A 57,671-nucleotide genomic window follows, 5' to 3' on the forward strand; every position below is an offset into this window, starting at 1 on the left:
AGGTCGGCATCCCAGCGTTCGCGGGAGTCTCGTATGGCCAGGAACAGGGCCCCACTCTCAGCCACCAGGTCCTGTGCCCGTTCCAGCAGCGCCAGCCCTGCCTCTGTAGACTGGGCGCAAATGCCACCGGGTGGAGTGGTGAAGTGATGGCCCTGCAGCAAGCTTCGCACCTCAAACAGCGGCATCACTCCAACGATGCCGCTACTATTGCGGGCGACGAGGTACCTGGGCCGCAACCCATAGCCGTTCCTGATCACCTCCCGCCATCCGAGCAGATGGTGTGGCACCGCCGCCGGGCTTCGACGCACGAACTCGTCCCATTGACCCTCGTCCTCATGGGTCATCTCTCTAACCGTGAGAGACATGCATCCTCCTCGGCTGGTCTATCCAAACGGTATGTGCTTACGCATCACCGGCCCCAAGAGCTCCGTCAGTCTGAGTGGCAATCTGCTCCAGATTCGCATCGCACGCCGCACTAGCGGCCGCGCGTCCGGCTCCACCGAGGCGGGCGGCCTGGCGCCGTCGCACAGGTAGTACTGGTGGTACAGGGGCACGGTGCTGCCTCGCCACTTGAGCTTGAACCGGTGCTGCCCCGAGCCCATCCGGCTGCGTCCCAGGTCCAGGCGGGTCAGCTTGCGCTCGCATACCGTCTCTATCGCTCGCCAGTAGAGGGCATCGTTGGGCCGCAAGTGGTGGTAGCGGCTGAGCGCCGCACCCCAGACCCCCGCCAGGGAGGTGCCCACCCTCAGGGCGAAGTAGCCGCCCACCATCTCCTCGCCCTGCCACGCTCCCAGGAGACATGCCTCTGGCCCCAGCACTTCTACGATGTTCCTCAGCCAAGTCCGGCCGAACACCGGGGTGCCCCTATCCCGGCAGAAACGCGCGAACATGTCATAGAAAGCGTCCAGTTGCTCTAGGCCCTCCCGCACCACTAGCCCGGCGCGCTCCGCCTGGCGCGTATTGGTGCGGACGCTCGAACGCAACTCTCGCCAGATGGGCTTGCACCCATCCCGCAGGTCCACCACCACCGAGCAGTTGCCTCCCACCGTCACCAGGTCCCCATTCCACACCCGCCGGGTGTCCCGGATCACCAGGTACTCCGCTCCCCTCGCCTGCACCAGCTCCATCGCCTTCTGCAGCAACGCCTGGCCCGCTTCTTCGGACTGAGCACACAGCCCTCCCGGCATGGTCGTGAGGTGATGACCCTCCAGAAGGCTCGGCACCTCGATCAGCGGCATCACGCCCTGGACTCCATCCGAATCCCTGGCCATGAGGTAGTGAGAGCGATATCCGTAGGTCCGGCTCATCACCTGCCGCCACCCGAGGAGTTGATGCGGCAACCCATCCGGGCTCCGGTTCACGAACTCGTCCCAGAGCGGCTCGTGCCCCTCCGGGACTTCCACGACCTCCAGCGACACAAACGCCTCCCACAGCTAAATGGCCTACATCTCGCCAACTTCGTTCCGCAGTGTGTCTGTCCGCCATCGGTAGGCTGCCACCACCGGGAGGTGATCCGATCCGGCGCTGTCTCGCAGAACTCGGACAGCGTAGGGAGCCAATCCTCCGCGATGGAACAGGTAGTCCAGCCTCAACACGGGCAGCCCCAGAGGAGCTGGCAGCCCCAGCCCGTGGGGGACGAGCCAGGTGTGCCCAAAGCCACGGCCGGCGGAGCGGAACCCGTCCTCGAACTCATCCACGATGCGGGCGTAGGCTTGGCTGTTCTCGGGGGCGTTGCAGTCACACGCCAGCACCGCCGGCCCCTGCCACTCGTCCAAAGCCCGGCAGATGACCTCGGCCTGCCTGGTCCGCTCGGCCGCCTGCGTCACCAGGTGGTCGGGCCGCAGGCCCACCACGCCGCGCCTCACGCCCACCGGAGTCAGGTGAGCGTTCACCAGTACCACACGGCTTGCCCCCACTTCCACCAGGAGCCTCTGGGCCGACCACGGCCGCAACGGGATTTCCTCCGCTCTCAGCAGCGGGTGGCGGCTGTAGACCGCCAGGCCGGCGTCGAGCAGATAGGACTGGTACGGGTAGATGGCCTTAAGCGTGCGACTCAGAACTACCTCCTGCTCCGGCGACACCTCCTGCAGGGCCAATACGTCGGCCTCCGCTGCCAAATAGACGGCAGCCAGCTCGGGCACGCGCGGATTGCCGTAGCGCACGTTATGGGTGAGCACCAAGAGCGACGGACCGTCGCCGCCTGGGGGTCGAGAGGCGAACTGAGGGCTATAGCGGAGGGCGAAGAGAGCCAATGGCACAGCCAACAGGGGCAAGGCCCGAGCGCCGCCGGACAACCCCAGCCAGGCTGCCAGCAGGGGCGTCAGAGCGAACGGCCAGACGCCGGCATAGTTGAGCACCATGACTGGCAGCACGGCCTCGCCGACAGTCCGACGCAGAACCTGCCAGAGAAGCAGGCCCAGCACGTACAGGACGGTCAGGATCACCGCCGGCGTGGCAGCTGCCCCCGGCGTAGGTCTGATGCCCGCTGTTCCCGCCTTCAGTCCGGCCGCCTCTCGAAGCATCCTCCTTCACTCCACTCGTCGCAGCCCGGGAATGGCCCAGAACAGGGCCAGCGCGAAGAGCCCACAGAGCACCGCCGTGCCCGCCACCGCCACCGGTCCACCCCAGATGTCGGCCGCTGCCCCCGCCAGGAGCGTGCCTACCTGCTGGGAGCCCACGAACAGCAGGCTGTAGAGGCTCATCACTCGCCCACGCATACGGCCGTCCACCAGCGTCTGCACTAGCGAGTTGTCCAGTGCCTGCACTGCCACGAAGGCAGCCCCTGCCGCCGCCAGCACCGGGACGGCCAGCGCCGCCACCGGGCTGAAGGCGAAGGCCACCAGCGCTACGCAGAACAACCCTGTGACCAGAGCCAGCCGCCGGCCCCGAGCCACCGAGGGCAAGGTGGCCACCCAAAGCGAACCCAGCACGGCGCCCACCCCTACCGACGCAGTCAGGAACCCCAGTCCCTTCTCGCCCACGTCCAGCACGTCCCGGGCGAACACCGGCATCAAGTTCAGGAAGGGCGTGCCCAGGAGGCCCACCGCCCCCGCCAACGCCAGCAGACCCATAAGGACGGGTTGGCCCAGCACGTAGCGGTATCCGTCCAGGGTACTGCGGCCCAGCCCACGCGAGTCGGGCGATGCTACCCGGTCCGGTCCCCGCATCAGTAGCAGGGCCACCACCGCCCCCAAGTAAGCCACGCCGTTGACCAGGAAGCACCCGGCCTCGCCCACCTGCGCCAGCAGAAGGCCTCCCAGGGCGGGGCCGAAGGCCCGCGTGCCGTTGAACAGGGAAGAGTTGAGAGCGATGGCATTGGTCAGGTCCTCCGGTCCCACCATCTCCACCACGAACGACTGCCGCGCCGGCTGGTCCAGCGCTCCCAGCACCGCCCACACCATCTCCAGGAGGACGAGGTGCCAGATGCGCACGGCGCCGCTCCAGGTAAGCCCCGCCAGGGCCAGGGCCTGCACCGCGAGGCCGACCTGGGTGAGCAGGATCAGACGTCGCTTGGGCATCCGGTCGATGAGCGCTCCGCCCACCAGCGCCACGGGCAGCGCCGGCAGTACGCCCAGGAAGGATACGTACCCCAGAGCGAAGGCCGAGTCGGTGAGCCGCAGCACCAGCCATCCGCGGGCCACCACCCGCATCCACATGCCGGTGAGGGAGAGAGCCTGCCCCAGCCAGAAGAGCCGGAAGTCCCGGTGCGCCAGCGAGCGAAAGGCACCTCCACGCTGTCCGCTCGCCGCGGCGGCGGCTGCCTGGGAGTGGCCCGCACCTGGGTACCTCATGGCGCCACCACCTTCACCCTGACCTCAGCGTAAGGCGGATAGTTGCCAGTGCTGTCCACCGCCGTCAGCCGCAAGATGTACTCGCCCGGAGCCAGCGTGCCCGTGCTCCAAACCGCCAGCACCCCACCCTCGACCTGCCGGTCCGACTGATGTATCACGGTCCACGCCCCAGGAGTGTCGGCTGGGGCGCACTCCAGCTTGTAGTAGGCGAAGTCGGCGATGGCCGCCGTGCCCAGCACCTCCACCTTTCCGCTCAGGCTCTGGCCCGCCACAGGGGCAACGATCTGCACCGCTCGCTGCTGGCGACTCATCTCGTCGAGCCGGGCCCGGACGTCTTCGGCGGCGGCTCCACTCCCTCCCAGGCTGAGGAACCTCCGATAGCTGGCCTCGGCAGCGGCGAAGTCCCACTGCTCCTGGTAGACGTGGCCCAGGCGGCGGTGGGCCTCGGCGTAGTCAGGAGCCAGCGCCGCCGCGGCCGCGTACTCGCGCAACGCCTCCGCTCGCTGACCGGACCACTGGTACACCAGCCCCAACGCCATGCGCACCCACAGCGATTGGGGCTGCGACTGAGCCATCCCCTGCAGCCTGGCTAACGCCGACGGCAACCCCACACTGCGCCGGTAGGCCCGCACCAGTTGGTCGTACAGGTCGCTCTGTCGGGGCTCCAGAGCGAGGGCCCGCTCGTAGCTCTCTACGGCCGCCGTGGGCTCGTCCAGGCGGGCGGACTGCAGGTTGCCCAGCGCCACGTACGCCGCCGCCAGCGTCGGCTCCGCGGCCACGGCCCGCCGGTAGGATTCCTCCGCCGCCGCCATCTCCCCCAGCCCCAGCAGCACGTCGCCCCGGAGCAGCAGAGCCATTCCAGACGAAGGATCCGCCGCCAAGGCCGCTTCAACGAGCGATCGGGCGCCGGCGAAGTCGCCGGCGCTGACCAGGACTCGAGCCAGGCCCAGGCTGATGCCCGGGTCACCGGGCCGAAGGGCCAGGGCCTGCCTGTAGGACTGCTCGGCCGCCCGTGGGTCCCCTAGTTGTACCTGCAGCTGGGCCAGAAGCACGTAAGGGGTGGGATCGGTGGGGTCGTAAGAAGCGGCGCGGCGGTAGGCGGCCGCTGCCGCCTCCCAGTTGGAGTTCAGCTGGTACGCCTGCCCTAGCTTCATCTGGGCCGCGGCGCTGGGGGGCGCCAGCTTCTCATAGCGCTGGTAGGCCACCAGCGCCTCCGCGTACCGGCCCAGAGCCCGCTGCACGTCTCCCAGCGTGAGATAGGCACTGGCGTTCTCTGGGTCGAGCGCCACCGCCCGCTGGACGCTTCTCAAGGCTGCCTCGTGCTGACCCAGAGCACTGTTCACCTGGGCGTGCACCAGCAGCGCCGATGCCGAGTCGGGCGCCTTGTCCAGCGCCTGCTCCACCCAGGCGAGTGCCTTCGTCAGCTCTCCCTGGGACAGAGCCAGTTGGGCGAAGGCCACTAGCACTGAGGGCGACTCGGGCTCCCGCCTTCTCGCCTCCTCCAGCGCCGATCGGGCCTTATCCCGCAGGCCCTGCCCCTGGTGGACCGCGGCGAGCGCCAGCCAGGGCTCGGCGCTGGTCGGGTTGGCCACCGCGGCCGCCTGGAGGGCGGCGACGGCTGACAGGGGATAGCCCAGAGCCTGCTCACAGCGCCCCTCGCCCATGAGGCCCCCATACGACTTGGGGTCAAGGCGGAGGGCCTGGCGGTACTGCGTGCGGGCGAGAGGGACGTCGCCCTTCCGGTAGAGCACGTCGCCGAGAACCACCCAGGCCTCGGGCGAGCCGGCATCCGTCTGCACCGCCCTCTCTGCCGCCCGGTGAGCGTCGTCCTCCAAGCCCGCTGACAAGTAGGCGCGCGCGACCTGCACCCGCACCTCGCTCCCGTCCCGGGCGGTGGCCTCGGCCTGGGCAAACGCCTCCCGCGCCCGATCGGGACGATCCAATGCCAACCACGCCTGACCCAGCCCCAGGTGTGCCGAAGCCAACTCGGGGTCCGCGGCCAGGGCGGCTTCATAGGCCTGGATCGCCTCGCCCGCCCGCCCCTGGAGGCGGTAGGCGTCACCCAGCGCCGCCCTCAGCCCGGCCCCGTCCGGGTAACGCGACAGGGCCTCGAGCAACAGCGCCTCCGCCTGCTCGGGCTGCTGCGCCGCCAGGTAGGCCCCCGCCCAGTGGAGGTACCCCGTGGTGCCGTCGTACACCAGCGTCAGGTAACTCCGATACTGCTCAGCGGCGGCCTCCAGGTCGCCCCGGTCCCGGTACAGGTCACCGAGGGCCAGTCGAGCCGCGGCCGACCCTGGCTCCACCGCCAGGGCCCGGAGCAGACTGCGCTCAGCCTCCGTCCACTGCCCCTGAGCTGCCAACGTCCCCGCCAGCCCGACGTGCCCGGCCGCGCTGCCCGGCTCGCGCCTTGTCGCCTCTCGGTAGGCTGCTTCTGCCTCACCCCAGCTGCCGTTGGCTGCCTCCAGCCGTCCCAGCGCCAGCCAGGGCCTGGGGTCAGCAGGAGCCAACCCGGCGGCCGCCTCAAACTGGGCCCGGGCCTCGCTCCCCTGCCCGAGGGTCAGGTACACTTCGCCTCGGGCCAGACGTACGTCAGCCGAGCGCGGTTGAAGGGCCTGGGCCCGATCCAGGTCGGCAAGAGCTCCCTCAGCATCGCCGCTCTGAAGCAGGATCAGCGCCCGGCCGGCGAGGGCCGTCGCCGACTTGGGATGCGCCTCGACGGCGGAGGAGGCGATCCGCACCGCTTCCTGTACGTCACCCTGGGCCAGGCGCAGGTTCGCCAGGGCTAGGAGTGCGGGCTCCTCCGAGGGCGCGTCCTCCAGAAGACGGGCCACCACCGCTTCCGCCTCGCCCGGGGCGCCGCTGTCGGCGAGGGCCCGCACCAGCGCCAGCCTTGCGATGGTCGAGGAGGGATCGGCGATCAGGGCACTCTGGTAGGCCGCCATGGCGCGGTCCAACTGCCCCAAGTGACGGTAGGCGTCCCCCAAAGCCACATGGGTCTCGACGGATTCGGGTCTGATGGCCAGGGCCTCCTGATAGGCACTGATGGCCTCCTCGGGCCGGCCCAACCGCAGCCGAAGCTGCCCAATCCTCAGCCATCCCGACGCGTCACTGGGCGCGGCGGACACGGCCCGCCAGTAAGCCCTTGCTGCCCCGTCGAAGTCGAGCCTCCGCAGCAAGAGATCGCCCAGAGCGACTTCCGGAGCCGCCAGGTGGCGATGCAGAGCCACCGCCCGGCGAAACGTATCCTCGGCTTGGTCCAAGAGCCCCAAGTCCGTCTGCGCCTTCCCCAGGGCCAGCAGCAACTCGGGGTCCCCCGGGCTGGCATGCAGACCCTGGCGATAGGCCGTTATCGCCCACGCCGGTCCCCGCTCCGTCAGCCACACGTTGCCCAGGGCCAGCCAGGCGGAGGCTACACCCGGGCGGGCGAGAGTCACAGCGCGGAAGGCCTCTTCCGCCGCCTCGACCTCCCCCGCCTCGAACAGAGCCTGGCCCAGTGCCAGTGCCACCTCGCTCGACCCGCTGTGGGCCGTCAGGGCCTGAGTCAGGGTCGCGACCGCCTCCGGAGCGTGCTCCGCGGCGCGCTGCACCGCCGCCAGGGCCACCTGCGCCTCCGCGCTGCCCGGGTACAGCTCCAGCAGCCTGCGAGCGGCTGCCTCCGCCTCCCCCAGCTGCCCACCGGCCAGCCAGGCGCGGGACAGGCTGAGGTGTGCCGGCAGATAGCCAGGCTCCAGCGCCAGAGCCGCTTCGTACTCGGCGACAGCCTGCTGCGGGTTGCCGGCCGCCAGCAGATGGTCGCCCACGGCCACTCGGACGGCGGCCGATCCAGGATTGGCGGTCACGGCGGTCCGGACCGTCTCATTGGCCTGGACCCGGTCTCCCAGCCTGGCCAGAGCCGCGGCCACGGCAGCGTGCGCCTCCGGCTGGGAGGGGTTCAGCTGGGCCGCCTGGCTGTACTGAAGCAGCGCCTCCAGGGGGCGGCCCTCGCGCTCCAAGAGTCCGCCCAGGCCTAGACGTGCCTTTAGGTCGGACGGGGCTACGCTCAGGGCCCGCTCGTAGGCGTTGCGCGCGGCCTGATAGTCGCCCCGCCGTTCCTGCGCCTCGGCCAGTGCCACCCATCCCTCGGCGAAACCGGGGAAGCGTTCGGTCGCGCCTTCGAGAACCGCCAGCTCTCGGTCCCACTGCCCCGCCTCTTTCAGCATCCGTGCCCGAGCCAGGAGCACGTCCAGTTGGGGACGGATGCCGTCAGCCAGATCGAGGATGGCGGCGGCCCTGTCGTCCCTGCCCTGGAGGCGAAGCAGCTCGTGCAGCGCCAGATAGGCGCTGGACTCTCCCGCGTTCCGAGACATGGCCTCGCGGAGCAGTCCCTCGGCCGATTCGGGGTCACCGATGAGCAGGTACATCTCGGCCTGGGGCACCAGCCCGGCAAGGCCGAACGGATCGGCCACGGCGGCAGCCCGGTAGGCGTCCAGCGCCTGGCCTGTCTGCCCCTGGCTCCGGAGCAGGTCGCCCAGCCTCAGCCACGCCTCGGGATTGCCGCGGTTAAGGTCAGTGGCCCGAGAGTAGGCCTCCAGCGCCTCACCCATGCGCCCCTGCAGTCTGAGGGCGTCGCCCAAGGCCACGGCGGCGTCCGCCCACCCGGGGGCCAGCGCCACCGCCCGACGGGCGGCCTCCTCTGCCTCTGCGGGCCGACCAAGATTAGCGTAGGTGCGGCTGAGAGCCAGGTTGAGGTCGAGGTTGCCGGGCGAGCGACTGAGAGCCTCCCGTAGCACGTTCAGGGCATCTTCGGGCCGGCCCAGGGACCGGTAACCCTCGGCGAGGGCCACCTGAGCCTGGGAATCTCCCAGGTTCCTGCGGGCCGCCTGCTGGAGCTGCTCCAACCCCTCCAAGGGTCGCCCCAGAGCCGAGAGGGCCCGCCCCAGGCCCACCCGGGCCGCCGTGGAGCTGGGGTCCAGCTCGATAGCCCGGGTGTAGGTGTCGGCGGCGGCCTCAAACTGAGCCCGACGGTAGTAGGCATCGGCCAGGAAGGCCAGGGCAGTGGACGACGTGGGATCGGCCTCGGCCACCAGCAGGTACTGGTCCAGGGCTTCGTCGTACAGGCCCCGGGCCTCGTATACCTGGGCCAGCGCCACTCGGCCGGCCTCGTACGCTCCGCTCGGAAGCAGAGACTGCAATCGCTGGCGGGCCAGCATTGCCGTATCCCTTTGCCCGTCGTCGGGCCCGTCTCCGGAGGCGGCCACTAGCGCCTCTCCGGATAGCGCCTGCAGCCTGCCCGCGATCGACGCCGGCCCTAGCGCCAATCCGCCCCCTTGCCCTCCCGCAGTCCCCAGGCTGAGCGCCAGCTGGTACTGAGCCAGGGCATCGGCCTGCCTGCCCATGGCGGCGTAGGCCTGGGCCAGGCTCCGGTAGCCTCCGATGAAGTCGGGACGGACCGTGACCGCCTGTTGGTAGTAGCCGATGGCCTGCTGCCGGTCGCCCAGCAACTCGTAGGCCCGCCCCAGGGCGATGTTGGTCTGGCTGGAACGCGGAGCGTAGCGCTGCGCCGCCTGGAAGGCGCTCAAGGAAGCCGTAGGGTGCCCCAGCTCGTAGTGCGCCTGAGCCAGGGCCAGGTAGGTGAAAGCGTTCTCGGGCTCCAACTCCAGCGCCTGCCGATAGGCGCCGATGGCCTCCACCCAGGAAGCCTGCCGCGACAAGAGGTTGCCCATGGCGTACCAGGCCGCAGCCGAACCGGGCTCGACTTCCAGCGCCAACCGATAGTACGACCCGGCCTCCTCCGTTTGACCCCGGTCCTCGTACAGGCCGGCGAGCATCAAGTAACCCTCAGCTCGGAACGGGGCCCGTTCCACGGCCCGTCGAGCGGCTGACAACGCCTCTTCGTAGCGCAAGTGGCGCCGGTGATACAGAGCCAGGAACAGATAGCCGGCGGTCTCCTCCGGATCGCGGGCGATGGCGGCCTCGATAGTGGCCTCGGCCTCCTCCGGGTGCCCCCCCTCCTCGTACAGCATGCTGAGCGCCAGGTACACCGGCTGCGCCGGCTCCGCCTTGAGGTCGGCCACTAGGATTGCCCGTTGGTAGGCGGACTCAGCCGCGTCCGGCCCCTGGTCCAGCCTGAGCGCCTCAGCCAGCTTCACCCACAGATCGGTACGCCACGGGGCCAGTCGAGCCGCCTGACGGAAGGCGGCGACGGCCTCGTCGTACCGGTGCCTAGCCATGAGGTTGCCGCCCAGGGTGCTCCAGTTGGCGGCGGTCGGAGCAGCTTCCACCGCCTTCTTGAACGCCTCTCCCGCGCGGTCGTGTATGCGCCGGCTTTGCCACAGCTTGCCCACAGTGAGGTAGTAAGCACTGCTTCCCGGCCGATGAACCAGCCCGACGGCCGCCTCGTAGGCTGCTGCCGCCTCCCCCAGCCTGCCAGCGAAGAGGTAGGCGTCCCCTAGCCGCAGGCGCAGGTACGATACCTGGGGCGCCTCGGCGACCGCCCGCTGCCAGGCGAGCAGGGCCTCCCCCGGCCTGGCGTCCGCCTCATACGCTAGGGCGGCGGCGGCGCACAGGCATTCGTCTGCCTTGCCCCTTATCACCGGCTCCAGAAGGGCCACCGCCTCAGTGGGTCGGTTCCGAATCTGCCACGTCTCCGCCAGCCCCATCAGCGCCAGCCGGTCCTCTGGGTCGGCCTCCAGCGCCCGGGTGTAGGCCAGCTCCGCGCCCTCCCAGTCTCGGCTCTCCAGTAGGGTGTTGGCAGCGATGGCGCCGTGCTCCTCCGGCGGAGATTCCACCCGGAACAGGCGATAGCGATCATCGCGCGCCACTTCGGTATAGGGCTCACCGGCGTGGCGGAATTGGCAGCTAAGAGGGTGATCGTCGGGCAGCAACACGTAACGCACCGGGTACCGGCGCAGTATGTCCACCACCTGGGCGTCTAGCTTCTCGGCCCGGTTGAATGTGTCCAGGTCGCGAATGCGCTGCAGGGCCTCGTCCTGTCGCTCGGCGGGGAACTCCTCGCTGGTGTTGGTAGCTCGATAGGCGACCAGATCCGGCTTGCCCACATAGGCGGGTACTATCAGGTTGGTGGCGTAATCGGCTATGAGCACGCTGTCCCGATCGGGGGCGCCGCGGAGGTAGTCGAAGATCAGAGTGGGCGCGTCTATCCTCACCTTGTCGGTGAGCAGCTCCTGGCTGTAGGCGCGCAGCAGCGGCAGGAGCACCAAACTAAGCCCGGCCAGGAAGAGTGATGGGCCCGCTTGTCTGGCTAAGGTCGCCCATCGGCCCGGCAGCCGGCCGAACAGGGCCGCCGCGCCGCGGTATACGACGTACCCCGGAATCAGAGTGACCGGGAGGGGCCATGCCATGCGGTTCACCTGCCAGGGCGTCACCGCTCGTCCCACCAGGGGAGTGATGAGGGGGCTGAACCCGAGCACCAGGTAGGCGAGGGTAATTGCCAAGAGGTACCGGGCCAGGTGATCCCGGCGGAAGAGAGGCAATAGGGGCACCATGGCCAGCGCCAGCACCGGCACCACGTCCAGCAACAGGCCAGGGTGAGCCATGTAGCGGTCGTCAGCCAGTATGAGGAGCTTGCGCGAATTGAGCTGGCTCCAGAGCCGGGTCAGCATGAATGGGTTCTCGTCGCCCATCGTGGAATCGAGCACCGACGGCCTCGCCCCCGGCATCTTGAGGGTCTCCGTCCACACGTAGGGCAGCACCGGGGCCGGCCCGGAGACCACCGGCAGGTCTACGAACGTCTCCGGGAAGAGGTAGCCCTCCCGCGTCTCCTGGGTGGTCTGCCGCTGGAACAAGGGCACCACCATCGTGGCCGCTACCACCACCGCTAGCGCCGCCGCCCTAGCCAGGTTCTTGAGCTTCTCCCTTTCCCAGAGCCAGTGGATCCCAGCGAAGGACATCGTTCCCACGGCGAAGAAGAGCACGTCCAGGGGGTGCACCACGGCCATGCCCAGGCCCACTAGGGCGGCGCAGGCTATCTGCCGGGGCCCGCCCCCCCTGAGCCAGCGGGCCGCGAAGGTCATGCCCACTGGCAAGGGAATCAGAAGCATGGCGAACTTGTCCGAGGCGATGCGCCGGAACAGCATGTACGACCAGATGTTGCGGTGGAAGGGGTTGGCCAGGAGGATAACGAAGTGGACTAGCACCAGGAACAGGGCCAACCGACGGTTGCCCGACAAGTGCCGGAGCAAAGTGTACAGGGCGAAGAGGGACACCACTCCCAGGAGGGGGGTGAAGTAGCCATGCACGAAGGCTACCGGGTCCAGGCCCCCTAGGCGGGCGGCGAAGCCGGTGAGCAGCAGCCAGGGGTTGAACGCCGTCCTGGGCGAAGCAGACAAGCCGGCCCCGAACAGAGGCTCCTCCACCCCGATCCGGTCGGCATCCATCACATCCCGGACCAGAGCCATCATGGCTAGGAGGTCCCCGTCCACTCGCCCCTGCACTCCACCATGCGAGGACAGGGGGAACAGGCTGAGGGCAGCCACCAGGACCAGGCCAGCCAGCACCGCGTTGCCCCAGCCATCGAAGCGCAGCGCCGCCGCTCCTGTGGTGATGCCGGCCACCCTTCGCGATAGATCCAGCAGCACCAGAGTGGCCACCAGGCCGGCGAAGACGGCAGTGTACGCCGCCACGCTCCCATGCAGGAACATGACTACGAAGGCGGGGATGCCGGCCAATGCCAGGCTGAAGGCGAAGGCGTAGCTCAGCCGCTCCATGTTGCCGGCCGCTTCCTCTCCAGGCAGTACGAGAGGGAGCAGGAGCAGCCCCGGGGCCAGGAACACGGCTGAGAAGCCCACCGCAGCCCGCAGGACGCCGGGCACCCCCAGCCACGAAGGCCACACCGAGGCCAGCAGAAGAGCCGACCCCAGGGCCACCAGAGCTGCCCACGGGCCCACCCAAGCTGGCCTCCGGCCCGGGGCCTCGGTGCCCCGCCGCACCAGCGGCAACCCTTCTGCACGCGGCTTGGACGTCATGCTCCCCCGGCTAGCGGCCCAGCAAGGCTACGAATTCGCGCACTCGGTCGGTCTCCGGAGGGGTGTAGGTGATCCACACCCCGTCTATCAGGTCGCTCACGGCCTGGACGCAGCGCAACATGGCCTCGATGTCCTGCTCCTGACCCTTGGGGCTAGGCGACACGTCCAGAAACAGAGTCACAGCGGGATTGGCGCGGCGGAGGGTGAGGAACAGATCCCGCATCGTGGCGGCATACTCCTCCGGAGAGAGTCGCGCTTGGTAGGCCTTCGCCTGGGGCATGTAGATGTCGACGAGCGGCGCCAACTGGGCCCCGTACTTCTCGTTGAACGGCCGCGAGGGCCCTATGGCCAGCTTCAGCCCCCGCGAATGAGCGATCTCTCGGGCCCGGGCCACCGCCGCTACCGGATCCTCCTGCTCGGCAGCGGAGGTTGCCTCCCAGGTCTCCAAGTCGTAGCCCAGATAGGCGACTTCCACCGGCAGCCGATCCAGCAGTTCCTCCAGGCCCTCCAACGTGGGGGTCATGAACATTCGGTTCTGCACCGGTATGTTGTGGAAGGCCGCCCGCACCCTGGCCGCGTTGGCCAGGTAGCCAAAGGCGAATATGTCTCCCTCCCGACCCAGGGAAGCAGGGAACTCACCCTCGAACACCTTCATCCCCAGCGCCAGCCGTTCCAGCTCGGGCGGGGGTGAGGCGTAGGCAGCCAATGCAGTAGCAGTCGGGATGGGGACCGTGGGAGTGGCGGTCTCAGGCATAGACGTGGTGGAAGCGGCCGTGGGCGAGGCAGTGGCAGTGGGAACGGCCCCCAGTGGCGCGGTGCTGGTGGCTGCAACTTGGCTTCGCAGCGGGCCAGCAGTGGCCGTCGGGACGGCCTTCGGCGGTGTGGCGGTGGCGGTCGCTGAAGGCGCGGCCAGCGGAGCGGGTCCGCGCCCTCCGCAGGCGGCCGCCAGCAGCAGGGCCAGGCACACTGCCCCCGCGCGTACATCAATCCCCGCCCGCCTCATGCTAATGCTCCTCTGTCCGGTTCACAGGTACCCCAGGTCACGCAGCCTCGACCCCACGATCTCCTCGTACTCTTCGTCCGTCTCTGGCGCGCCGCGACCTCTCAGGGGCGGCTGCCGATAGACGGGGCGCTCAGCCGGGGCGGACCCCGCCTCCAGGGCGCCCTGAAGCACTTGGCCGTCCATGTCCTCGGGCACGGCCACTCCGGCCAGGTGGAGGAGGGTGGGCGCCAAGTCCACGATGCGAGCCCCCTCCAGCCGGTGCCCGGCCCGAATGCCCTCCCCGGCCAGGATGAACAGGCCCTGGTAGCGGTTGTTCCCTTTCCAGCGCCAGCTGCGGGCGAAGACCTCCGCCTGCCCCAGGCCAGCCCGGTTGTGATAAGCGTCCTCGTCCAGCACCACCAGGTCAGGGGCCTGATCCAGGTGACTCCCCGAGTAGATCTCCTCCCGCCGGAAGACCCGCCGTACCACCGGTGTCCCGGTGTCGGGATCCAGCAACTTCCCCAATCTCTCGATCAACTCCTCCCGCAGCCGCTCGTACTCCTCTCCCTCGCCCACCAGACCTCGATTTATGTAGACGGGACCCTGGGGCAGGGCGAAAGCTCGGGTGCGGCTCCAATCCACTCGGTCCACGGCGGACTGGTTCCCGTACTCGCCGAACCCGCCGGTGCTCTGGGGCAACATGCTGCCGTAGCGGACCAGCGTCTCGTAGGAGAACAGGCGCGTTAGCCCCAGGCCCTGCACCAGCCGGCCCACTCGAGACCGGTTGATGCCCAGCCGGGGGAGAATGTCCAGCGGGTGGAAGCGGGTGTGTAGGTAGCCGTTCTGCCGCAACCACACGTTGAGGAAGTAGGCCTTGCGCACCGGCTCGGTGCCGTGGTCGGAGAGAATGAGAGTGTAGTCGAACCGCGGCACCAGGCGGCCCAGCCACCGGTCCACCGTCTGCCACGCCTCGAGGGTAGAGCGCCCGTCGTAGAAGAAGTGCTGCAATCGGTTGATGTCGAAGCTGGTTACGCACAGGAACGGCACCGGGTCCCGGTCGAGCAGGTACTCGCCGGCGGCGAAGGTGCGGTCCACCGTGTCCAGGATCTCCCGCACCAAGGGACTGTCCTCCCCGCCTTCCTGCAGGTCGCCCTTGATCACCGGCCGGTATCCCACGGCCCGGCGCAGCTCGGGCTCCAGATGGGCGGGGTAGGTGTAGCCCTCCTCGCCGGCGCTGGGGCCGCCGCACACCATGAACCCGTCCAGCGGCTGGGGGGGATAGGTGTCCGGCATGCCCACCACCCCGGCCCTGTAGCCAGCCGCGTTGAGGTAGTGCCAGAGATCGGCAGAGTCGACGTCGGCAGCACTGGGGGTGATCACCCGCCGGCTGCGGACGTCCAGCTGCTGATGCCAGAACACCCCTAGCTTGCCCGGCCCCTTGCCGGTGGAGAAGGCCCGCCAGGCGGGCATGGTGACTGGCGGGATAGAGCTGGCCAGCTCGCCACTGGTGCCGCCCTCGATGAGAGCTCGCAGGTGAGGCAGGCGTCCCTCATCCAGCCACCTACCGATGAGGTTGAAGGAAGCCCCATCCAGGCCCACGGCCAGGATGCAGGGTCTGTCGCGGTCGTTCGTCGCATCAGCCAAGTCATTCTCCTCTCTATCCCGGCACCAGCGGTCCTGCGCGGTGGGCCCTCGAATGGTCACACGGTGTCCAGCAGTTCCTCCAGTGGGCCCAGCCGGAAGTCGTCCAGCAGCCGCTCCAGCTTGGGCCGCAAGGTGCGCCGGCCGTGGCGGTGAGTGATCCGCTCTCTAGGCGTCACTGGATGGTCGGGTTGGGCCAGGTCCAGCTCCCAGGGGTGCAGGTACAGCACTATGGGTAGCCCCTCGTCCACGATCCGGCGTAGCGCCCAGCGGACCAGCGGGTAGGGCCACAGCCTGAGGTAGAACCCACCTCCTACCGGCAGCCGGGTCGGGCCTAGCCTCAGCGTCGAGATGGGAAACTCGACCAACCCGCCATTGCCACCCACTCGATGCGGTGCGCGGGGTGCTCCCGGATAGCCATACAACCGCGAACGGGCGGGGAACACGCTGCTGTCGTAGCTCAGGCCCCGGCTGCGGATGATCTCAAAGGCCCAGGAAGTGCTGCCGTTGAGGGAGAAGTAGGGCGCCCGGTGACCGAGTATCTCTCGCCCGGCCGCCTCGCGCACGGCCTCCAGGCCACGGTCCAACTCCTCCCCGAACTCCATCGGCGTCATCCGAGTAAGGAAGCGGTGCCGGTAGCCGTGAACGCCGACCTCGTGTCCGGCCTCCACCACCCTGCGGATCAGATCCGGGTGCCTTTCCGCCACCGCCCCCAGGACGAAGAACGTGGCCCGGACCTCCCGCTGCGCGAGCAGGCCGAGGAGCTGTTCCGTGGCCGGCACCACCCGGCTCCCCAGGTGCGGCCACAGGTCCACGCGGGGATTGGTGCTCGTCAGCCCCTGGAACCACTCCTCCAGGTCCACCGTGAGAGCCCCTTGGATGTCGCCAGAACCGGGCATGCCTACCCCACGTATCCAAGGTTGCGCAGGCGCTCGGCCAGGGCCTGTTCCTCCTCTTCAGTGAGAGTGCCCTCGGAGCCGGCTTGGCCCTCCTGGGCTTCAGGGCGCCACTCCACCCTCTCCGCAGGGACCGGCTGAGGCTGGAAGCCCTCCGTGATGGCATCCCGGAGCACTTGCCCGTCCATGTGCCCCGGCACCGGCTCGCCCATCAGGTGCATGATGGTGGGCGCCAGGTCAACGATGCGGGCCCCCTCGATCCGGGCCCCGGCTCTGATGCCGCGCCCAAACGCCAGGAACACCCCGTCCATCCGGTGCGTGCCCGATATTCCGTGTCGGACCGGGTCAATAGTCCGGTTGCTGCCGAACTCGTACTCGCCGAAACCGAAGTACTCCAGCCTCCGGGGGATGAACAAGATGTCCGGCGCCCGGTCGGCCCGGTGGCCGGCGTAGATCTCCTCCCGGCGGTACACCGCCTCCACCACCTCTTCGCCGGTGTCGGGATCGCGCAGTTGCCCCAGTCGGGCGATCACGTCGTCGCGGACGCGCTCGTACTCCTCTCCGGGCGCCACGCACCCCTGAGGCTCCCGCCCGGCCAAGTTGATGTTGACCTGGCCCACGTTGCCCACCGAGTAGGCCACGGTGCGGCTCCAGTCCACGTCCTCCAGAGAGAGAAACAGCGCCTTCATCAATCCCTGCCCCTGGCCCCGGACCACCTCTCGCTTTAGGCCACCCAGCCCCAGCCGCATCATCAGGTCGTAGGCGTTCATGGGAGTGAGCCCGTGACGGAACAGGGCCGCCTTAGCCCGCGCGTTCCAGGATGAGCGCACCTGCAGGAGACCCGACTCCATCAGCCAGTTGTTGACGTGGATGAACTTGTGGAAAGGACCTAGGCCGTGGTCCGACATGATGATCAGGGTGGTGTCCTCATCCAGCGTCTCCAGCAGGTGGCCTAAATAGCCATCTACCTGGCGGTAGTAGTCCCGAATGGCGTCCCCATATCGGGCTCTCTTGGCTGGGTCGTGCCTGGGATGGGCGGGGTCCATGTAGCGCCACATGGCATGCCCCACTGTGTCGGTCCCGTTGAAGACGACCATGGCGAAGTCCCAGTCTTCCCGTTCCCGGAGGTAGTCGAAGGTGCGACCTCTCAAGTGGGCGGCCCGGTGTAACCTCTCTAGGAAGGCATCCACCCCGGAATCGGAATACGCCTGGCCCGGGTCCGGGTAGAGGATATAGTCACCCACCTCCTGCACTATCTCGTCGTAGAGGCCCCTGGGGTAGGTGATGGGCACGGCGGTGCTGGGCGCCGGCATGCCCGAGACCAGCGCCCCATTGACGGGGGTGGGGGGATAGGTCATGGGCACGTTGAGCACACACACCCGCCTGCCGGCCTCACTGAGCAGGGAGTAGATGGTAGGTGCAGCGCAATCGAGCGCCGTCACCGGGGCGAACCGGTAGGAGCCTTCCCGCCGGGCGATCCAGTCGTAGAGCCCGTGCCTCCCCGGGTTGGTGCCGGTGGCAAAGGAAGTCCAGGCGGGGGCCGTCATGGGCGGGATGGTGCTGCGCAGCGGTCCGTGAGCCCCTCCCTCCAGGATGCGGGCCAACGCGGGAAGGGCGCCGTCAGCCGCCCAGGGCCGGATCAGGTCGAAGGTGGCTCCGTCCAGCCCCACCACCAACACCCGCCCCCGCCCGGAGGAATGACTCGAGAGCGCCGGCCGAGGGAGGACGATTCGCCGCCTCTGCTCCGCCTCCTCCGCGGACTCGACCGCCAAGCCCTCCTCGCCGGGCAGGTCCACGTCTTCGCCTAACACCCTGGCCTGTACCTGGCGCACCTGCCACTCCAGCAGCGTCACGGCCTGGGCCAGGTCCCGGACCCGGTCCGTCAGCCCGGTCATAACCACGCTGTGCGACATCAGGATGGCGAGGGCGAAGAGCAGGCCGAAGACCAGAACCAGGGTCGGCGGATAGGAAACGCCGAAGAGGGCGGCCAGGAACAGCGAGATGCCGCCGAAGACGGAGAGCAGGAGGATGGCCCCGCTGGCGGCCAGCCAAAGCAGGGCATACTCCTCGCGCAGCTTACGCCTGCGGACGAATTGAACGGTTACCATCACCAGCGCCAAGCTGATAACGATAGCGGTGAGGCGCTGCTCTACGTGCATGGGTTCCCCCTTGCTCCACCCTGGGTATGTGCTTGACGGCGGTTAACAACACAGCCACTGACACTTTCAGAGCGTAATAGACGGAACGCCAGCTCCCTATGGAGCTGACCCCGGCCAGGCGTTCCTGCATCCTCACCGGCACTTCCTCGGTGGTGAGGCCGGCGCCGTGCAGGATGACGCGGCTCTCCACTTCGGGGTAGTCCTGGGGCATGTAACGGGCCAGCACCTCGACGGCGCGCCGGTTCATTGCGGTCAGGCCGGAGGTGGTGTCGGTGGCCTTGCGGCGGGTCAGTAGTGACACCTCCGCCGAGAAGACCCTGATGCCCAGCCGGCGTAGGGCCGGGATCTTCATGTCCGCACCCCCGTCCAGGAAGCGCGACCCGACGGCCACGTCCGTCCGTCCCTCCACCACCGGGGCCAACACCGAGGCTAGGTAGCGCGGGTCGTGCTGGCCGTCTCCGTCCATCCGCAGCACGTAGTCGTAGTGCATGCGCCGGGCGAATTTCAGCCCGGTCTGCACCGTGCCCCCGATCCCCAGGTTGAACGGGTGGCGCACCACGAAGGCTCCCGCCGAACGGGCCACTACCGCCGTACCATCGGCGGAGCCGTCGTCCACCACCAGTACGTCTGCACCCGGGAGAGCCTTGCGGGCGTCCCGCACCACCCCAGCTATGCAGGCCTCTTCGTTGTAGGCCGGGATGATGATGAGTAGCGAGCCGGGAGGCCATCGCCGGCGAACTCCGCTGGCCCTCGGATACTCAGCCACTTCCATTCTAGGTCCTCCTCTAACTACATCAGTGACACAATCACAGGCCGGTACACAGGCCGCCCGCTCCACCTGGTGCCTGTAGTCGCCTCCGGCGCACTGGTCTCAGTCGGGATGGCCTCGACAGTCGGCGTCTGGCTGGGGACAGGCTCCGGCGTAGGCGTGTCGGTCGGCATTTCGGTCGCTGTCTCCGTGGCAGTCGGTTCACCCGTCGGAGTGCCGGTAGCCGTGGGCTCTGCCGTCGGCGTATCCGTGGCGGTGGGCTCCGGAGTGGGCGTCTCCGTCGGCGTCGGCTCGGGCGTCGCCGTGTCGGTCGCTGTAGGCTCAGCAGTAGGCGTGTCGGTGGGTTCCACCGTGGCCGTCGCAGTTGCGGTGGGCTCGACTGTCGGCGTCTGGGTAGGCGTGGGCTGCGGGGTGGGCGTAGGAGTCTCCGTCGGCGTCGGCTCCACAGTAGGCGTCTGGGTGTGAGTGGGCTCGGCAGTCGGGGTATCGGTGGGCGTGGGCTCCAGCGTCGGGGTAGGCGTGGCGCCCGGCGTGCCCCACTCCTCGAACATGACGTCGCTGCCACTCACCGCCCGCCAGCCTTGACCCCCGTCCCAGGAGTACAACGCCGTGCCCCCACCGTAGGGCGGATCGCTCCGATCCCACCGCACAAACAGCCGATTGCCGGCATCGCCCCCAGGTACCGCGATGGTGAGGACGTACTGAGTGCCCGCCTGAAGCCCCACCGGCGTCAGGCTCACCGAATACCACTCACCCAAGGTGCTGGTGGTGATGGCAGAGGTGTCCAAGGTGCCACTGGACAGTGACGATCCCGTGGGCATGCCATTCCCACCCGCCGCCCTGATGGCCACCGTGGCCGGCCCCGGACTGCCCTGACGGTACAGCTTCAGCCGCACCAGGCTCACCGTGTGAGCCTGAGCAGGGGTGAAGGACTGCCCCACCACCATGGCCCCATCCGCCCGGATGCTCCCATCGTCGCCCTGGTTCAAATGCTCATATAGCCCCAGCTCGGGCACCACCGTAGGCTCCGTGGTCGCGGTGGCCGTCGCCGTCGCCGTAGCGGTCGGCCCGCTGGTTGCCGTGGCAGTCCCGGTCGGCGTGGCCGTCGCGGTCGTGGTCGCGGTAGCCGTCGGAGTGGGCTCCACTGTAGGGGTCTCAGTTGGAGTGGGCTCGGCAGTGGGCGTGTCCGTGGGAGTCGGTGCCGTTGTGGAAGTATAAGTCGGGGTCGGCGTGCCGGTCGGAGTGGGCTCCGACGTATGCGTTTCGGTGGGAGTGGGCTGGACCGTGGCGGTCTCTGTCGGGCTCTCCGTGGCGGTGGCAGAGGGGGTAGGGGTAGGCCCAGCGGCTACATCCACCCAGATCGGACTCGACCAGGCCATCACGTCCCGGCCCGCTACCTGGTTGGCCTGCCGCAGCCGCACATAGTACATCGAGTCCCCACTGTACCCTTCGTCAACCAAGCTGAACTCTACGTCCCGAACCCCAGCCGTCTCCCGATGGATCACGCTGTAGCCGGTACCGTCGTACTTGAGCACCTCCACCCAGTCTACGACGTCGGTACCGTAGACCCGGACGTTGATCTCGGGGCTATGCGGCAACGAGACGCCGTACTCCTCCCCCATCCGATGCCCGTCCGCCGTGAAATGGAGGATGATGCGTTCCCCCGTGGTCCCGTAGCTGTGCCGCGAGGCGATGGCGTCGAAGACCCCCTCCCGCGTGAGCGAAGAGGCGTACACCGCCGCCAGCCCGTACCCCGTCCGACCGGGCCTCCCCCAGTGCTCATCCGAACTGGCAATCACCCCCAGCCGCTGCCCCGCCGCCCACGCATCCTGAGCATAGTAGGGACCGGGCATGCTCCGGTAGGTGTGCACGTTCTCAGCCGACAAGGGATGGCTCGGGTCGTAGTACTCCCACAGCCCCTTCACCTGATAGATCTCCAGAGAACGCTGGAAGGTGGTGTTGACGTACTCCCACGACGTCGCCGTGTTGGAGGCGGCGCTCTCCATCCCCATGTGGTGCGGCAGCGTCAGCGCCGGCGTGCCGTTGCCCGCCAGCGCCCCCCACAAGGCCTCTATGGTGGTGTAGCTCCTGGCTCCGAAGAAGGGCTGCTGTCCCTCCCGGTAGATCACCGTCCGGTGCCCCTGAAGCGTCTGGTCCACCGACCACTCGTAGGAACAGAACGTGACGAACTCACCCGGGGCGTACGCCCCCTCCACTACCGCCGTCTGCTCCCCCCACTCCGCCAAGGTCAAGGGCGCCTTGGTGTTCCCGGCGTGGTCCAGAAACCCCATGAAGTGCAACCCCGATACCTCCCGACCATACCGTATCTCGCTCTGAGCATCGCCGTAACCCTCCGGGCTGGCGTCCGTGTGCACATGGGTGTCCCCCCAGTACAGCCGCACCAGGGGCTCCCCATCCACCACCTCAATGGGGTTGCTCCAGGCCGAGCGCACCCCATCGCTCACCTGGAACCGATGCACCCCGGGAGTGTTCAGGATGGCAGAAAACACCCACACCCCCGCCTCGGCCTCGCTGAAGGTGTGCCCCCCCGGATACTCGGCGGCCACATCGTCGCAGCTCAGCGTCACCGTCCCCCGATAGAGGGACGAGTTGTTGTCCAGGGCATCCAGGGCCACCACCCGCACCAGTACCGCCTCCCCCGCTCGCACCAACGAGGGCGCAATGGCTCGCAGGTAGCTCGCCTGCCCACCCCTGGTCTCTAGAATGGGCAGCTCGGGCAGCATCTGGTACTCCCCCGTCCCCAGCACGTCCACCGCTACCCACACCCGCTCCCGCGCCACTGCCTGGCTGGCCAGTATGCCCATGCCCCCCGCAGAAGTGTCCCCGAAAACGAAGCTCACGGTGTCGCCGGGCTGTAGAGAAGCCCCCTCCACCGTGATGGTTGTGGTGAAGTCCTGGAAGTCTACGTCCTGGGGCACTATGTCCTCGCGCGTCACCACCAGGCTAAGGAGGGCATCAGGATTGGATGCAGTGGCGCTCACGTAGTAGGGCCCCGAGGGGTCCCACAGCTGGGGATAGAGGGCAGACTTGTGGTAGCTCTTGGGAAACTGCACCCGCAGCGACCCGCCCTGGGCCAGCCCCGCCTCCCCTACCGTATACACCAGGGTGATGCTGCCCCAGGTCTGGGCCAACATGTACTCGGGGGTGACGTAGGCCGAGCCCAGATCGGCGGCCTGTACCGGGCGGAGATCTGCAACAGGGAGCAGAATGACCGCAACGGCCAACAGCAGCACCCGAGCGCCCCTGAGCAGGGGACTTATGACGCTGAACATAACCTCTCCTCCACCAGCGCACGGCGGACCAGTCGCATCGGCACGACGCCACCGCGTTGCCGATTACACCAACGGCGTGCCGTCCAGGCCCGCCGGAGCGGGGACGTCCATCAGCTCTAGGACGGTAGGCGTCACGTCCACCAGATCGGCACTCTCGCGCCTCGCCCCGCCGGCGCTCAGGTAGACGAACGCGTCGTCGTAGCTGTGCATTCCCACCAGAGCCCCATCGCGTCCGGTCAGCGACTCGCGGTAGAAGGCTCCCTTGGGGTCGTAGCCCTCTCTGGGAGCCAGTATGATGTCGGCGGCCTGCTCTACGTAGGGGCCCGAGTAGATCTCCTCCCGCCGATAGGCCCGCACCACCGGACGCACCGGCCCATCGCCGTCGCCGATCTCCAGGGCCTCGGCGGCCTCGATCAGCTCCGTCCGGGCCCGCTCGTAGTCCTCGCCGGGCGACACCCTGCCGTCCCGCTCCCTCCCCTTGAGGTTGACGAAGATGCGGGCCGGGTCCATCCCGTAAGCCACCGACTGTGGGTCCAGGTCGGCAATGCTGCGCGCAGGGGTCTGGGCGTAGCGTAGGTAGCCGGAGCCGGCCAGCCAGTGGTTGTAGTAGACCTCCTGGCGGATGGCGCAGGCGCCGTGGTCGGAGAGGACCACCAGGACGTCATCGTCGCCCAGCCGCTCCAGCACCTGGCCCAGAAACCGATCCGCTCTACCGTAGATGCTCAGGAAAGCCGGCGACTGCACCGGCCCGTCTTCGCTCACCTCGTCGAAGAAGAAGTGATGCAGCCGATCCGTCTCCATCAGCACGCCCAGGAACAGGTCCCAGGGCTGGCTGTCCATCAGGTACAGGAAGGCCTGCGTCCGCTTCTCCAGCGCGTCCTCCAGGTCCTCGAGAGCCTGGCGGCGGCCCGCCCTAGCCGTCTTGGCGTCGCTATCTATGCGGTAGCCCATCTCCCCCAGCCGGGGCAGGAGGCCAGTAGGGTAGACCGCCCGCTCGTTGAGGGTGGGGGCCAGGAAGCCGGCCACCAGGACCCCGTTCACCGGACGTACGGGATAGGTCACTGGCACGTTCAGCACCACCACCTGCCTGCCCGCCTGCCCGACCACGTCCCAGAGCGAGGGCCATTTCACCTTGTCGGAGAGGGGAATGAAAGGCTTCAGGGTGTCCGGATGGCGATCCACAAACCCGAAGACGCCATGCTTGCCCGGGTTGACCCCCGTCTGCAAGGTAGTCCAGGCTACGGACGAGACCCAGGGGTGGACGCTGCGCATGCGCATTAGGTTGCCCTCTCGGGCCAACCGGGCGAAGTTGGGCATGGCGCCCTGGGCCAACAGCCGGAGCAGCAGCCCGTGGGGCGTCCCGTCCAGGCCGATACAGCAGACCCGGCGCCTGGCCCGGGGGCGTCGTAGGCGCTGCAGCAGGCTCATCACAGATACCCCAGGTCCGCCAGATGATCGGATATCTGGCGTTCCTCTTCCTCGGTGTACCCTGAGCCGTCGCGCCCCTCCGACTCAGATGGGCACGTTCCCGGGCCAGGGTCGCCCTCAGGTGCCTCGGCGGCACGAGGCTGGATGACGGGGGCGCCCACCATATCGGCAGGCACCTCCAGGCCCAACCACGTCAGCAGGGTGGGCGCCACGTGCTCGATGTGTAGGCCGGCCATCTCGCGGCCCCCGAGCGACGCTTCCGGGTCGCGCATGATGCAGAGGCCGAAGCGCGAGTGGTTGGCGTCGTCCGGCCCGGTGTCGTTTTCGACCGTGTACACGTCCCCGTGACCGATGCTGCCCACGGAGCGCCACGCCAGCCCGCCGAAGTAGACGATCAGGTCGGGGGCAATGCCGTTCACCTCCCGGTACACTTCCTCTGGCTTGAGGGCTACAGTGCCCAGAGGGCGCCCGTCCGGCCCCGCAGTGTGCTCCAGGGCAGCTTTGAGCCGGTCGCGCTCCTCTTCGTACCGATCGGCCGGGATGATCCCTTCGGGCTCTCTGCCGGCAACGTTCATGAACACGCGGGCGTAGTAGCCACCGCTCCCCCAGGCGCGGGTGCGAGGCCAGTCTATCCGGCACTGCTTGAGCTCGACGGCGCCCTCCGGCCGGTCGGCCAGCGCCAAGTAGCCCTCCCGTATCAACCACTCGTTGACAGCGAAGCCGCCCTCCATCCGCTGGGCTCCGTGATCCGAGACCACCATCACCCAGGCGTCATCGCCCACCAACTCCAGCAACTCGCCGATCCGGCGATCCACGTACACGTAGTAGTCCCGGATAGCGTGCTGGAACCGGTGGCCCGGCTGGAAGCGCGGGTCGCGGTGGTCCATGAAGCTCCAGAACCCGTGGTGGATGCGGTCAATGCCCATCTCCACCAGCATGAAGAAGTCCCAGGGCTTGCTGCTGGCCAGGTGCCGTATCACCCGCCACCGCTTGTCCGTCATCCGGTAGATGGACTCCAGCAGCCCATCCTTGTCTTCCGTGCGGAAGTCGCGCACGTCGAACTCGTAGGGCTCCCCCTGGAGCAGCTCACCCACTTCATCGGCAAGTTCGGCCGGCCGGGCCCAATCACTGGCCCCCGGCGGGGTCAGGAAGTCGCTGATGGCCCAGCCTGTCACCGAAGGAAGGGGATAGGTCTGAGGCACTCCCACGAGCACCGAGCGCAGGCCCGCCCGCTCCGCCAGGTCCCACACTCGGGGCGCCTTCACGGCGGTGGAGTTGGCGATACGCATGCCGTCGTAGGAGTAGTCGGCCCGGTTGCGGAACCCGTAGAAGCCCAGCTGCCCGGGATCCCGGCTGGACATCATCGAGCTCCAGGCGGGTACGGTTATGGGCGGGTGGCACGTCTCCAGGGGACCGTAAGCTCCCGACTCCATCAGGCGGCGAAGGTTGGGCAGATCCTCCCGCCAGGCACCGAAAACCAGGCCGGGATCGGCACAGTCGAGGCCGATCACCAGCACCCGTCGTTCGCGGCCGGCCATCTCACTCTCCTCCGGCCGATTCGGCCACGGCCTCGGATGCTCTGCCGAGGATGCTCTCCGGCGCCCGCACTAGGCCGGCGCGCTTCAGGTAGTCCAGGATCAGTAAGGCATTCTCCTCAGCTGTGTGGCTGACGGTATCCAGGCGAATCTCCGGGTTTTCGGGGGGCTCGTAGGGGTCGTCTATGCCGGTGAAGCCTTTGATCTCCCCTCGCCGGGCAGCGGCATACATCCCCTTGGAGTCTCTTGCCTCACACACCTCCAGGGGCGTGTCCACGAACACCTCGACGAACCGGTCGGCACCGACCATGTTGCGCACGTCGTTGCGGGTGGCCCGGTACGGGCTCACCGCGGCGCAGATGACCACGCCGCCGTGGCGCACGATCTCAGAGGCCACGAAGCCGATGCGACGGATGTTGGTGTCGCGGTCCTCCTTGCTGAAACCCAGCCCCTTGGACAAATGGGTGCGCACCACGTCCCCATCCAGGACGGTGGCCTGTCGTCCGTGCTCCAGCAGCAGGGTGGTGAGCACCTCAGCGGTGGTGGACTTGCCCGAGCCGCTCAGGCCGGTGAACCAGACGCACACCCCCTGACGGTGCCGGGGCGGGTAGGACTCGGAGAGGATCTCGGCCACCTCGGGCCGGGTGAACCAGTCAGGCAGAGCGCGGCCGTTGTTGAGGTACTCGTCCCGCACCTGCGTGCCCGAGATGGAGGCAGTTCTGGCTGTCACGGGCACCCGAGAGACCTCCTCGTAGCGCCCCTCCTCCACCAGGTACACCAGCTCCCGGAAGGGCACCATGCGCACTCCCAGCTCATCGCTGTACTGGCTGAGCAACTCCTGGGCGTCGTAGGGGCCGTAGAACGGGCGGCCCTGAGAGTCAACGCCCGGGCCGGCGTGGTCGCGGCCCACGATAAGGTGGTTGGCCCCATAGTTGCGGCGGATGAGGGCGTGCCACAGAGCCTCGCGCGGTCCAGCCAGCCTCATGGCCAGGGGAAGCAGCGCCAGGAGAATGCGATCGGGGTCGTAGTAGCGCTGCACCAAGGCCTTACAGGCGCGCACCCGGGTGAAGTGGTCCACGTCGCCGGGCTTGGTGAGCCCTACCACGGGGTGCAGCAGCAGGACTCCGTCTACCTCGGCCGCCGCCCGCTTGGTGAGCTCCTCGTGCACCCGATGCAAGGGATTGCGGGTCTGGAAGGCTACCACGTTGGGGCGGCCCATGGCTTCCAGCCGGGCTCGGGTCTGCTGGGGCGTCAACCGGAGGTCACAGAAGTCGTAGTGCCGGGGCAGGGCGATGATGCGCAACCGCCCGGAGACGTTGAGCGATCCCCAGCGGTGCATCTCCGCCACCAGGGGATGGCGAAGGTCGGTGGTGCCGAAGACCTTCTGCGCCTCCTCCTCCCGGTCCCAGGGATATATCTCCTCTACCGTCAGCACCCCGAGCAGCTCGTTCTTGGCGTTGCGCAGGGCCACGTCCTCGTCCAGCCGAAGGTTGTCGTCCGGCCCGACGGGGAGCGTGATCGGCACACCGAACACGTGTCCGCTGGTGAGCCGCATCTCATCAAGCACCCGCTGGTAGTCCTCCCGGCTCATGAACCGGTCCAGGGGCGAGAAGGCACCGACAGCCAGAAGCTCGAGATCGCAGGCGGCGCGGTCCGAGAGTTGCAGCGAGGGCAGGCGGCCAGCGTAGGCCTTCAGCTCCTCCCGTTCCTCCGGGGCCACGGTGAGATCCACTAGCTTGCCCCCATAGGGGGAGATGAGTACGGATTGTCTGTCTGTTGTCTCCACTTTGACCTTACCTCTGTCTCAAGTCCTGTTCGCCCGTCTCCGAGGTTGCCCTCGTTAGCTAGCGCCAGGCTAGGGTAGTCTAGGTTCCGGCAAGTAGGGCTGCCACCACGGGGGTGGTGCCGATGGTGCGCAGGCTCAGGACGAGAATCACCACGCCAACAGCGGCCATCAGCGCCCGGGCAGGGACGCGGCTGCAGGCGAGCGCCGCCAAGGGCGCCGCCACCACCCCACCCAGCAGCAGACCAAGCGTCACCTGCCATCCCGTCAAGCCGATGGCCAGAAGAAAGGTCACCGACTGAGCCAAGGTGACGAAGAACTCGCTCGAGTTCACCGAGCCGATGGTCTTTCGCGGCGAGCCACCCCGGGCCACTAGGGTCGAGGTGACGATGGGGCCCCAGCCCCCTCCACCGATGGCATCACAGAGGCCGCCCAGAAGACCCAGCGGCACCACTCCCGCGCCGAGATTCGGCCTGGGCTGGTAGCGCCGCAGTGCCTTCACCAGGATGAGCAACCCCATGGCCGCCAAGTAGACGGCCACCACAGGGCGGATGACATCGGTCGGCACCGAGACCAGTATGTACGCCCCTATCACACCTCCCAGCACCCCTGGCGCCAGCAGGCGCCAGAACAGCGCCCGATCCACGTTGCCGAGTCGCCAGTGGGAAACCCCGGAGACGGCCGTGGTGAAGACCTCAGCGGTATGAACGCTGGCGCTGGCCGCCGCCGGCGGCACTCCCATAGCCAGCAAGAAGGTGGTACAGGTGACTCCGTACGCCATGCCCAGCGCGCCGTCAACCATTTGGGCCAGAAAGCCAACAACTGCAGCAATAACCACGGTCTCCATTCATTCCTCTCCAAAACTCCAACTCTCCCGTGGGACAGGCGAAGGAGCATAACGTCCATACCGCGGGATGCGATGCGGCCACGACACTCAGACACACAGCCAGGAAGGCGCACCTGTCTGCTGGCGCCGTGCAGAGCGTGTTAGCGGTCAGGGGAGTGGCACCGACTGGGCTGCCAGGGGATACTGTGTACGTGGCAGCTCCGGGAACCGGGCAGGTTCAGCCTACTCCAGATGAAATCATCTTGGAGCCGATTGCCGCTCTCAAGAGGTAGGCGTTGTTCATCCGGCGTAGCCACTCACCATAATTGACATGCTGTCTGTATAGCGGCACCGGTACCGCATGTCAACACCTTCCTGTCTCAACTAGTATAAGAATTGTCTATGAGCCATGCAGGAGAATGCCTACACTTGCCGGCACGCCACTTGCTCGAACCCGTCACCGCCTGGCTACCGAAGGAGCATGCCGAATTGACCGTTCAGGCTCCCCAACCTAAGATTCCCGTCAACTGCATAGGCCTGCCGTAGAGGTGCCCCCGGCCCGGATGCCAGGGCATAATGGCGAAGCCGGTGCAAGTCCGGCGCTGTCGCGCAACTGTAAGGTCGAGCCTACCCTCGGCCAAGCCAGGTCGCCCGCCTCTATCGGGCTCCGCACGAACCCGCGAAAGGAGAGTGCGAGCGCGAGCGCAGGCGCGCTCGCCGCCTAGGGTCGGTACCTACACTCCCGACCCTCTCGCATCCCCTTGTCGCGGCGACAAGGGGTTCGCTTTCTCCCCCTTGGCGCCCTCGTCGGCGGCCCAGCGGCAGCCGCACCCTGGGAGGCATCGTGGCAGCACAAAGGGACACCGATTCCGGTGAGGCCGCCGAGAGGACGGGGCTTGTCATGGTATTCACCGGCTGCGGCAAGGGGAAGACGACGGCGGCTCTCGGAGCCCTGTTCCGTGCCTGGGGCTGGGACTGGCGCACTTGCGTCATCCAGTTCGTCAAGGGCGACGGCGGCGATTGGGGCGAGGTCCGCGCCGCCCGCCGGCTGGGCATCGAGTGGCACACCATGGGCGCCGGCTTCACCTGGCAGACTCAGGACTGCGAACTGGCGGCCGCCAAGGCGCGTCAGGCCTGGGAGCTGGCTCAGCGGCGAATCGCCTCCGGAGCCTACGACCTAGTGATCCTGGATGAGATGACCTACGCCTTCACCTGCGGCTGGCTCGACCTGGACCAAGTCCTCGCCTGGATCTCGCGCCATCGTCCCCCGTTCACCAGCCTGATAATCACGGGCAGGGGCGCCCCCGAGCCACTCATCCGGTTCGCCGATCTAGTCACTGAAATGCGCGGCCTCAAGCACCCCTACGACCGAGGCCTCCAGGCCCAGATGGGCATAGAGTACTGATCGAGCCCTCCGCCGTTAGCGCTTGAGACCGGCAAGGTGGGAGCACGAGAGCCTTGGCCGGGCCGTGCTGCGGCCCGGCCAAGGCCAGTTGGCCCGCGCCGCGCCTCCTGAGACCACGCCGCCAACTCGCTCATCCCGACCGGTCCGGAATAGCCATCCTGGGCACGGACGCCACCCGCGCCTCGGGTGACAGCTGGAGAAGAGCCGGACATCACCGAGTCGCTGGGGTTGCCGGTGGCGTGACCGCCCGGAACGGCGGCGCCAGCATGGGCAGGGTCTCGATTGCTGCCCCTTCGGCGAACTCCCGCAGGAAGGTAATGATGGCACTGACCTGGGCCTCGTTCAACACGCCCTCGTAAGAAGGCACCAGCCCGGCAGGATAGCCCTCCGCTATCTGGGCATCGTGATCCAGAATGGCTGTCCTGAGGTAGCTGCCAAGGACTCGCACCGTCCTGCCATCCTCGAGAGAGCGCCTTCGGCCATACAGGTCCACGAAAGTGGGCCCCAGGGAGTCCGCCCCATCCAAGCTGTGACACCTGAGGCAGTCGTAGCGCAGCAGGTTGAGGTAGCCCGCGCGGCCGCCGGGAGAGAATCCCGGAGTAGGCTGAGCCACGCCCGGGCCGGCAGCCTGGCCCGGGGGGAAGGTGGGCGAGGGGATAGGAGGGGTGAGGGCCGGGAGCTCATACCTGGCCGCCCCGATGCTGCGCAGGAAGGCAATCATCGCGGTGAGACCCTCCTCGTCAATGACCGCCGAGTAATCCGGCATGATGTCTCCGGGGAATCCCACCACTGCGTGCGTGCCCGGGTCCAAGATCGTCTCCCGCAGGTACTCCTCGTCCACCCAGGCCACGCTGCCGTCTTGGAGGACCACGACGCTGCCGAAGAAGCCCAGAAAGCTGGGACCGAGGATTCTCTGCCCGGTGGTGGAATGGCAGCTAAGGCACCCCAGGCGATGGGCCCGCTCGAATCCCCGCCGGGCCAGATCGGCTTCCTCCGATGAAGGGAGGATGAAGAGCGGAGTCGGCCGCTCCTGGGCCCAAACCCACAGAGGCGCGGTCCGAGGCACTAGGGGGCCCGCCAGCCAGGCCGCCATGGCCGGCACGAGCAACAGGAGCAAACCCCCCACCCACAACATTGCCTTACGCATCGCCAACTCCTCGCTAACCCAGACAGACCCCCCGCGGGGGGCACGCCGTCGCGCCCCGCAAGTGCACCGAGCCAGTCCCTCGATCCGACCGGGTCAACAGCCGGCCGGAAGCCCTGGGCGTCCCGGCGCGACGCTCACGACCAGCTTCCTTCTACTGCCCACCTGCCCTCATGTCAACCCGACCGGCGGTGCCTCGGGTCGCGCCGCCGCGAGCATGCTGATGCCCATAGGCGTCACGGGCGAGGCAGCCTCTGTCCGGCCCTCCCAAGCTCCGCCCAGCCCCGCCTGACGCCGCCGTGCCAGTTCTAGCCAATGATTGCGTAAGCAGCTCTCACCCGCCGCCACTCCGACCGGGCGGACCGCTGGAAGCCGCTGTCTGCAGGGTGTACATTGCTCCGGTGCCGCTCGCATTTCCCTGGGGGAGGACAGGCATGAAGAAGGCCATCATTACCGGAGAGCGACAGGCGTCCTTGGTAGAGGCGCCCGACCCACGCCCGCGGGGGGAGTGGGCCCTGGTTAAGGTACACGTCGCCCCGATGTGTACCGAGTACAAGGCCTTCCTCGCCGGAGGCCGACACGAATACCTGGGGCACGAGGCCGCCGGCGAGGTGGTCGAGGTGGCCCAGCCCGGCCGGGTCAAGGTGGGGGATAGGGTGGTAGCCATGCCCCTCGCAGGCTGCGGCCGCTGCTACCTCTGCCTCTCCGGAGACTACATACACTGTCAAGACGCCCCTGACTTCGAGCAGACGCACGGAAGTCGAGAGGGCAGCGCCACCATGGCCCAGTACCTCCTCAAGCAGGATTGGCTGCTGCTTCCCATCCCCGATGACCTGTCATACGAGCAGGCATCGCTCGCCTGCTGCGCCTTGGGGCCCTCCTTCGGCGCCATGGCACTCCTGCAGCTGACAGCGTTCGACACCATCCTCATCACCGGGTTGGGCCCCGTCGGTCTGGGCGCGGTGGTCAACGCCCTCTTTCGCGGAGCGCGCGTCATCGCGGTGGAATCTCATCTCTGGAGGGCCGAGCGCGCCCGGACCATGGGCGTCGAGGCAGTTCTCGACCCAGCCGATCCCGATACGCTCCACCAGGTGCGGCACCTCACCGATGGCCGGGGGGTAGACTGCTCTCTTGACTGCTCCGGCACCGTGGCCGCCCAGAGGCTATGTCTCGAGGCCACCAAGCGGAAGGGGCGAGTCGCCTTCGTGGGTGAATGCAGCGAGGAGCTACACCTCCGGGCCAGCCCTGACTTGCTGCGCCAGGGCCTTACCCTCTATGGCTCCTGGCACTACAACCTGAAGCACTTCGCCGACATCATCCAGGTGATCCGCCGTTCGCCCCTCCTGGACCTGCTGGTCAGCCACGTGCTTCCCATGAGCCAGATACAGGAAGTCTTCGAGCTTTCGGCCTCTCCTGAGCACGCCAAGATCCTGCTCAAGCCCTGGGAGTAGGTTATAGGTCGTAGGGAATAGGTTATAGGGAACAGGTTACAGGGGGAGAGTCGGCGCCGGTCCATCCCCCTATCCCCTATGGCCTAGCCTTTAGCCCCTATCCCCTGTAACCTATCCCCTACTCCCTATTCCCTATCCCCTGCGTCTAGGCTATAATCGCCCCAGCACTCCGCGCGAGGTTGATCCCCTGACCGTCTATGTTGTCGTCCCGACCTACAACGAAGCCGAGAATCTGGCTGCTCTGGTGGAGCAACTTCTCTCGCTGGGTCTAGCTGGCCTGAAGGTGCTGGTGGTGGACGATGCCTCGCCCGACGGGACGGGAGCCATCGCCGATTCCCTGGCCCAAGCGCACCCTGGGCGGGTGGAGGTCATGCACCGAGCGGGCAAGCTGGGCCTGGGCACCGCCTACGTGGCTGGCTTCCGGCACGCCCTTAACGCCGGAGCCGACTACGTCATCCAGATGGACGCCGACTTCTCCCATTCGCCGGCGTACGTGCCCCGCCTACTGGAGGAAGCCGGCCGCTACGACGTAGTGGTGGGATCGCGCTACGTCTGCGGCGGCAGTACTGACGAACGGTGGAGCTTCTGGCGCTACCTGCTGTCCTGGTGGGCCAACCGGTGCTACAGCCGGCTCATCCTGGGGCTCAAGGTGCGCGACGCTACGGCGGGGTTCAAGTGCTTCCGGCGTCAGGTCCTGGAAGCCATAGACCTTGCCGCCGTGGGATCTAGCGGGTACATCTTCCAGGTGGAGATGGCCTACCTGTGCCAGCGCCTGGGGTTCCGGGTACTGGAGGTACCCATCCATTTCGAAGACCGGCGCATTGGTCGGTCCAAGATGACCGTGCCGGTGAAGCTGGAGGCCGCCTGGCGAGTGTGGCAGATCAGGTGGCACTACCGACACCTCGTCCCGGTCACCCGAACAGCCCCAGAAGAGGCCCCCGGATAAGGCCGTGAACCGTCGTTCCGACGTCTTCGCCATAGCCGTGCTGGCCCTCCTGCCCTTCCTCTTCTTCTGGCCGGTGGTCTTCGGAGGCCGGACGCTCGTCCCTGCCGATAACCTGCTGGCCTGGGAGCCTTGGCGCAGTGCCGCCCCGGCGGGCGCCTCCCTGGTGCCTCACAACGAGCTCCTCAGCGACCTCGTCTTGGAGAACTACGTCTGGAAGCTCTTCCTGCGCCGCTGCCTGGACCAGGGCGAGCTACCCCTGTGGAATCCCCTCATCTTCACCGGTGTGCCTTTCCTGGCCGCCGGGCAGCACTCGGCGCTCTATCCCTTCAGCCTGCTGTTCTATGTCTTTCCCCTGCCCCAGGTGTACGGCGTCTTCTCCGCCCTGCAGCTGAGCCTGGCGGCCGTGGGGATGTACCTGTTCACCCGGGCTATAGGTGTCCGGCCCGGGGGGGCCTTCGTGGCCGGCGCGGCCTACGCCTTCAGTTCCTTCATGGTGGTCAGTGTCGCCTTCACCATGATGATCGCAGCCGCAGCCTGGCTCCCCTGGTGCCTCCTCGCCCTAGAGATGCTGGTGCGGCGCGGCACCGAGCTCGGCGCCGGGCTTCGGGCAGGAGTGCCCTGGCTGGTAGCCGGCGCCACCTTCCTCGGCCTGCAGGTCCTGGCCGGGCACGTCGAGATCACCTACTACGTCCTCCTGGTGATGGGTCTGTACACGGCCTGGCGCTTGGCTCAGGAATGGAGGCGGCGACGCTCCCTGCCCTGGCGGCCCGCCTTGCTGGCCGCTGCGGTGCCGGCGCTCGGGCTGACGCTGGGGGCGGTCCAGCTGCTCCCCCTGTACGAACTGGTGCAGACGAACTTCCGCTCCGGCGCCAGCGGTTACCAGGTCACCTACGAGGACGTGATCGGCTGGGCCTATCCCCTGCGCCAGGCGGCCACCTTCGTCGTCCCCGACCTGTACGGCAATCCCAGCATTCATTCGTACCTGGACGTAATGAGCCTGCGCATCACCCCCATCACCCACAACGCCCTGGGCGAGCCCATGACCGAGGTGGCCTGGGGCAAAGGGCTACCATCGTGGAAGAACTACGTAGAGGCCGGATCCTACGTGGGCATCCTGCCTCTCCTGCTGGCCCTTCCGGCCATCGTCGCCCCCCGCACTCGCAGGCAAGCCCTCTTCTTCGCCCTCCTGGCGGGAGCATCCCTGCTGCTCGTCTTCGGCACCCCCCTCTACCGGCTCCTGTTCCTGCTTCCGGGTGTGGACCAACTTCACTCCCCCTTCCGCTGGGTTTTCCCCTACACCTTTAGCCTGGCAGCCCTGGCCGGCCTAGGGCTGACGGTCGTCGCCGACCCAGGCGAGCGCGCGGGCCGCAGGGCGGGGCGCATCATCGGGCTCCTAGCGGTCGGCGGTGGCCTGGCCGGGTTAGGTCTGCTGCTGCTCGTCCTGGTGTTGCCCGGCCCCTTCGTGAGCCTGGCGGATCGGCTGCTAGCTTCGTCCGAGCTCACCCGGCGAGCCTTCGCCGACGGCCGCATGCTGGTCTCCTATCAGTACCGCAACGGCCTGATCCTGGCCTTGAGCCTTCTCGGCGGCGGAACGGCCCTTCTGGCCGCCATCCGCGGCTGGACCTGGCACAGCCGGCGGCTGTGGCCTGCCGCCGCCGGGGCTGTTCTTGTCGCCGACCTGTTCGCCATTGGCCATGGGTTCTACCCCAGGGCCGATCCGCAGCTGCTACAAGTCACGCCACCGGTGATCCGCTTCCTCCAGGAGGACACGGAGCCCTGGCGGCTCACTACCTTCATCGGGCCCGGAGAGAAGCCGCTCAACGCCAATGGAGCCATGCTCTACGGCCTGGAAGACATACGCGGCTACGACTCCATCATCCCCCGGCAGTACGTCGAGTTCATGGGGCTGGTGGAGGTCCAGGACGAGCTGCTCTACAACCGCATCGCTCCGCTGTCCGAGCCCGAGTCGCTGGACTCGCCCCTCCTCGACCTTCTCAACGTCCGCTATGTGCTCAGCTCCCAGCCCATTGATCGGCCGGGCTACGAGCTCGCCTACCGGGGCGAGCTGCTGGTCTACCGCAACTTGGACCACCTCCCCCGCGCCTTCGCCCTGACCCGCGCCCGACGGGTGCCCGGCGATCAGTTGCACCAGGCGCTGGCTCAGGCCGACCCTCGGGCCGAGGTGCTGCTAGAGGGGCCGGACGCAGAGCTAGGAGAGGCCGAGGGCGAGCTCCTGCCTGTGAGCATCCTGCAGCGGGAGGCCACCGAGGTTCTGCTGCGGGCGTCGTTGCCTCGGCCCGCCTGGGTGGTCCTGACCGACGCCCACTTCGAGGGCTGGCGCGCCTACGTGCGGCCCTTCGGCAGCGAAGAGCCCGAGGAGCAGCGCCCCATCGAGCGGGCGTACGGTGCTTTCCGAGCAGTGGAGCTGGCCGCTGGGGACTGGGAGATCCGCTTTCGCTACATGCCCCGTTCCTTCCAGGTGGGGCTCTACCTGAGCTTCATCGCCGCCGTAGCGCTTCTGCTCCTGGCCCTAGCCTGGCTTTGGGGGCGTTACTACCGGCGCGAAGGCGAGGAGCAGACAGTCCGCCGGGTAGCCAAGAACAGCCTCACCCCCATGTCGCTCTCCCTGCTCAACAAGCTCATAGACATGGCCTTCGCCATGCTGATGCTGCGCCTGCTGGGGCCAGCGGGGGCAGGCGACTACCAGTTCGCCGTCACTTTCATCGGCTACTTCGAAATCCTGGTCCGCTTCGGGCTGGGCACCCTGATCACCCGAGAAGTGGCGCGGGAGCCGGAGCAGGGCCGTCGCTTCCTGGGCAACGCGCTGGGGGTGCGACTCCTGCTCTGGCTAGGCTCGCTGCCGCTCATGGCGCTTCTGCTCGCCGCCTACGTCCTCTGGACCGGGCTCACCCCGGAAGTGGTAGCGGCGGTGGCCGTGTTCAGCGTAGCCGTGTTCCTGGGCAACGTGGCCGACGCCCTCAGCGCCGTGTTCTACGCCCACGAGCGCATGGAGCACCCCGCCTTCGTCAGCACCGGCACCACTCTCGTCAAGGTGACGCTAGGAGCCATCATTCTGCTAGCCGGGGGCGGCTTCGTGGGGCTGGCCTTCGCTTCCATTGCCAGCAACCTCTTCACCGTGCTAGTGCTCGGCTACCTGCTGACGCGGGACTACTTCCGGCCCACGGTCTCCCTCGAGCGAGGCTTTGCGTCGGGCATGGCCCGCGAGTCCTTTCCCCTGATGATCAACCACCTGCTGGCGACGGTGTTCTTCCAGGTGGACGTTCTGCTCCTCCAGCCTATGCGGGGAAGCGTCGAGGTCGGCTACTATGGCGCCGCCTACCGATACATTCGCGGGCTGGACATCATCCCGGGGTACTTCACCATGGCCCTGTTCCCGGTCATGTCGCGCTACGCCCGGTCGGCGCGGGAGTCGCTTCAGCGTGCCTACCGGCTCTCCCTGCGGCTGCTCTTCCTGGTGAGCATCCCCCTGGCCCTGGGCACCACCTTCATCGCCCGGGAGCTTATCCTCATACTGGCCGGCCCGCAGTATCTGCCCCATTCCGTCCTGGCGCTCCAGATTCTCATCTGGTACATGCCTCTGGGCTTCGTTAACAGCGTCACCCAGTACGTGCTCATCGCCCTGGACGAGCAACGCTACCTCACTCGCGCCTTCGTCATCGGGGTGAGCTTCAACCTGCTGGCCAACCTGGCGACCATCCCCCTGTTCGGCTACCGGGCGGCAGCCGCCGTCACCGTCCTCTCCGAGCTGGCCCTGCTCATCCCCTTCATGCGCCGCGTCTATCGCCACCTCGATCCCCTACCGTGGCTGGACCTCGTCTGGCGGCCGGCGGTGGCGACCCTGGTGATGGGCTTGGCCCTGCAATTACTGCGAAGATGGGGGGCTCCCTGGCCCGCCCTCATCCCAGCGGGTGCGGCCGTTTATGCCGCAGCTCTTCTGCCCCTGGGAGCCACGCGAGCGGCGGACATGGGCTTGGTCCTGAGCCTGTTCCGGCGTAGGCTGGCAGGCGCTGCCCTCAACGCGGAGCCGACCCCGGCCGGCTCCGAGCCAGGCGCCTAAGGCCGTGGACGCCCGTTGCAGTACCTCGGTCCACTTGACAGGTGGACGCGGAGCCCGTAGCTTTGCCTGTATGCCGCAGGATTCGCCGTCGTCCCAGGATTGGTGGCAGTATCCGCCCTGGCTGCAGCAAGTCGCCGAGAGGGCAAAGGGCCTCAAGGTAGGTGGCAACCTCATCTATCGTCGGGCGACCGCAAGCACCAATGACGACGTGCGTCAGCTGGCGCTGAAAGGGGCCCCGGAAGGGCTAGTGGTCCTGGCTGACGAGCAGACGCACGGGCGGGGGCGCCTGGGTCGGCCGTGGCTGGCCCCCGCCGAAAGCTCGCTGCTCCTGTCGGTATTGTTCCGGCACCCTCTGCCCATGAGCGAGACGGCCCAGCTCACCATGCTGGTGGGGTTGGCCGCGCTGGAGAGCATCGAAGTGACTCTGGGCCTCCGGTGTGCGCTCAAGTGGCCGAACGACGTAATGCTGGGGGATCGCAAGCTCGGTGGTATACTGGCCGAGACCGAAGCCTGGGGACACCGCCTGCGCTGGGCCGTGGTCGGCCTGGGGCTCAACGTCAACGTGGACTTCAGCTCCTACCCGGAGCTCCAATCGGTAGCTACCAGCCTCCGCGAGGCTACCGGTGAGGAGGTGGACCGGGGGGAACTTTTGCTAGCGCTTCTGCGGGCGTTGAGCCGCCGCTATGCCCAGCTGGTGGACGGCGCCTCCCCAGTGGAGGAGTGGCAGTCGCGCCTGTGTACCCTGGGCCGGCGGGTGACCGTGGAATCGAGCAACGAGCGGTTCTCGGGAACGGCGGACTTCGTCACCCCGGAAGGCAGTCTCTTCGTGCGGCTGGATGACGGCACGCGGCGAGAGGTGCTGGCGGGAGACGTGAAGCTCCGCAGCCAGTTGGAGTGAGGTGCGCCGAATGTTCCGCTATCTTGAGAAGCGTCATTGGTTCTTCATCTCGCTCCTGGTCTTCCTCAACGTGGCCGTATTCGGCTGCGTGCTCCTCATCCTGCTCAACAAGGTAGCCTTCTAGCAGGCTGACGGATGGTGGACGGCGGATAGAGGCTGGGAGGAGTAGACTGCCGGCTATTCGGAGCCGTCTGCCACTCACTATCTCCACAAGGTGAAGACATGAGCGATGCGGCTGTGGGCGAGAAGAAAGCCGTGGTGGTAGGTGCTGCGTGCATAGATATCCGTGGGCAGGCCCGCGGCGCCCTGGTCGCCGGCACTTCTAACCCAGGCGTCATCCGGTTGACTGTGGGGGGAGTGGGCCGGAACATCGCCGAAGCCTTGGGGCGGCTGGGCGTGCCGGTGTCGCTCATCAGCGCTGTGGGGGACGACGACTGGGGACGCGACATCCTCCGTCGCACCGAAGCTGGCGGGGTGGACGTGCGGTACGTTCGGGTATGCCCTGCCGAGAGATCGGCTGCCTACCTGGCCGTGTTCGATGAGGCGGCCCAACGAGTGGTCTCCATTGACAACATGGATCTGATGCGCCGGGTTGACGGCCGCTACCTGTCCAGCTTGCGCCCCCTCTTCGCCCAGGCGAGCATAGCGGTGGTGGACGGTAACCTCTCCAACGCCGCCCTCCAGTCTCTATTCCGCCTATCGGAGCGCTACCGCTTTCCCCTGGCCCTGGACCCGACTTCGGCCGTGCTGGCGGCTCGCCTGCGGCGACATCTGCACCGGTTCCATATGGTGACGCCCGACGTGGCCGAGGCGGAAGTCCTCTCGGGGATCAGCATCAACTCGGAGACGGACGCGGTGCTCGCCGCCCAGGCCATCGTGGCCGCCGGGGTGAAGGTGGCCATCGTCACCATGGCGGAGGAGGGCTCGGCCTACGCTACCTCCGAGACGTTCGGGAGGGTGCCCGCCATCCGCTGCGAGGTGGTGGACCGGATCGGCGTGGGCGACGTGCTGACGGCCACCGTGGTCTTCGGCATACTGCACGACCTGCCGGTGGATGAGGCAGTGCGCATGGGGACGGCTGCTGCCGCCTACACCATCCGCTGCCCCGAGGCCGTGTGCCCCGACCTTAGCCTGGAGCTCCTGTACGACGCCATTGCCCCCTGAAGGTTCGAGGAAACAGATGAGGGGGCGGTTGAACCGCCCCCTCATCCACCGTGGCTCCTCGGCGTCTACTTACGAAAGAACTCGGAGGTGACGCCGAGGAGCCGTAGTTCTGGTACTACCATCCACTGGCATCACCTCCTTCGTTGTAGGATAGCCGCGTTGGGCGGGCCCCAGGCCCGCAACAAGAGCCAGTATGCCATACCGCCAGCATGAGGGCAAAGTGCACCTGGCTCCGCTGGCTTCCTATAACGCCTCAGGATCGGGGCGATCGGTCCCGAGGCGAGCACCGCTGCTCAGGTCCTTCGCTGCGCTCAGACTACGAGCGCATCCCCCGACAGCATTGCCGCTAGAACTCCCCTGGAGGAGGGCGAGCGCCCAGGCGCGCCTTGCCTCACGTAGCAGCCGCGCCTGGGGGGCGTCCACTCGTCAAGAGGGACTTGAGGGACATCGCCTTGCTCTCGTAGACGGCGGAAGACCGGGCTCTGAAAGCCTGTGTTGGCGGCGCCTACGCGGGACTACCCCATGTGACTGCCATCTGAACCCACTCGTCCCCCCGATCCGCAGCTCTTGGGCTTCTTGACTGGGAAGGGCGGCTCACATAGAGTGAGATCATCAGGGGAGTGGATGGGCCCCGGTGGGCTCCGCGGTCTTCAAAACCGTCGGGGGCGCCCCACGAGGTTGCCCCGGTGGGTTCGACTCCCATGCACTCCCGCCTCCCTGCGGTGCATCGTGGTCCCCTGGCTTCTTCTAGCTGCAGAGCCAGCTCAGCCACTAGAGAGAGGCGCGCCCGTGCACCTGAGCGGGGTGACTGCACCTGCCCACCACGCGCAGAGGTCTGGGCCCGACGCCGACAAGGACGGGGTGCCTACCGCTTCTGGCGGCTGGGCCTGAGAGACTCTCGCGCCTCCGTGCCCGACCCCCGCCCCGCCAGCTCGGCCAGCCTGGCCTGCAGAACCTGGATCTGCTCTTCCTGCCAGGCGATGAGCGGTATGCTGCCGGCGGATAAGCCCCAGCAGCTTCTCTCGAGTCGCAGCCTCCGATCGTCTGCCCATTCACCATAGCCATGGCCCATCTCGGGCCACAGCGCACAATTCCAGACTCGTCCCCCCGACCCTGACCGGTCACCACCGCCCCGGTTGCGGCCAGACCAGACCAGTGTAGTATACCGGGGCTGAGTGTCCCTGCTTCATATCCGGAGACTCCCTCTACTGGCGGCCCAGTCGACTGTGGCTGTCGCCCGAAGGCATGGGGGACGCGCCCATCTGATCCTGCGGCTCCTGGCAGAATGGGCCCGGACCGCAGTCAGGGACCGATCCGTTCACGCGGCGCGCCCCTGGCCCGCCCCAAAGAGGAGGGCAGTCCTACCACAACAGTCCGTGCAGGCGCTACGGGTTGCGCTGCCAGCAGGAGGCCACTGTGGAACAGCTTGTCGAGCTCCTTCCTTTCCTGATTCCGCTGATAGTCCTGGAACTGGCGTTGATGGTGGTGGCCCTGGCCGATCTGCTGCGGCGGGAGCGCACCCGGAACCTTTCCAAAGGAGTCTGGATCCTCATCGTCGTCTTCATCCAGATCTTCGGTCCTATTGCCTACTTCCTGGCTGGTCGGGAGGAGTAGCATGGACGCCGTCCGCTGCGAGGACCTGCGCAAGCGATTCGGCCAGGTTCAGGCCCTGGATGGGCTCACGCTCAAGGTGCCCGAGGGCAGCGTCTACGGCTTCCTGGGGCCCAACGGCGCCGGGAAGACCACCACCATCCGCATTCTGACCGGGCTGGCTCGTGCTACCAGCGGACGGGCCTGGGTGGCGGGGGTGGAGCTCACCGGCACGGGGGACGACATTGCCCACCGGATCGGCTACCTCCCGGAGGAGCCCACCTTCTACGGCTGGATGACTCCCGCCGAGTACCTCGACTACGTGGGACAGGTGTTCCGCCTGCCCGGAGACGAGCGTCGCCGCCGCACCGCCGAGCTGCTGGACCTGGTGGGCCTGAGCGAGGTGGCCCGGCGTCGGGTGGCCGGCTTCTCCCGGGGCATGCGCCAGCGGCTGGGGGTGGCCCAGGCCCTGGTGAATCGGCCTCAGGTGCTGTTCCTGGATGAGCCCGCCAGCGCCCTCGACCCTGCCGGCCGGAGGGAGGTGCTGGAACTAGTCGAGCGCCTCCGCGGCAGCACCACCGTGTTTATGTCCACCCACATCCTCGCCGACGTGGAGCGCGTCTGCGATACGGTGGGCATCATCGCGCGGGGCAAAGTGGTGGCCGAAGCCGGACGGGAGGAGCTCCTCTCCCGCTACGTCGTGCCTGCCTTCGAGCTGGAGACGGTCCCCGAGGCCGCTCCGGCACTGGCCGGCTGGGCGGAGACGGCTCGGCAGGAGGACTGGGTGGATGCCGTGACGCTCGACGGCCACCGGGCTCGAGTGGCGGTGCACGACGTCCCCCGGGCCAGTGTGGACCTGCTGGCCTCGCTGGCGGCCGCTCGGTTGCCCCTGGTCCGCTATGAAATGGTGCGCCCTTCGCTGGAGGACGTGTTCCTCCGCCTGGTGAACCAGGAGTAGGCTATGTTCGCCGTATCGCTACGTAAGGAGATGCTGGAACAGTGGCGGTCTCGCCGGCTGCTCATCGTGGTAGTGGTGTTCGTCCTCTTCGGGCTGGCTTCGCCCCTCCTGGCTAAGATGACACCAGAGTTCTTCCGTCTGCTTCCTCAGGGCGACCAAATCGCCCGATTGCTGCCCCCGCCCACGCTGAGCGACGCTGTGGCCCAGTACCTGAAGAACCTGTTCCAGTTTGGTGTGCTTCTGGCCATCTTGCTCGCCATGGGCGCCGTGAGCCAGGAGAAAGAGCGGGGCACCGCCGCCCTCATTCTGGTGAAGCCCATGTCCCGGGGGGCCTTCCTGATGGGCAAGTTCGCCGCCATCGGCACGTCGTTCCTCATTGCGACGGTCCTGGCAGGCGCAGGTGCCTACTACTACACCGTGCTTCTATTCCGCGCTCCGCCGCTGGGAGGCTGGATCGCCCTCAACCTGCTTCTGCTCCTGGTCTGCCTGGTCTACGTAGCTCTGACCCTCTGGTTCAGCGCTCTGGCTCGGTCGCAGGTGACAGCCGCGGTGGCCGGCTTTGGCGCCATGCTGGTGCTGTCGCTGGCCGGCTCGCTGCCCGCCATCGGCACCCACCTGCCCCACGAGCTGATCAACTGGGGCAGCCGCCTGGTATTGGGCGGGTCCAAGCCGGCCTGGACGGCGCTGCTCTCCGCCTTGGTCCTCATCGCCGCTCCTCTGGCGCTGGGGTGGCTCAGCCTTTCACGCCAGGAGTTCTAGGTTGTGACGATACCGACGCGACCTAGGCCACTCCGCGATACCAATCGAAGGGGGACAGCTGTGGAAGTCTTCATCGTACTGGGAAGCCGCAACCCTGAGGGACAGACGGCCCAGGCGGCCGACGCTCTGGCCGCGGGCGTGGCGGAACGGGGCGGGGAGGTGGAACGCGCCTTCCTTCCTCTGCTGGATATCCAGCGCTGTCGCCAGTGCAACGAGCGTGGCTGGGGACAATGCCGCGATGAGGGAAGCTGCGTCATCGAGGATGATTTCGCCGCCGTGGTGGACCGGATCCGGGCGGCGGACGCGGCCGTCTTCGTCACTCCCGTCTACTTCGGCGACCTAAGCGAATCCATGCGCGCTTTCACCGACCGCCTACGTCGTATCACTCGCCACGACCACGGTAAGGCCGGCGTCGAAGGTAAGCTGGCAGTCGGCATCTGCGTGGCCGGCGGTGGCGGCGGCGGGGCACCCAACTGCTGCCTCAGCCTGGAACGTACGCTCACCACCACCGGGTTCCGGCTGGTGGATGTCGTCCCAGTGCGGCGCCAGAACCTGACTCACAAGACGAGCGTGCTCCGGGCCACAGGCGCCTGGTTGGCCGCCGGCGCACCGGAGACCTGACCGTCAAGAGAGCAACAGAAAGCTGATGAGACGCCGATACTACGCTGATTCACGCTGATCAGAAGGAGATAATATCAAAGGATCGGCGTAGATCAGCGTCCCATCAACGTGATCAGCGTTCCGTTGCCCTGCTACAGGAAGCCTATCCGGGAGGGGAACTCCGGGACGCCCCGGATGCCTAGCCGCAAGCGGAACAGGGCCCCGGCGCCTGGGCCCTCAGTCTCTCGATCCTCGCCGCCCGCCGTGGTGACGTACATGTCCTTGTAGTCATCTCCCCCGAAGGTGACGCTCGATACCTTCCTAGCCGGGAACTCGATGCGGCGTTCCTCCTCGCCCTCCGGCGTGTACCGCACTAGGCAGCCGCCGTCCCAACGCGCCGACCAGACGTACCCCTCTGCGTCCACCGTCATTCCGTCCGGCACGCCCTCTCCCTCGGGCACGCGAACGAAGAGCTGGCGGTGGCTGATGGCGCCCGACCCGAGGTGGTAGGTGAACCGGTAGATCTCGCGCTTACCCGAGTCGGTGTAGTAGAGGCTCTTGCGGTCCGGGCTGAAGCCCAGGCCATTCGATGTCTCGACCCCCTTGAGGACCAGGCGTAGGGTCCCATCCACGTCCAGAAGGTAGAGCCGACCGGGCCCGGCCTCGGTTGGCATGGTGCCACAGAAGACCCGGCCGACCGGGTCGGCGATGACATCGTTGAAGCGGCTCTCACGCTCCGCTGGGATCTCCTCAATCACCGGGATGAAGAAGCCGCCTCGCCACAGCTTCACCGTACCGCGAGCCATGAACAGGAGGAGAGACCCATCCTGCTGGATGGTGAAGCCGCCCACGACATCGCCCTCGTAGATACGTTGGTGCTCACCCGTCGCCGGATCATACGAGTAGAGGTGGCCTCGGGGTATGTCCGTCCAGTACACCTTCCGCGTCATGGGGTGCCAAAGTGGGTTCTCACCGCACACGCAGCGGGTGTCCGCGACCATCTCGGGTTGCACAGCTTACCTCCTCGTCTATCTTCTGGCTGGCATCTGCCTAGGCTGGGATGGCGCCTATTATGCCACGAGTGCTCAGCCGCGGACAGGGAGGGGCCGGGCGCTTCCCTCCGCTCCCTGACTCCGCGTCGCTCCCAAGCTTCGGCCTCCGTGGGGCAACCGCCTTCGGTTGATGCCCGGCAGGGCTGGTGCTAGCATCCGGTCACTTCCCGGTCGCCCCTGGGCGACCGCCGTCGCGAGGGTGAGAGTGAGTGAGCTGAACCGACTCCGCTTCGGCCAGCCTGAGGCCCCGGCCGCCTGGCGCCCGTTCCGGGCAGGACCGCTGTCCCTCTACTTCGACCCCACCTCCGGGGACATCCGTCATCTGCGGCTGGGCGACCGCGAGGTGCTGCGCCGGGTGTACGTGGCTGTGCGCGACCGCCACTGGGGCACCATCCTTCCCACGGTCACCGGTATGCACGTTGAAGAGGGAGAGAGCATGTTCTCCCTTCGCTTCCTGGCGGTGCACCATCGGGACGACATCACCTTCGCCTGGGCCGGCGAGGTTTCTGGCGACAACAACGGCCGAGTCACCTACAGCATGGCGGGCCACGCCCGGGCTTCGTTCTTAAGCAATCGCACCGGCATTTGCGTCCTGCACCCGGCCCACGAGTGCGCCGGGCTGCCCTGCACGGTGCAGCACACCGACGGCTCCATCGAGGAAGGTCACTTCCCCCTCTACATCGCCCCGCACCAGCCGTTCAAGGACATCCGCCGCCTTACTTACCCCATCTCTCAAGATCTGCGCGCCTCCGTCGCCTTCGAGGGGGATGTGTTCGAGATGGAAGACCAGCGCAACTGGACGGACGCCTCCTTCAAGACCTACTCGACCCCCTTGGACCAGCCCATCCCCAAGATCATCCCCGCTGGCGTGCAGGTGGCCCAGTCGGTGACCCTGACGCTGGAGGGACCTACCCTAGAGCGCGAGTCGCCTCCCTCCCGGCGATACTTCAGCACCCCGTCACCCCCGCGTCTCACCTGCACTGTCGGCGCCGAGCCGCTCGGGCCCCTGCCTCGGGTCGGACTGGGGATCGCCCCGGATCCCGAGGCACACGGAGGGCCCCAGCGGTCGCGTTTGAAGTTCCTTCGGCCCTCTTACCTCCGCTGGGAACTGGATCTGGGTCGCGAGTGGGAGGAGGATCTCTGGCACGCGGCCGGACTGGCTCAGAGCGCCGGTGCCCCTCTCGAGCTGGCCATCTTCCCGGGGCCGGAGCCGGAGGACCAAGTGGCGGGGCTGGCTGAGGTGCTCCCCAGCCTGAGCGCACCGGTGGATCACCTCCTCCTCTACGACGAGGACGACCTTCGCACCTCTCTGGAAGATATCCGTGACCGGCTGTCCCGAGCCCTGCCGAAGGCCAAGCTGGGAGGGGGAACCTATCGCTACTTCACCGAGCTCAACCGGGCTCGTCCCTCTCTCTCCTGGGCACATCTGGCCTGCTACTCGCTCAACCCGCAGGTTCACGCCTTCGACCATGCCTCCCTAGTGGAGACGCTGCCCATGCATGCCTGGACGGTGAGCTGCGCCCGGAGGCTGTACCCGGGCACGCCCATCGCCGTCTCTCCGATAACGCTGACCCCGCGCCCGAGGCCCACCCAGGATGGCGATGCCCCGCCGCGGCCCGGCGCCGACCCTCGCCAGACTTCCCTCTTCACCGCCGCCTGGACCGTGGGCAGCCTCAAGTACCTGACCCAGGCCGGGGTGCGTAGCGTCACCTATTACGAGACCGCCGGCCCCGCCGGAGTGATGGCGAGCGGCGAGCCCGGGCCCGTCTATCCCGTGTACCACGTCCTGGCCGACGTGCTGGAGCACCCCGAGGCGCTGGTACTGCCTACCTTCTCCGGCGATCCCCTGAGGGTCGAGGCCCTGGCCCTCCGGTGGAGCCACTGCGCCCGAGTGCTGGTGGCCAACCTGACCCTCCAGCCGCTCGAGGTGGGGATAAGCGGACTGGGCCAGGCGGCCTGGGTCAGACATCTGGACGAGACCACCGCCGAGCAGGCCCTGTCCCGGCCGGAAGAGTGGCGTCAGGCGCCCTGGGCGGAGCGGGCCGCGCCCGGAGGGGCTCTGACGCTGTCGTTGCTTCCCTGCGCGGTGGCCACCGTGGACACCTGGTAGCGGGCCAACGGAGGAGGTCGAGTCCCATGGGCGAACTGCGCTTCGCCGTCTTCGGTGCCGGGTTCTGGGCTCCCTACCAGCTGGCCGCCTGGGGTGAGCTGAAGGGCGCCCGCTGCGTCGCCCTCTACAACCGCACCCGGGAGCGGGCGGAGGCGCTAGCTCGACGGGCCGGCATCCCCGCCGTCTACGACGACGCCGAGGAGCTCATCCGTCGGGAGCGGCCCGACTTCCTGGACGTCGTTACCAGTGTGGAGACCCACGCTCCCTTCGTGCGCCTGGCGGCCGAACACGGCCTCCCCGTCATCTGCCAGAAGCCGATGGCCACCACCCTGGCCGAGGCGGAGGAGATGGTAGCCGTCTGCCAGCGCGCGGGGGTGCCCTTGTTCGTGCACGAGAACTGGCGCTGGCAGGAGCCTCTGCGGCGCCTGAAGCAAGCCCTGGACGAGGGCCGCATCGGCCGTCCCTTCCGCGCCCGCATCGAGTACAACTCCAGTTTCCCCGTCTTCGACAATCAGCCCTTCCTCAAAGAGCTGGAGCAGTTCATACTTACCGACATGGGCAGTCACATTCTGGACGTGGGCCGGTTCCTGCTGGGCGAAGTAGAGCGGCTCTACTGCCAGACGCATCGGGTGCACCCCGACATCGCCGGAGAGGACGTGGCCACCGTCATGATGCGCACCCGCGCCGGCGCCACCCTCACCTGCGAGATCAGCTACGCCAGCCGCACCGAGAAGGAGCGCTTCCCCCAGACCTTCGTCTTAGTGGAGGGCGAGGAAGGCTCGCTGGAGCTGGCCCCCGACTACTGGGTCCGCCTGACCACTGCCGAGGGGGTGTTCTCCCGCCGGTGGCCCCCTCCCGTCTACCCCTGGTCCGATCCCGCCTACGCCCTGGTACACTCCAGCATCGTTTCCTGCAATGCCGACATCCTGAGGGCTCTGCGAGGCGAGGGCCGGGCGGAGACTACCGGCGAGGACAACCTGCAGACGGTACGACTGGTCTTCGCCGCCTACGAGTCGGCGGCGACGGGCCGGGCCGTGGTCCTGCCCGGCTGACAGCCTGGCCCTCCGGGAGCTACTGGCCCAAGAAGGATCCTCCCGCCCATCAGAAGCATAGGCGGGAGGATGACCGACCGGGTTGGCCGGCTGCGGGCCCGCGGCCCGTCGCCGGCAGGTGTCTTCAGTGCCAGCGGGTGGCGCTTTCGTGGCTCTCGAGCATCACAGCAGGCGCTTCTCCCCCTCCAGCTGGCGGATGCGGGTGACGTCCTGCATCACTTCGAGGCAGCCTAGATACTCACCTTGCCGGTCGCGCACGGGGAAGTAGCGGATGTAGATGAACCTGCCCCCGATCTCGATCCAGAACTCGGCCGAGTCGCGCTTGCCCTGGCGGAAGTCGCTCAGTATCTGGTTGACCACGTGCAGGCTCTTCTGGGGATGGCATCGCTGCACCGTGCGGCCCAGCACGGCCCTGGTCCGGGGGAAGATCCGCTCGGCGATGTCGTTGAAGTAGCGCACCCGGTCGTCCTTATCCACGAAGGTCACGTCCAGGGGCAAAGCATCGAGCACCGCCTCCAGCGCCTCCACCGACAGCGTCCCGGTGCGGAAGCGCACCATCCCTTCGGGGCCGGCGCCCACCTCCAGGGCCTCGCGGCGCCCCTCCGCCGGAGGCATGGCGGGGGTGAAGGAAGCGTAGCCGAGATCGTCGAACTCCGCCCTCACTTCGGGCCATTCCTCCTCGGTGATCACCCGCAAGGAGGCCGGATAGAGGATGTTGTTCTCCTTGAAGAAGTGGCTGGCCAGCGTCTCCGCCAGGGTCACGGCGGCGGCCGCCAGTTGTTCAGCGAAGTCAGCGACCGGCATCTCCTGATGGCGCCCCAAGACGCCCAGCACTCCCTTCTTGATCTCCCGAATCTGGTCGTGCTCCATCCACATGATGGCCGGCGGCTGAGTGATGCCATGCTTCTCCAGGTAGGGGAAGAGGACGTTCTCCTCCCGCACGTAGTGGCTCTCGGCGCTGCGCATCTCCTCGGCGGCCTTCTCCAGCCGCTCCTCCGCTTCGCGGCCGATGTAATCCACTTCCTTCAGTTCCTGGGCCAGCTCCGCCAGTTCCTGGGCCTGAGCCAGCATGATGCGGTGCTCTTCCATCAGGGTGTGGATGGGGTGCCCGGGCGGGGCCAGGGTTTCGCCCGCCGCCAGGGACTCGCGGAACACGGCCAGGTGCACATCGCACAGGCGGTGCACCTCCTCGCGGGGCATTCCCTCTTCGATCAGCTCCTGCTCTATCTGGGCGATCTCAGTGGCAGACACCCCGTGCAGGACCTGGCCGAAGCGGCGGGTCATCTCTTCCGCCGTAGCCCCGGAGTGGAGGCGCCTGATCACCTCCTTTATCACTTCCTTGCGGCTTTCCTTGTCGCTAACCGGTTGCTGCATCCTCTGTCATCCTCTCCCAATGCGGTTGTGGGGACGGACCACCGTGTCCGCCCGCCCAGGGCAGGCACGGTGGCCTGCCCCTACCATAGATGGCAGATGGTCCCTCGTGGAAACGGACTACCGTGTCCGCCCGCCCAGGGCAGGCACGGTGGCCTGCCCCTACCACGGACGGTTGCCGCTCACGCCCGGATCATGGTGAGCATCATCTTGAAGCGACGCGGTGCCTTGACTGCATGGGGCTCATCGGCGGGCATGATGATAACCTGCCCCTCCCGCACCGAATGCGACCGCCCAGAAATGATGATCTCCGCCTCTCCCTCTATCACGTGCACCAGGGCATCGAATGGGGTGGTGTGTTCGCTCAGCTCCTGCCCGGCGTCGAACGCGAACAGCGTGACCGATCCCGCCGGAGCGCGCAGCACGATCCTGCTCACGATGGCGCCCTCCTGGTAGGCAACCAGCCCCGACAGGTCACTCACCTCCCCTCGTAACTCGTCTTGACCACTGTGTTGTGACATTCCACTTCTCCCCAAGGTAACTGCCGCCAAACCGGCGGGCGAAATTCTACCTTAGCGGTCGAGGATGGCAACTCAGGCGGATGGTGGCACGCCTATCAAGGCCCGCCGGGACGAGGAGCTAGCTGGAGAACCCAACGGCAATCAGCGCAGTGTCGGGTGATCAGCGTTCGATCCCCGAAGGCCCTCCAAGGGGGAAATACGCGCGGAATGTGCTGCCTCTGCCCACCTCGCTCTCCACCTCCACCCGGCCACCGTGCGCCGCCACGATTGACCTCACGATGTACAAGCCCAGTCCGGTCCCGCCTGCCGAGGCCTGGTTCGCGTTGCGGCCACGGCGGAAGCGCTCAAATATGATGGGCAGATCCTCCGGAGGGATGCCTACACCGGTGTCAACCACCTCCAGCACCAGATAGCCCGCATCTTCGGCTCGCAGCGATACCTGGACTGTCCCTCCCGCCGGAGTGAACTGGATGGCGTTGTTGACCAGGTTCTCCAGCACCTGCTGCAGCCGGCGGGCGTCTGCCCTCACTCGGGGCAGGGCGGCAGCTATGACGGAGTGGAGCGCCAGGCCCGCCTCTTCGGCCTTGGGCCGCAGGACTTCTATCGTCCGCTCCACCAGCACGTCGGGCTCGACCTCGGCCAACTCGAGCCGAAACTGATCCGCCTCTATCCGGGACACGTCCAGGATATCGTCCACCAGCCATTTGAGCCGCTGGCTGCTATCGTAGATGACTTGAAGGAACTCGCGCTGGGTGGGGGTGAGCTCCGCCGGGTCCGAGTCCAGCAGGACCTCGGCGTAGCCCATGATGGAAGAGAGAGGGGAGCGCAGCTCATGAGACACGTTGGCCACGAAGCTGGACTTCATCTGGTCCAGCGCCACCCTGTCAGACACGTCTCGCACCACGGCCACGTAACCCGTGCCTTCGCCTACCTCCTGCTCGAGGGGCACCACGGTCAAGTCGGTGGGGAAGACCTCCCCGCTCTTGCGCCTCATGGGAAGCTCGCTCAGGAAGAGGAATCCCTTCTCCCTGAGGCCCGACACCAGCGCCGCGTTGAACGATTCGTGCGTCTCTGGGCTGCCATGAAGTATGGTGGTGCTCTGCCCCACCATCTCCACCTCGGTGTAGCCGAAGATCTCCGACGCGGCCGGGTTGCACTGTTGTATGGTCATGTCGGCGTCCACCACGAACACCGCATCGCGCATGCTGTGGAACATGCGCTCGAACAGCCGACGCGACGCCACAAGCGATTCCTCGACCAGCTTGCGGTGGGTGATGTCGTAGAAGTGCTCGATCCGGCCCCCGGCGTACGGGCCGGCCCCGATCCGGGCGGCGCCACGCTCCAGCCAGCGGTCCTCCCGACCTTTGCCGGGCAGCACGTGGCACTCGAACGTCTCAGCCCCGGAGTTCTGGGCGTCTCCACCCAGAACGCGCCTGGCGAATCCATCTGGGTCTTCGAAGATAGGCTTGAGCCGCTGCTCCACCAGCACGCGGTAGTTCTGCCCTATGGCGGCGTCCCGCGGCAGAGCGAAGGCCCTCTCCAGCGCCTTGTTCATGCAGACGACGCGGAGCTCCGCATCTAGGACGATGATGCCGACGGCACAGCCGTCCAACAGCTCCGCGGCGAAAGCACGCAAGCCCGACTCGTCCACGTCAGTGCGCCCGGGCCTCCCCTCGGGGCGGCCCGATTCGGAGGGTCCCCGCGACGCTAGAGGCAGCGGACCTCCATTGGCCGCCAAAGACGAACCAGCGCCGCGATCACCCTGCAGGCCCTCGCGGTTGGCTTCGTCCGGCATAGTCGCGCCTCGCGTGCGGTGAGGTCCGCGGTCAGTCCCATCGTCTCCGGCCAGGTCCCACGCCGCCGCTCTTGCCGGAGGTACCGACCGACACCAGCACATTTATGCCACAAGTGATGGCGGCCAGTAAAGGCCAGCAACCCTTCGCGGGGCTTTCCGGCCGCCCTGCGCGCTCAAGGGAGATCGCGAGGCTGCGCTCGCGGGGCGACGGCAAGAGGGTTCGGTTCGAGCAGTCGCTCCCCGCAGCCTTCCTGGCCCCCGGTTCTCCCGGGCGCGACGTGGCCGGTCGACACCGAGGCGGAGGGACACTCGCCCAGCCGACCCGTTCCGGGCTCAGTGTGTTGGGGGGCGCGTTCCCGCCGCACGAAGAAGCGCCACTTCCTGTCCAGGGGAGCGAACATGCCGAAGCCATCCCCCACTGTCTCCGAAGCTCCCAGGAACAGCACCCCTTCGGGAACGAGACCGAAGTAGAACCGCTCCAGCAGGCGGCGTTGTGCCTCAGCATCTAGGTAGATCAGCAGGTTGCGGCAGCTGATTAGGTCCATTCGACCCAGGGGAGGGTCCTGCAACGCGTTGTGCACCGCGAAGGCCACCGTCTCTCGGATCGCCTGCCCAATCCTGAAGCCGCTGCCTTGACGATGGAAGAAGCGGGCCAGGCGCTCGGGCGACACGTCCACCGAGATGTTCCTGGGGTACACCCCGGCGCGGGCCGTGTCTATAGCCTGCGGGTCCAGGTCGGTGGCGAAGATGCGGCATTGGACGTCCCGGCCCGTCCGGGCCAGGTACTCTCGGATCACTATGGCGATGGAGTAGGGCTCCTCACCGCTGGAGCACGCCGGCACCCACACTCGCAGGGCGTCGTCGCGCCCTTTTCCTTCCAGGAGATGGGGCAGCACCCTATCGGACAAGACCCGAAACGCCTCCGCGTCTCGAAAGAAGCTGGTGACGTTGATGAGCAGCTCGCGGAACAGGGCCTGGCCCTCTTGCGGGTCCTCCCTAGCCCGGCGCACGTACTCCGGTATGGAGGCGATCCCCCTGACGATCATGCGCCGCTGCACGCGACGCACGATAGTGGTCTGCTTGTAGTAAGAGAAATCCACGCCCGTCTGGGCGCGCATGAGGGCCAGAAGGCTTCGCAGGGGCTCCATCGCCCCGGGCGAAGCCAGGGCCGGCAGCGTGCGCCCTTCGGCGCTCACGTACTCCATGATCCGGCGCGGCATCTCGTGCACCGGAAGGACGAGGTCTGCCAGCCCGGTAGCGATGGCGCTGGTGGGCATCCCGTCATAGGCAGCCGTGGTTGGGTCCTGGACCACCACTAGGCCGCCCTCACCCTTTATGGCTCGGATGCCGAGGGTACCATCGGTGCCCGAGCCGGACAGGATGACTCCGATGGCCTCTTCATGGCGAGCAGCCGCCAGGGAACGGAGGAACAGATCTACGGTGTTGTGGAGGGATGGCCGTCCGTCCGGGGCCGATAGGTTTAGAACGCCATCAGTGATGCTCAGGTAGCAGCCGGGCGGGATCACATACGCCCGGTCGGGGACCACCGGCATCCCGTCGATTGCCTCCACCACAGGCACGCCGGATGAGCGAGCCAGCAGCTCGACCAGGGCAATGGGATGGGTGGGGGACATATGCTGCACCACCACGTAGGCCATGCCCGAGTTGACAGGGACGTGGGCGAAGAACTCTTCCAGTGCCTCCAGCCCGCCGGCCGAGGCCCCGATGCCCACCACCGGCACCTGACGGCAAACGCCGCGATCCTGGAGGCTGGAGGCTCCCTCGCCGGCAGGCGTCAAGCCGACCCCTTGGGGCCCAGTTGCCTCCGCAACTCCCTTCCGCCGGCTGCTGTCCGAGCTAGGCTCGATCCTCGGGCACTGATGCCTGTCAGGCACACTAACACTCTCCTCATGGCGGGTTGTCATGCAGAGGGGCCCAGGATCAGGGGCAAGCCACACGATGGAGGACAGAGCGACTTCCTCGCTTTCCACCCCTACCACCCACAACCGGTAACCTACAACCTATTGAGAACGGCCAGCTCGCGAGACCTCAAACACACAATGGTGGGCGCCCGAGTGGCAGCAGGCGATGGGACGGACTCTGAGACTCCGACCCGACACCAGTTCCAGGGCGCCACGCAGGGCGCCCACCACCACCTCGCAGGCGTGGCGGGAGCCGTCTGCAGCCCAGCAAGCAGGCTGCCGAAGGCTCACGAGCAACATGTCGCCGCTATCCTGGAGCAGGATCAGCCGGCGATCCCTCACCGCGGTGCTCTTGGCGAAAGCATCCAGGGCGATGCCAAGGAGCTGCTTGCCAGTGATGCGCCCGCCCTGCTCCGCCAGGCCCACGGCGTGCACCACTCCTCGCCGGACGTTGGCCTTGCCCAGCTCCCGCAACACCGCCACCGCGCCCCGCTCGTCGTAGTAGTCGCGCAGGCCCTGGAGGAGGGCCAGGTAGTCGGAAGCCTTCACCTCGAGGCGCATGTTGTTGGGCGGCAGGCCACGGAAGTAGTGCTCGATGCCCGCCAGGTTCAGGATGCCTCGCAACGCCTCCCTGCCGAGTTGACGCTCCAGGAACTGGAGCATGTCCCTCATCACGGAGTTGGGCATGAAGCCGTCGCTGGGCTCCCTGCTTTCGGCCGCACTTACGTAGCCGATCAAGGCCCGCCGCCTCGATTCGTAGTCCCCTAGTCCGGGGCGTGAACGTAGACCACTTTGACCGGTTCGGGGCCCGTGCGCCGGGTGGCGTGCGGCACGGCCCGCCCGACGTAGAACGCCCGACCGGGGTAGATCTCATACTCCTGGTCGCCGACGCGGATGACGCCCCGCCCCGACACGCAGTAAACCGCTTCCTGGTCATCGTGCCTCTGCAGCTCCCCGAACTCGGTGGAAGTGTACTCCGCCACTCCCAACGAGAGCCCAGCATGGGCCGGGGTGTCACCCGGGCGAATCAGATCGGCGGAGCGGCGGTCGGGATGCTGCAGCCAGGTGACCTCATTCTCATCCACAACTACTTTCACGTCAACACCTCCGGATAGGTTGGACTGCCACGGCCTCTCAGGCGGTGCCTTCACGCCCCCGCGCCTGGGGGCGCGGACTCCTCGTGGTGACTAGACCCCACCGAGGAGGGCGCACCCCCAGGTGCGCCGCCCCCCACCACCGCACTCGCTCCCCTGCCGATGACCAGACCCCACCGTGGACTGCGCACCCCCAGGTGCGCTGCCCCCCGCCACCGCACTCGGTCCCCCGACGGGTGACTAGACCCCACCGAGGACTGCGCACCCCCAGGTGCGCTGCCCACCACCACACTCGGTCCCCCGCCGGTGACCAGACCCCACCGAGGAGTGCGCACCCCCAGGTGCGCCACGCCCCGCCACCGCACGTCCTCCCCGCCTGAGGGCGCCGACGCCTCGTGGCCAGTCGCCTCCGTTACCGCCTAGGCCGCCACAGCGCCACCGATCCGCCCTGAGCTGGAAGCAACAAGGACAGATCAGCGTTGATCTGCGCAGTATCAGCGTCATCAGCGTTCCATCCCCATCCGTCTCAACACGAACACACCATTCTTGAACCGGGGGATGTGCAGACCCCGTCGCGGCTGCCAGCCCGGCAACTCGTTCCCCAGAACCTCCAGCCAGGCGGCAGCGCTCAGCTTGGTGCGATGGGTAGGATCCCGATGAATGACGTCGCGGTCCTCGAGGACGGTGATCTCGTGGAATATCCCCTTCCGGGCCACGCGAGCGCACTCCCGCAGCGCCCCTGCCACCTCTCCCGGTTCCAGGTGCTCCAGCACGTTCACGCTCACCACCACGTCGAACGACCGGTCGGCGAACGGCAGGCTCACCAGGCTCCCCTGCACGAAGCAGCGTCGCACCGAATCCGGCGCCTGAGTGATGGCATACCGGCTCAACTCCAAGCCCAAGGCGGCCCGTCCCCAGGATCGCAGCCGCTCCACCAGGAGGCCCATTCCCCCGCCCGCGTCCAGGACCGAGGCCGGCCGGAAGCACAGCTCGACGTAGGCTGCCCGCCAGAAGTTGGCCACCCGAAACTCTAGTCGCTCGCGGTAGTTGTTGCGGTTGTCCCGGTAGTAGGACTCGTCGTACAGGACACGAGACGCCGACAGGGAGCCCGCTGGTGGAGCCGGCGACATCAAGCTCCCTCCGCGCCTTCGGCCGGGCAGACGTGGGGTCCCTCCCCCATGGGCTGACCGCAGACGGGACACCGGGACTGGGCCTGGGCGCAGGCGCTGCCGATCTGCTCGGCCAGGGCCAGCATCTGCTCCGGGGTGCTCCAGATCTCCACCTCGTAGGGCATGCCCTCGATCTGCCCTTCGGCCTGAACAAACATGAGGCGCCGGTGCGGGTGCCGGCCGGCCTTCAGGTGCCTGACAGGGGCCTCCAGGTCGGTGGGAAAGCGCAGGATGTGATCGTCAGGGGGAAGGGGCCGGGCGTGGCTGAGGGGGAAGCGATCGCCGCCGAAGCTCTCCGCGACGGCCAGGAGGTCGCGGCGCAGCAACTCCGCCTGGGGCTGCTCCAGCTTGAGCTCCACCGAGGCGGCCTCCGAGCGCGCTCGCAGGAAGAGGCTCCACTCGCCGGGATGGTAGGCGACGGAGAAAGCAAGGGCCAGGGCCGGCTGCAGCCGGTATACGTACCGCGGCATCACACCTCCCTGGGGGCCTTTGTGGGCTCAATGCTAGCATCATGTGTCGGAGAGGACAACGCCGCCGGCAGCCTGAGGGGTGTGCCGGGCGGACGCACGGGAGGAGGGGACGCGGGGGGCGAGATAGGCGTGCGCCCGGGCGGACGCACGGGAAGGGGACGCGTGGGGAAAGATAGGCGTGCGTCCAGGCCGAAGCACGGGCTGAAGCCGCGTGCTAGAGCGGCGAAGCCTGCCCTCCGGCAGGCTCACGGTTGGGTCAGGGCTCGGGCCCTGGCCGCGGCGCTGGGTGGAATGGGCCGCGAAGGGGCAGGGTCGGCCCCGGGTGGGAGGTGTTCCCAGCCCGCGGAGGCGGGCTTCGCTCGGTCTAGCCCGGCCATTCATGGCGGGGCGGGCTGGGGAGCTCAGGCGCCAGGATGACCTCCGTTCGGGCCCTGATGTCTTGGAGTGAGCTTGAGGGCGACCCTACTGCACGTGGTTCTCCGCCACCCGGCGGAAGTGGAAGCCGTAGATGGCCATGGTGATGGCCAGGGGGAAGAGCCTGGGCTTGCGGAACAGGGTCCAGAAGAACAACCTCCAGTACTGGGCCCGCTCCTGCCCCTTGATCCCCAGGCGGCAGATGGAGCGCAGGAAGGCAGCCACGTACCCGGCGTCTATCCGGATGTTCAACCGCGGTGGGTCGTAGTCCTCCAGGAACGTCTTCACCCGCTCGTAGTAGTGGTGAGGGGAGTAGATGTGATTCAGGATGTCGCGATAGCCCTTCCGTAGGACCTCCAGGTCCATGCGGGGGATGATGTTGGTGGAGCCGTCCACATTGTCGCCCGAAAGCCGGCTGATCAGCCGCCCCTCCCGCTTCATCCTCTCGTAGAGCTTGGTGCCGGGAGGAGCCTGCAGGAGCCCCACCATGGCGGTGACAATGCCGCTCCGCTGGATGAACTCGATCTGCTGCTGGAAGATGCTAGGCGTGTCGCTGTCGAAGCCCACGATGAACCCACCCTGCACCTGAAGCCCCGTCCGGTGCATGCGCTTCACCGCCGCCACCAGGTCCCGGCCCTTGTTCTGGAACTTGTTGCACTCGGCCAGGCTGTCCTCGTTGGGAGTCTCGATACCCACGAAGACAGTGTTGAACCCCGCCGCCACCATCAGCTGCATCAGCTCCGGGTCATCCGAGAGGTCAATGGACGCCTCGGTGTTGAAGGGCATGCCGGTCTTGCCCCGGCGCCACTCGATCAGCGCCGGCAGCACCTCGTTCTTGAGGACGCGGCGGTTGCCGATGAAGTTGTCGTCCACGAAGAAGACGCCCTTGCGCCACCCCAGAGCGTACAAGGCATCCAGTTCGGCGATGATCTGAGCGGCTGTCTTGGTCCGCGGCCGGTGGCCCAGGAGGACGGTGACGTTGCAGAAGTCGCAGTTGAAGGGACAGCCGCGGGAGAACTGGATGCTGACCGTCTCGTAGGAGCGGAGATCGGCCAGGTGCCATAGGGGCACGGGCACCTGGGTCATGTCGGCGTGCTGGTCGGTGGTGTAGATTCGCTTGGGCTCGCCCCTTTCCAGGTCGGCCAGGAACTGGGGAAGGGTGATCTCGCCCTCGTTGAGGACGAGGTGGTCTACGTCGCTGAACTCCTGCGGCTCGATGGTGAATAGGGGCCCACCCGCCACTACCTTTACCCCGGCCTGCCGGCACCGATCGATCACCTGCCGCGCCGAATCGCGTTGCACCACCATGGCGCTCACGAAGACCATGTCGGCCCATTCCAGGTCCTCGGCCGTGAGATCGCGGACGTTCATGTCCACCAGCCGCTTGCCCCAGGCCTCGGGCAACAGAGCCGCCACCGTCAGCAGACCCAACGGCGGAGCCCCGGCCTTCTTGCGGATGAACTCCAGCGCGTGCTTGAAGCTCCAGAAAGTGTCGGGGAATAATGGGTAGACCAGCAGTACGTTCACGGCATACTCCCAGAATCGTGCCTTAGCACATCTATAACCCCGCTGGGCGCTCCAGGTAACGCCCATCCCCTCGACAGTGTGTGTCCCCACAGAGGAACCGACGACCAGATGGGTG

The 57,671-nt window shown here is 67.4% G+C and carries 38 protein-coding genes, 1 tRNA gene and 1 riboswitch; of the genes, 13 read left to right on the top strand and 26 right to left on the bottom strand.

The genetic code is table 11. The features are described 5' to 3' along the window. The 15 genes from HPY83_06405 to HPY83_06475 form a co-directional block, all read right to left on the bottom strand. Window positions 1-365 (bottom strand): peptidoglycan bridge formation protein FemAB (locus tag HPY83_06405; GenBank protein NPV07579.1); only part of this gene is annotated, 365 nt, incomplete at its 3' end. Between the two features lie 18 nt (window positions 366-383). Beyond that, window positions 384-1,418, bottom strand: a complete 1,035-nt coding sequence (locus HPY83_06410) for a GNAT family N-acetyltransferase (GenBank protein NPV07580.1) — start codon at window positions 1,416-1,418, stop codon at window positions 384-386. Window positions 1,419-1,442: 24 nt separating this feature from the next. Continuing rightward, entirely contained in the window at window positions 1,443-2,522 is a 1,080-nt protein-coding gene (locus HPY83_06415) for a hypothetical protein (protein ID NPV07581.1), read from the bottom strand. Window positions 2,523-2,528: 6 nt separating this feature from the next. Further along, window positions 2,529-3,791 carry an MFS transporter gene (locus HPY83_06420; GenBank protein NPV07582.1) on the bottom strand — a complete coding sequence of 421 codons (1,263 nt, stop codon included), beginning with the start codon at window positions 3,789-3,791 and terminating at the stop codon, window positions 2,529-2,531. After that, window positions 3,788-12,676, bottom strand: coding sequence for a tetratricopeptide repeat protein (locus tag HPY83_06425; GenBank protein NPV07583.1), 8,889 nt, complete (start codon window positions 12,674-12,676; stop codon window positions 3,788-3,790). Before HPY83_06425 ends, HPY83_06420 begins: the two co-directional genes overlap by 4 nt. 88 nt (window positions 12,677-12,764) lie before the next feature. Further along, window positions 12,765-13,757, bottom strand: coding sequence for a hypothetical protein (locus HPY83_06430; protein ID NPV07584.1), 993 nt, complete (start codon window positions 13,755-13,757; stop codon window positions 12,765-12,767). A 21-nt stretch (window positions 13,758-13,778) separates the two neighbouring features. Next, on the bottom strand, window positions 13,779-15,380 hold the full coding sequence (locus HPY83_06435; protein ID NPV07585.1) for a hypothetical protein: 1,602 nt from the start codon (window positions 15,378-15,380) through the stop codon (window positions 13,779-13,781). Between the two features lie 56 nt (window positions 15,381-15,436). Further along, window positions 15,437-16,276 carry a DUF3473 domain-containing protein gene (locus tag HPY83_06440; GenBank protein NPV07586.1) on the bottom strand — a complete coding sequence of 280 codons (840 nt, stop codon included), beginning with the start codon at window positions 16,274-16,276 and terminating at the stop codon, window positions 15,437-15,439. 2 nt (window positions 16,277-16,278) lie between these two features. Beyond that, window positions 16,279-18,432 (bottom strand): DUF2304 family protein, encoded by a 2,154-nt coding sequence (locus HPY83_06445; GenBank protein ID NPV07587.1) that lies wholly within the window; start codon window positions 18,430-18,432, stop codon window positions 16,279-16,281. After that, window positions 18,350-19,204, bottom strand: a complete 855-nt coding sequence (locus HPY83_06450; GenBank protein NPV07588.1) for a glycosyltransferase family 2 protein — start codon at window positions 19,202-19,204, stop codon at window positions 18,350-18,352. Before HPY83_06450 ends, HPY83_06445 begins: the two co-directional genes overlap by 83 nt. A gap of 17 nt (window positions 19,205-19,221) precedes the next feature. Continuing rightward, complete coding sequence (locus HPY83_06455) at window positions 19,222-22,494, bottom strand: DUF3604 domain-containing protein (GenBank protein ID NPV07589.1); 3,273 nt, start codon at window positions 22,492-22,494, stop codon at window positions 19,222-19,224. A 63-nt stretch (window positions 22,495-22,557) separates the two neighbouring features. Next, window positions 22,558-23,922, bottom strand: a complete 1,365-nt coding sequence (locus HPY83_06460) for a hypothetical protein (protein NPV07590.1) — start codon at window positions 23,920-23,922, stop codon at window positions 22,558-22,560. Further along, on the bottom strand, window positions 23,922-25,460 hold the full coding sequence (locus tag HPY83_06465; protein ID NPV07591.1) for a phosphodiesterase: 1,539 nt from the start codon (window positions 25,458-25,460) through the stop codon (window positions 23,922-23,924). The genes HPY83_06460 and HPY83_06465 overlap by 1 nt, the downstream gene beginning before the upstream one ends. A gap of 1 nt (window position 25,461) precedes the next feature. Next, window positions 25,462-27,243: a bifunctional sulfate adenylyltransferase/adenylylsulfate kinase gene (locus tag HPY83_06470; GenBank protein ID NPV07592.1), complete on the bottom strand. Its 1,782-nt coding sequence runs from the start codon at window positions 27,241-27,243 to the stop codon at window positions 25,462-25,464. A gap of 79 nt (window positions 27,244-27,322) precedes the next feature. Continuing rightward, window positions 27,323-28,087: a sulfite exporter TauE/SafE family protein gene (locus HPY83_06475; GenBank protein ID NPV07593.1), complete on the bottom strand. Its 765-nt coding sequence runs from the start codon at window positions 28,085-28,087 to the stop codon at window positions 27,323-27,325. Window positions 28,088-28,595: 508 nt separating this feature from the next. Beyond that, window positions 28,596-28,740: riboswitch (cobalamin riboswitch) on the top strand. Between the two features lie 170 nt (window positions 28,741-28,910). Between HPY83_06475 and cobO the strand changes: the two genes are divergently transcribed. Continuing rightward, on the top strand, window positions 28,911-29,471 hold the full coding sequence (gene cobO / locus HPY83_06480) for a cob(I)yrinic acid a,c-diamide adenosyltransferase (protein ID NPV07594.1): 561 nt from the start codon (window positions 28,911-28,913) through the stop codon (window positions 29,469-29,471). Between the two features lie 211 nt (window positions 29,472-29,682). On the opposite strand, the gene HPY83_06485 is transcribed toward cobO, so the two are convergent. Further along, entirely contained in the window at window positions 29,683-30,618 is a 936-nt protein-coding gene (locus HPY83_06485) for a hypothetical protein (protein NPV07595.1), read from the bottom strand. A 431-nt stretch (window positions 30,619-31,049) separates the two neighbouring features. On the opposite strand from HPY83_06485, the gene HPY83_06490 reads away from it, so the two are divergent. The 10 genes from HPY83_06490 (at window position 31,050) to HPY83_06535 (ending at window position 43,080) form a co-directional block, all read left to right on the top strand. Then, a complete protein-coding gene (locus HPY83_06490) occupies window positions 31,050-32,066 on the top strand; it encodes a zinc-binding dehydrogenase (protein NPV07596.1) in 1,017 nt (338 codons plus the stop codon). A gap of 187 nt (window positions 32,067-32,253) precedes the next feature. Continuing rightward, on the top strand, window positions 32,254-33,012 hold the full coding sequence (locus HPY83_06495; GenBank protein ID NPV07597.1) for a polyprenol monophosphomannose synthase: 759 nt from the start codon (window positions 32,254-32,256) through the stop codon (window positions 33,010-33,012). A 4-nt stretch (window positions 33,013-33,016) separates the two neighbouring features. Next, the gene (locus HPY83_06500; protein ID NPV07598.1) at window positions 33,017-37,090 is read left to right on the top strand and encodes an oligosaccharide flippase family protein; all 4,074 of its coding nucleotides are present in this window, start codon (window positions 33,017-33,019) and stop codon (window positions 37,088-37,090) included. A gap of 70 nt (window positions 37,091-37,160) precedes the next feature. Then, on the top strand, window positions 37,161-37,988 hold the full coding sequence (locus tag HPY83_06505) for a biotin--[acetyl-CoA-carboxylase] ligase (GenBank protein NPV07599.1): 828 nt from the start codon (window positions 37,161-37,163) through the stop codon (window positions 37,986-37,988). Between the two features lie 222 nt (window positions 37,989-38,210). Next, window positions 38,211-39,152, top strand: a complete 942-nt coding sequence (locus tag HPY83_06510; protein NPV07600.1) for a ribokinase — start codon at window positions 38,211-38,213, stop codon at window positions 39,150-39,152. 616 nt (window positions 39,153-39,768) lie between these two features. Continuing rightward, window positions 39,769-39,864 (top strand) — tRNA-Sec (locus HPY83_06515). Between the two features lie 767 nt (window positions 39,865-40,631). Further along, window positions 40,632-40,766, top strand: coding sequence for a PLDc_N domain-containing protein (locus HPY83_06520; protein ID NPV07601.1), 135 nt, complete (start codon window positions 40,632-40,634; stop codon window positions 40,764-40,766). Window position 40,767: 1 nt separating this feature from the next. Further along, a complete protein-coding gene (locus HPY83_06525; protein ID NPV07602.1) occupies window positions 40,768-41,700 on the top strand; it encodes an ABC transporter ATP-binding protein in 933 nt (310 codons plus the stop codon). Window positions 41,701-41,703: 3 nt separating this feature from the next. Further along, window positions 41,704-42,459: an ABC transporter permease subunit gene (locus tag HPY83_06530; protein ID NPV07603.1), complete on the top strand. Its 756-nt coding sequence runs from the start codon at window positions 41,704-41,706 to the stop codon at window positions 42,457-42,459. Between the two features lie 60 nt (window positions 42,460-42,519). After that, window positions 42,520-43,080, top strand: coding sequence for a flavodoxin family protein (locus HPY83_06535; GenBank protein ID NPV07604.1), 561 nt, complete (start codon window positions 42,520-42,522; stop codon window positions 43,078-43,080). 131 nt (window positions 43,081-43,211) lie between these two features. Here the strand turns inward: HPY83_06535 and HPY83_06540 are convergent, their stop codons facing one another. Next, complete coding sequence (locus tag HPY83_06540; GenBank protein NPV07605.1) at window positions 43,212-44,060, bottom strand: SMP-30/gluconolactonase/LRE family protein; 849 nt, start codon at window positions 44,058-44,060, stop codon at window positions 43,212-43,214. 256 nt (window positions 44,061-44,316) lie between these two features. On the opposite strand from HPY83_06540, the gene HPY83_06545 reads away from it, so the two are divergent. Continuing rightward, window positions 44,317-46,221: a hypothetical protein gene (locus HPY83_06545; GenBank protein ID NPV07606.1), complete on the top strand. Its 1,905-nt coding sequence runs from the start codon at window positions 44,317-44,319 to the stop codon at window positions 46,219-46,221. Window positions 46,222-46,247: 26 nt separating this feature from the next. Further along, entirely contained in the window at window positions 46,248-47,273 is a 1,026-nt protein-coding gene (locus tag HPY83_06550; protein ID NPV07607.1) for a Gfo/Idh/MocA family oxidoreductase, read from the top strand. Window positions 47,274-47,435: 162 nt separating this feature from the next. Here HPY83_06550 and HPY83_06555 read toward each other — a convergent pair whose 3' ends face one another. The 9 genes from HPY83_06555 to HPY83_06595 all read right to left on the bottom strand — a co-directional run bounded on the left by HPY83_06555 (window position 47,436) and on the right by HPY83_06595 (window position 57,556). After that, window positions 47,436-48,647: a DUF438 domain-containing protein gene (locus HPY83_06555; protein ID NPV07608.1), complete on the bottom strand. Its 1,212-nt coding sequence runs from the start codon at window positions 48,645-48,647 to the stop codon at window positions 47,436-47,438. Window positions 48,648-48,826: 179 nt separating this feature from the next. Continuing rightward, window positions 48,827-49,165: a cupin domain-containing protein gene (locus tag HPY83_06560; GenBank protein NPV07609.1), complete on the bottom strand. Its 339-nt coding sequence runs from the start codon at window positions 49,163-49,165 to the stop codon at window positions 48,827-48,829. Window positions 49,166-49,325: 160 nt separating this feature from the next. Then, window positions 49,326-50,960, bottom strand: a complete 1,635-nt coding sequence (locus HPY83_06565) for a PAS domain S-box protein (GenBank protein ID NPV07610.1) — start codon at window positions 50,958-50,960, stop codon at window positions 49,326-49,328. 173 nt (window positions 50,961-51,133) lie between these two features. Then, window positions 51,134-52,759: a hypothetical protein gene (locus HPY83_06570; protein ID NPV07611.1), complete on the bottom strand. Its 1,626-nt coding sequence runs from the start codon at window positions 52,757-52,759 to the stop codon at window positions 51,134-51,136. A 222-nt stretch (window positions 52,760-52,981) separates the two neighbouring features. Next, complete coding sequence (locus HPY83_06575) at window positions 52,982-53,620, bottom strand: hypothetical protein (GenBank protein NPV07612.1); 639 nt, start codon at window positions 53,618-53,620, stop codon at window positions 52,982-52,984. Between the two features lie 26 nt (window positions 53,621-53,646). Then, a complete protein-coding gene (locus HPY83_06580; GenBank protein ID NPV07613.1) occupies window positions 53,647-53,979 on the bottom strand; it encodes a cupin domain-containing protein in 333 nt (110 codons plus the stop codon). A gap of 500 nt (window positions 53,980-54,479) precedes the next feature. After that, window positions 54,480-55,106 (bottom strand): class I SAM-dependent methyltransferase, encoded by a 627-nt coding sequence (locus tag HPY83_06585; GenBank protein ID NPV07614.1) that lies wholly within the window; start codon window positions 55,104-55,106, stop codon window positions 54,480-54,482. Continuing rightward, a complete protein-coding gene (locus HPY83_06590) occupies window positions 55,106-55,615 on the bottom strand; it encodes a DUF3090 family protein (protein NPV07615.1) in 510 nt (169 codons plus the stop codon). The genes HPY83_06585 and HPY83_06590 overlap by 1 nt, the downstream gene beginning before the upstream one ends. A 462-nt stretch (window positions 55,616-56,077) precedes the next feature. Further along, the gene (locus HPY83_06595) at window positions 56,078-57,556 is read right to left on the bottom strand and encodes a DUF4070 domain-containing protein (protein NPV07616.1); all 1,479 of its coding nucleotides are present in this window, start codon (window positions 57,554-57,556) and stop codon (window positions 56,078-56,080) included. Window positions 57,557-57,671: the final 115 nt, after the last annotated feature.

The sequence above is a fragment of the Anaerolineae bacterium genome, assembly GCA_013178015.1.
Taxonomy (GTDB): domain Bacteria; phylum Chloroflexota; class Anaerolineae; order DRVO01; family DRVO01; genus Ch71.

Bases quoted from the DNA above. Each gene is read 5' to 3' on its own strand.
- HPY83_06415 (NPV07581.1), bottom strand. From the start codon at position 2,522: ATGCTTCGAGAGGCGGCCGGACTGAAGGCGGGAACAGCGGGCATCAGA.
- HPY83_06420 (NPV07582.1), bottom strand. From the start codon at position 3,791: ATGAGGTACCCAGGTGCGGGCCACTCCCAGGCAGCCGCCGCCGCGGCG.
- HPY83_06430 (NPV07584.1), bottom strand. From the start codon at position 13,757: ATGAGGCGGGCGGGGATTGATGTACGCGCGGGGGCAGTGTGCCTGGCC.
- HPY83_06440 (NPV07586.1), bottom strand. From the start codon at position 16,276: ATGCCCGGTTCTGGCGACATCCAAGGGGCTCTCACGGTGGACCTGGAG.
- HPY83_06445 (NPV07587.1), bottom strand. From the start codon at position 18,432: ATGCACGTAGAGCAGCGCCTCACCGCTATCGTTATCAGCTTGGCGCTG.
- HPY83_06450 (NPV07588.1), bottom strand. From the start codon at position 19,204: ATGGAAGTGGCTGAGTATCCGAGGGCCAGCGGAGTTCGCCGGCGATGG.
- HPY83_06455 (NPV07589.1), bottom strand. From the start codon at position 22,494: ATGTTCAGCGTCATAAGTCCCCTGCTCAGGGGCGCTCGGGTGCTGCTG.
- HPY83_06460 (NPV07590.1), bottom strand. From the start codon at position 23,922: ATGAGCCTGCTGCAGCGCCTACGACGCCCCCGGGCCAGGCGCCGGGTC.
- HPY83_06465 (NPV07591.1), bottom strand. From the start codon at position 25,460: ATGGCCGGCCGCGAACGACGGGTGCTGGTGATCGGCCTCGACTGTGCC.
- HPY83_06475 (NPV07593.1), bottom strand. From the start codon at position 28,087: ATGGAGACCGTGGTTATTGCTGCAGTTGTTGGCTTTCTGGCCCAAATG.
- HPY83_06485 (NPV07595.1), bottom strand. From the start codon at position 30,618: ATGCGTAAGGCAATGTTGTGGGTGGGGGGTTTGCTCCTGTTGCTCGTG.
- HPY83_06490 (NPV07596.1), top strand. From the start codon at position 31,050: ATGAAGAAGGCCATCATTACCGGAGAGCGACAGGCGTCCTTGGTAGAG.
- HPY83_06505 (NPV07599.1), top strand. From the start codon at position 37,161: ATGCCGCAGGATTCGCCGTCGTCCCAGGATTGGTGGCAGTATCCGCCC.
- HPY83_06510 (NPV07600.1), top strand. From the start codon at position 38,211: ATGAGCGATGCGGCTGTGGGCGAGAAGAAAGCCGTGGTGGTAGGTGCT.
- HPY83_06520 (NPV07601.1), top strand. From the start codon at position 40,632: ATGGTGGTGGCCCTGGCCGATCTGCTGCGGCGGGAGCGCACCCGGAAC.
- HPY83_06525 (NPV07602.1), top strand. From the start codon at position 40,768: ATGGACGCCGTCCGCTGCGAGGACCTGCGCAAGCGATTCGGCCAGGTT.
- HPY83_06530 (NPV07603.1), top strand. From the start codon at position 41,704: ATGTTCGCCGTATCGCTACGTAAGGAGATGCTGGAACAGTGGCGGTCT.
- HPY83_06540 (NPV07605.1), bottom strand. From the start codon at position 44,060: ATGGTCGCGGACACCCGCTGCGTGTGCGGTGAGAACCCACTTTGGCAC.
- HPY83_06550 (NPV07607.1), top strand. From the start codon at position 46,248: ATGGGCGAACTGCGCTTCGCCGTCTTCGGTGCCGGGTTCTGGGCTCCC.
- HPY83_06555 (NPV07608.1), bottom strand. From the start codon at position 48,647: ATGCAGCAACCGGTTAGCGACAAGGAAAGCCGCAAGGAAGTGATAAAG.
- HPY83_06560 (NPV07609.1), bottom strand. From the start codon at position 49,165: ATGTCACAACACAGTGGTCAAGACGAGTTACGAGGGGAGGTGAGTGAC.
- HPY83_06565 (NPV07610.1), bottom strand. From the start codon at position 50,960: ATGCCGGACGAAGCCAACCGCGAGGGCCTGCAGGGTGATCGCGGCGCT.
- HPY83_06585 (NPV07614.1), bottom strand. From the start codon at position 55,106: ATGTCGCCGGCTCCACCAGCGGGCTCCCTGTCGGCGTCTCGTGTCCTG.
- HPY83_06590 (NPV07615.1), bottom strand. From the start codon at position 55,615: ATGCCGCGGTACGTATACCGGCTGCAGCCGGCCCTGGCCCTTGCTTTC.